The sequence below is a fragment of the Streptomyces sp. NPDC107546 genome (genome assembly GCF_055639175.1).
Genome location: NZ_JBVKBA010000011.1, coordinates 1 through 57671, shown reverse-complemented (window position 1 = coordinate 57671; position 57671 = coordinate 1). Strand labels below are relative to the sequence as shown.

At 70.8% G+C, this 57671-nt stretch carries 34 protein-coding genes, 3 tRNA genes and 2 pseudogenes (1 of these 39 running past the window's edge); 20 read left to right on the top strand and 19 right to left on the bottom strand.

Going from position 1 to position 57671, the window contains the following annotated elements:
* Together ACZ7L1_RS18115 and ACZ7L1_RS18110 are read left to right on the top strand one after the other, a co-directional pair.
* Positions 1–675, top strand: the 3' end of a protein-coding gene (locus tag ACZ7L1_RS18115; protein ID WP_471438236.1) for an AfsR/SARP family transcriptional regulator. Its footprint begins 2289 nt before the window's first position; the window shows 675 of its 2964 coding nt (coding positions 2290–2964); its start codon lies beyond the left edge, outside the window; it ends in the stop codon at positions 673–675.
* A 356-nt stretch (positions 676–1031) separates the two neighbouring features.
* Positions 1032–1250: pseudogene (locus tag ACZ7L1_RS18110) on the top strand (PIN domain-containing protein); the annotation flags it as partial.
* Positions 1251–1437: 187 nt separating this feature from the next.
* On the opposite strand, the gene ACZ7L1_RS18105 reads toward ACZ7L1_RS18110, so the two are convergent.
* The 3 genes from ACZ7L1_RS18105 to ACZ7L1_RS18095 form a co-directional block, all read right to left on the bottom strand.
* Positions 1438–1514 (bottom strand) — tRNA-Ile (locus ACZ7L1_RS18105).
* Between the two features lie 177 nt (positions 1515–1691).
* A tRNA-Asn gene (locus ACZ7L1_RS18100) sits at positions 1692–1764 on the bottom strand.
* A 5-nt stretch (positions 1765–1769) separates the two neighbouring features.
* Positions 1770–1842 (bottom strand) — tRNA-Asn (locus ACZ7L1_RS18095).
* Positions 1843–2006: 164 nt separating this feature from the next.
* Here ACZ7L1_RS18095 and ACZ7L1_RS18090 point away from each other — a divergent pair.
* The 4 genes from ACZ7L1_RS18090 to ACZ7L1_RS18075 all read left to right on the top strand — a co-directional run bounded on the left by ACZ7L1_RS18090 (position 2007) and on the right by ACZ7L1_RS18075 (position 7771).
* Positions 2007–2312, top strand: coding sequence for a YtxH domain-containing protein (locus ACZ7L1_RS18090; protein ID WP_200417236.1), 306 nt, complete (start codon positions 2007–2009; stop codon positions 2310–2312).
* A 92-nt stretch (positions 2313–2404) separates the two neighbouring features.
* Positions 2405–3862 (top strand): xylulokinase, encoded by a 1458-nt coding sequence (locus ACZ7L1_RS18085; protein ID WP_471438234.1) that lies wholly within the window; start codon positions 2405–2407, stop codon positions 3860–3862.
* 247 nt (positions 3863–4109) lie between these two features.
* Positions 4110–5843 carry an ABC transporter ATP-binding protein gene (locus tag ACZ7L1_RS18080; protein ID WP_471438232.1) on the top strand — a complete coding sequence of 578 codons (1734 nt, stop codon included), beginning with the start codon at positions 4110–4112 and terminating at the stop codon, positions 5841–5843.
* Entirely contained in the window at positions 5843–7771 is a 1929-nt protein-coding gene (locus ACZ7L1_RS18075; RefSeq protein ID WP_471438231.1) for an ABC transporter ATP-binding protein, read from the top strand. Before ACZ7L1_RS18080 ends, ACZ7L1_RS18075 begins: the two co-directional genes overlap by 1 nt.
* A gap of 38 nt (positions 7772–7809) precedes the next feature.
* Here ACZ7L1_RS18075 and ACZ7L1_RS18070 read toward each other — a convergent pair.
* From ACZ7L1_RS18070 to ACZ7L1_RS18050, 5 genes and pseudogenes are all read right to left on the bottom strand, one after another.
* Positions 7810–9068, bottom strand: a pseudogene (locus tag ACZ7L1_RS18070) (RNA polymerase sigma factor).
* A 113-nt stretch (positions 9069–9181) separates the two neighbouring features.
* Positions 9182–11086: a DNA primase gene (dnaG, locus tag ACZ7L1_RS18065; protein ID WP_471438229.1), complete on the bottom strand. Its 1905-nt coding sequence runs from the start codon at positions 11084–11086 to the stop codon at positions 9182–9184.
* A 161-nt stretch (positions 11087–11247) separates the two neighbouring features.
* A complete protein-coding gene (locus ACZ7L1_RS18060; protein ID WP_471438228.1) occupies positions 11248–12513 on the bottom strand; it encodes an NAD(P)/FAD-dependent oxidoreductase in 1266 nt (421 codons plus the stop codon).
* Between the two features lie 153 nt (positions 12514–12666).
* A complete protein-coding gene (locus tag ACZ7L1_RS18055; RefSeq protein WP_471438226.1) occupies positions 12667–13992 on the bottom strand; it encodes a deoxyguanosinetriphosphate triphosphohydrolase in 1326 nt (441 codons plus the stop codon).
* Between the two features lie 73 nt (positions 13993–14065).
* Positions 14066–14968, bottom strand: a complete 903-nt coding sequence (locus tag ACZ7L1_RS18050; protein ID WP_471438224.1) for a sirohydrochlorin chelatase — start codon at positions 14966–14968, stop codon at positions 14066–14068.
* Positions 14969–15117: 149 nt separating this feature from the next.
* Between ACZ7L1_RS18050 and ACZ7L1_RS18045 the strand changes: the two genes are divergently transcribed.
* Positions 15118–15882: a SanA/YdcF family protein gene (locus tag ACZ7L1_RS18045; RefSeq protein WP_471438222.1), complete on the top strand. Its 765-nt coding sequence runs from the start codon at positions 15118–15120 to the stop codon at positions 15880–15882.
* Positions 15883–15906: 24 nt separating this feature from the next.
* Positions 15907–18108 carry a molybdopterin oxidoreductase family protein gene (locus ACZ7L1_RS18040; protein ID WP_471438221.1) on the top strand — a complete coding sequence of 734 codons (2202 nt, stop codon included), beginning with the start codon at positions 15907–15909 and terminating at the stop codon, positions 18106–18108.
* Here the strand turns inward: ACZ7L1_RS18040 and ACZ7L1_RS18035 are convergent.
* On the bottom strand, positions 18056–18997 hold the full coding sequence (locus ACZ7L1_RS18035) for an intradiol ring-cleavage dioxygenase (protein WP_471438219.1): 942 nt from the start codon (positions 18995–18997) through the stop codon (positions 18056–18058). The genes ACZ7L1_RS18040 and ACZ7L1_RS18035 overlap by 53 nt on opposite strands.
* A gap of 224 nt (positions 18998–19221) precedes the next feature.
* Between ACZ7L1_RS18035 and ACZ7L1_RS18030 the strand changes: the two genes are divergently transcribed.
* Together ACZ7L1_RS18030 and ACZ7L1_RS18025 are read left to right on the top strand one after the other, a co-directional pair.
* Positions 19222–20151: an RpnC/YadD family protein gene (locus ACZ7L1_RS18030; RefSeq protein WP_471438218.1), complete on the top strand. Its 930-nt coding sequence runs from the start codon at positions 19222–19224 to the stop codon at positions 20149–20151.
* Positions 20152–20605: 454 nt separating this feature from the next.
* Positions 20606–21256 (top strand): hypothetical protein, encoded by a 651-nt coding sequence (locus tag ACZ7L1_RS18025; protein ID WP_471438216.1) that lies wholly within the window; start codon positions 20606–20608, stop codon positions 21254–21256.
* 70 nt (positions 21257–21326) lie between these two features.
* Here the strand turns inward: ACZ7L1_RS18025 and ACZ7L1_RS18020 are convergent, their stop codons facing one another.
* On the bottom strand, positions 21327–22043 hold the full coding sequence (locus ACZ7L1_RS18020) for a hypothetical protein (RefSeq protein ID WP_471438215.1): 717 nt from the start codon (positions 22041–22043) through the stop codon (positions 21327–21329).
* Positions 22043–29773: a ricin-type beta-trefoil lectin domain protein gene (locus ACZ7L1_RS18015; protein WP_471438526.1), complete on the bottom strand. Its 7731-nt coding sequence runs from the start codon at positions 29771–29773 to the stop codon at positions 22043–22045. The genes ACZ7L1_RS18020 and ACZ7L1_RS18015 overlap by 1 nt, the downstream gene beginning before the upstream one ends.
* Before the next feature lie 607 nt (positions 29774–30380).
* On the opposite strand from ACZ7L1_RS18015, the gene ACZ7L1_RS18010 reads away from it, so the two are divergent.
* The gene (locus tag ACZ7L1_RS18010; RefSeq protein WP_471438213.1) at positions 30381–33518 is read left to right on the top strand and encodes a DNRLRE domain-containing protein; all 3138 of its coding nucleotides are present in this window, start codon (positions 30381–30383) and stop codon (positions 33516–33518) included.
* On the opposite strand, the gene ACZ7L1_RS18005 is transcribed toward ACZ7L1_RS18010, so the two are convergent.
* A complete protein-coding gene (locus tag ACZ7L1_RS18005) occupies positions 33502–33996 on the bottom strand; it encodes a gamma-glutamylcyclotransferase family protein (protein WP_471438212.1) in 495 nt (164 codons plus the stop codon). The genes ACZ7L1_RS18010 and ACZ7L1_RS18005 overlap by 17 nt on opposite strands.
* A gap of 143 nt (positions 33997–34139) precedes the next feature.
* On the opposite strand from ACZ7L1_RS18005, the gene ACZ7L1_RS18000 reads away from it, so the two are divergent.
* From ACZ7L1_RS18000 to ACZ7L1_RS17985, 4 genes are all read left to right on the top strand, one after another.
* The gene (locus ACZ7L1_RS18000) at positions 34140–35792 is read left to right on the top strand and encodes a M4 family metallopeptidase (protein WP_471438210.1); all 1653 of its coding nucleotides are present in this window, start codon (positions 34140–34142) and stop codon (positions 35790–35792) included.
* A gap of 76 nt (positions 35793–35868) precedes the next feature.
* Positions 35869–36798 carry an aminoglycoside phosphotransferase family protein gene (locus tag ACZ7L1_RS17995; protein ID WP_471438208.1) on the top strand — a complete coding sequence of 310 codons (930 nt, stop codon included), beginning with the start codon at positions 35869–35871 and terminating at the stop codon, positions 36796–36798.
* A 263-nt stretch (positions 36799–37061) separates the two neighbouring features.
* Positions 37062–37586, top strand: coding sequence for a hypothetical protein (locus tag ACZ7L1_RS17990; protein WP_471438207.1), 525 nt, complete (start codon positions 37062–37064; stop codon positions 37584–37586).
* Positions 37587–37700: 114 nt separating this feature from the next.
* Entirely contained in the window at positions 37701–38321 is a 621-nt protein-coding gene (locus ACZ7L1_RS17985) for a class F sortase (protein WP_471438205.1), read from the top strand.
* Between the two features lie 34 nt (positions 38322–38355).
* Here ACZ7L1_RS17985 and ACZ7L1_RS17980 read toward each other — a convergent pair whose 3' ends face one another.
* The 4 genes from ACZ7L1_RS17980 to ACZ7L1_RS17965 all read right to left on the bottom strand — a co-directional run bounded on the left by ACZ7L1_RS17980 (position 38356) and on the right by ACZ7L1_RS17965 (position 43448).
* On the bottom strand, positions 38356–39138 hold the full coding sequence (locus ACZ7L1_RS17980; RefSeq protein ID WP_471438204.1) for a sulfite exporter TauE/SafE family protein: 783 nt from the start codon (positions 39136–39138) through the stop codon (positions 38356–38358).
* Between the two features lie 151 nt (positions 39139–39289).
* Complete coding sequence (gene nirD / locus ACZ7L1_RS17975) at positions 39290–39643, bottom strand: nitrite reductase small subunit NirD (protein WP_471438203.1); 354 nt, start codon at positions 39641–39643, stop codon at positions 39290–39292.
* Positions 39640–42231 (bottom strand): nitrite reductase large subunit NirB, encoded by a 2592-nt coding sequence (gene nirB, locus ACZ7L1_RS17970; RefSeq protein ID WP_471438202.1) that lies wholly within the window; start codon positions 42229–42231, stop codon positions 39640–39642. Before nirB ends, nirD begins: the two co-directional genes overlap by 4 nt.
* Positions 42231–43448, bottom strand: coding sequence for an NAD(P)/FAD-dependent oxidoreductase (locus ACZ7L1_RS17965; protein ID WP_471438201.1), 1218 nt, complete (start codon positions 43446–43448; stop codon positions 42231–42233). The genes nirB and ACZ7L1_RS17965 overlap by 1 nt, the downstream gene beginning before the upstream one ends.
* 356 nt (positions 43449–43804) lie before the next feature.
* Between ACZ7L1_RS17965 and ACZ7L1_RS17960 the strand changes: the two genes are divergently transcribed.
* The gene (locus ACZ7L1_RS17960; protein WP_471438199.1) at positions 43805–44404 is read left to right on the top strand and encodes a hypothetical protein; all 600 of its coding nucleotides are present in this window, start codon (positions 43805–43807) and stop codon (positions 44402–44404) included.
* A 128-nt stretch (positions 44405–44532) separates the two neighbouring features.
* Here ACZ7L1_RS17960 and ppdK read toward each other — a convergent pair whose 3' ends face one another.
* Together ppdK and ACZ7L1_RS17950 are read right to left on the bottom strand one after the other, a co-directional pair.
* Entirely contained in the window at positions 44533–47226 is a 2694-nt protein-coding gene (gene ppdK, locus ACZ7L1_RS17955; RefSeq protein WP_471438524.1) for a pyruvate, phosphate dikinase, read from the bottom strand.
* Positions 47227–47730: 504 nt separating this feature from the next.
* Positions 47731–48951, bottom strand: a complete 1221-nt coding sequence (locus tag ACZ7L1_RS17950) for an ROK family protein (protein WP_471438197.1) — start codon at positions 48949–48951, stop codon at positions 47731–47733.
* Between the two features lie 130 nt (positions 48952–49081).
* Here ACZ7L1_RS17950 and ACZ7L1_RS17945 point away from each other — a divergent pair, with 130 nt between their 5' ends.
* From ACZ7L1_RS17945 to ACZ7L1_RS17935, 3 genes are all read left to right on the top strand, one after another.
* Positions 49082–50659: an MGH1-like glycoside hydrolase domain-containing protein gene (locus ACZ7L1_RS17945; protein WP_471438195.1), complete on the top strand. Its 1578-nt coding sequence runs from the start codon at positions 49082–49084 to the stop codon at positions 50657–50659.
* Positions 50656–52593 carry an amylo-alpha-1,6-glucosidase gene (locus tag ACZ7L1_RS17940; RefSeq protein WP_471438194.1) on the top strand — a complete coding sequence of 646 codons (1938 nt, stop codon included), beginning with the start codon at positions 50656–50658 and terminating at the stop codon, positions 52591–52593. The genes ACZ7L1_RS17945 and ACZ7L1_RS17940 overlap by 4 nt, the downstream gene beginning before the upstream one ends.
* Before the next feature lie 287 nt (positions 52594–52880).
* On the top strand, positions 52881–54911 hold the full coding sequence (locus tag ACZ7L1_RS17935) for an LTA synthase family protein (protein ID WP_471438193.1): 2031 nt from the start codon (positions 52881–52883) through the stop codon (positions 54909–54911).
* Here the strand turns inward: ACZ7L1_RS17935 and dusB are convergent, their stop codons facing one another.
* Positions 54912–56054, bottom strand: a complete 1143-nt coding sequence (gene dusB, locus ACZ7L1_RS17930) for a tRNA dihydrouridine synthase DusB (protein ID WP_471438191.1) — start codon at positions 56052–56054, stop codon at positions 54912–54914. It lies immediately after the preceding gene.
* Positions 56055–56136: 82 nt separating this feature from the next.
* Here dusB and ACZ7L1_RS17925 point away from each other — a divergent pair, with 82 nt between their 5' ends.
* Positions 56137–57582 (top strand): MFS transporter, encoded by a 1446-nt coding sequence (locus ACZ7L1_RS17925; RefSeq protein ID WP_471438190.1) that lies wholly within the window; start codon positions 56137–56139, stop codon positions 57580–57582.
* Positions 57583–57671: the final 89 nt, after the last annotated feature.

Here is a 57671-nt window from a genome sequence, read left to right as displayed (position 1 = left end):
TATGCGCAGTCGCGTGCCCTGTTCACCGAGGGACTGCACCTCAGCCGGAGCCGCGGCGACCGGCTCAATGAGTCCCGGGCGCTCGCCGGACTGGGAGCCGTCGCCGTGAGTGTGGGCGAGGGCGACCTGGCGATCGCCCACGTCACCGCGGCACTGGACGTATCCGGCCCGGGGAACGACCACTGGTTCAGCTGCATGTCCCTGCTCATTCTGGGCCGCGCCCACCAGTACGCGGGACGGGACGAAGAGGCGCTGGCCCACTACGCCGAAGCCCGTGTCCACGCCGAGGCGATCGGCAGGCCGCACCAGCTCGGCAGGATCCTGAGCATCGCCGCCGACGGCCACCTCCGGCTCGGTCGGCACGGCGAGGCGAAGGCCCTGTTACGCCAGGCGCTCCACCTCGCCGAGCAGTCCGGGGACCTCTTCTTCTGCGCCCGCAGCCTGACCCGCCTCGGTACGGTCGAACAAGCCGAGGGAGACCTGCTGGCGGCCATAGCCTTCCACAGACTCGCCCTCCAGCGGTTCGAGTTGCTGTCCCGCGTTCCCGCACCCGGCCACGACTGGCTGGAAATGGACATCCGCACCCGCCTGGGCCACGCCTACATGGCGGCGGGCTGCCTCCGCGCGGCGCATGGCCAGTTCCAGCGGGTGGTGGATGTGGGCGACGCCCGTTGACCCGTGAGCCACCGGCGCGCGGGAGATGACCGGGTCGAGACCGAACGCGTCTGAACCACGAGAACGGCGAGCCTCTTCACCCCGACGGCGTCCCGCGCCTCATGCGTCTCGTCCAGCTGTCCGGCCCGCCTCCGGGAACGGCTCCATCGTGACCGGCCAGGACGTCTGCGCGGAGGAGGCTCGTCGTCATCGGCGGCGGCCCCTCCCGCGCGGGCGACCCGGTTTCCTGCTCGGGGAGCGCCTGGCCGAGCTGGTCTGACCACCCCGCGCATCGAGGCCTCCACACTCGTCGACGAGTCCGTCGCCCCCGGCGCGCCGACCGCAGGCGAGTGAAGGCGGCGCTGGACGCCACCTACGCCTGGTGGCCCATGCCGGACGGCGCCTACCGCCGCTCCCGCGTCGTCCAGGAGCAGCTCACAGCCAAGGGTGGGCACCGCAGCGCAGGCCCCGTCGACCTCCTCGTGGCAGCCGCCGCCGAGGCGGCGGGGCTCACCCTCCTCCACTGCGACCGGGACTTCGAAACCATCGCCCGCACCACGGGACAGCCCGTGCGCATGATCGACCTCAGGCAGTAGCACGAAGCTCGCTGCCGATCCGCAGTCCCATGCACCGACCTTCGCGAGGACGCCGCTGGGGGAACTTGGGGGGTGGACAACGCCCCTGCATCTTGGTCTGGAGGAGTGAAGGAGGGCCACCACGCCGGCGTGGTGGCCCTCCTTCTTGCGTTCCTCGAGATAGAAACGCTTCTGCGCGTGTAGCGCCTGGTGGGGCGGGTGGGACTCGAACCCACGGCCGACGGATTATGAGTCCGCTGCTCTAACCGGCTGAGCTACCGCCCCGTCACGGCGCGTCGCGTACATGTGTGCGCGCCGTCTGCCGCAGCATAGCCGCTCATACGATCTCCTGCTTCGGATGGTCGTCTTCCGGCGGCCCTTCATGACCTTGAGGACTTCGCCGCGGACGCGGCGGTTCCCCCGGACATGAAAAAGGACCCCGAAGGGTCCTCGTTCAGCATGCTCCCCCGACTGGACTCGAACCAGTAACCTGCCGGTTAACAGCCGGCTGCTCTGCCAATTGAGCTACGGAGGACCGAGCTCCCCCGACTGGACTCGAACCAGTAACCTGCCGGTTAACAGCCGGCTGCTCTGCCAATTGAGCTACGGAGGAATGCCTCGTTGCATCGAACGTACCTCCCCGGGTATCCGCCAGGGGGCGCTCGTTCGCTGCGACACATACATTAGCGCAAGCAGGGGGGTGCTCCGCCAACCGGTACTCCCCGACACCGGCGCCCACGCAAGGGACGACGCAGACGCAAGGGAAGGATGGCCGCCATGCGCTATCGGCTCACGTTCGTCGCCGGGCTGGTCCTGGGCTATGTGCTGGGCACACGGGCCGGGCGCGAGCGTTACGAGCAGTTGAAGAAATCCGCCCGGCAGGTCGCGCAGAACCCTGCCGTGCGCAACACCGCCGAGACCGCCGCCCACCAGGGCCGCGAGATCGCCGGGAAGGCCCTCCACGCGGTGGGGGCCAAGGTGGGCGACCACATGCCCGACTCGGTCGCCGACCGTGTGCGCTCACTGCGTGAACGCGGCACGAACGGCAGCGGCCCGGACGACTGGGGCACCAGCAACAGCTGACCCGGGGATCGCTGACGTACGCGCCGGGAGGAGCCCCGCGGCTCCTCCCGGCGCGACACGTCCACCCCCCTTCGTACGGCAGAATTTCCGCCATGGGGATAGTCGCCGGGTTGGACAGTTCGCCCGATTTCACTCGTATCGTCGTCTGCGACACGGACACGGGGGCCGTGCTCAGGCAGGGGTATGCGCCGCATCCGGTGGAGACCTCCGAGGATGGGGGAGGCCGTCCCTCCGACATCGACCCGCAGGCCTGGCTGCTGTCACTCGGAGAGGCGGCCGGCGGCGGGCTCCTGGAGGGCGTGCAGGCCATCGGCGTCTCCACGCAGGCGAACGCGCTGGTCCCGCTCGACACGCAGGGCGCCACCGTGCGGCCCGCGCTGGTCGGCGGCGACAAGCGGGCGCAGGTCGCGGCGGCCGACCTGATCGACGCGCTCGGCGGCCGGCAGGCCTGGGCCGAGGCCGTCGGCTGCGTCCCGCAGGCCGCGCAGCCCGTGACCAAGCTGCGCTGGCTCGCCAAGACGGAACCCGACAACGCGCTCCGGACCGCCGTGCTGATGCAGGCCCACGACTGGCTGGTGTGGCAGCTGCTCGGCCGCCCCCTGAGACGGACCACCGACCGGGGCGGCGCCTCCGGGACCGGGTACTGGTCGGCGGCGACCGGCGCCTACCGCAGCGACCTCGTCGAGCTGGCCCTCGGCCACCAGGCCATCGTGCCGGAGGTGATCGGCCCCTCCGAGGCGGCCGGTACGACACCGGAGGGGCTGCTGATCTCCGCCGGCACCGGGGAGACCATGGCCGCCGCGCTGGGTCTGGGCATCGGGCTCGGCGACGCGGTGGTCTCGCTCGGCGCCTCCGGGTCCGTGATGGCGGTCCACCCCGAGGCGCTCGTCGACTCCTCCGGCATGATCACCTCGCTGGCGGACGCCACGGGCATGCACCTGCCGGTGGTGACCACGCTCAACGCCGTGCGCACCCTGCGCGGCGCCGCCGAACTCCTCGGCCTGCCGGACCTCGAGTCGCTGTCCGACCTGGCGATGAAGTCGACGCCCGGCTCGCACGGGCTCGTCCTGCTTCCCTACCTGGAGGGCGAGCGGACCCCGAACCTGCCGCATACCGCGGGCACCCTGGCCGGGCTGCGGCGCGAGTCGATGAAGCCGGAGCACCTGGCACGGGCCGCGTTCGAGGGCATGCTGTGCGGGCTCGCGGACGCGCTGGACGTGCTGCGCGGGCGCGGCGTGGAGGTACGGCGGATCTTCCTGCTGGGCGCCGCCGCGGAACTGCCCGCCGTGCAGGCAGCGGCACCCTCCCTGTTCGGCGCGCAGGTCGTCGTCCCCCAGCCCGCGGACTACGCGGCCATCGGCGCGGCCCGCCAGGCGGCCTGGTCGCTCGGCGTCTCCCAGGGCACCCTCGACCCGCGCACCCCGCCCCCGTGGCAGGGCGCGGCTGCCCAGGTCCTGGAGCCGGGCGAGGAACTCGCGGTGGGCCAGGCCGTACGGCAGCAGTACGTGTCGGTACGCGAGCAGACGCATCCGGGAGCGTTCCGCCCGTAGACGCGCTGATCGATGCGGCCGTAGCGGCGGACATGTCGCCCATCTCACACGGCGTCACCCGCACGGCGGCCGCCCGACGGTGACGCACGTCACCACCCTTCAGGACTACGCCCGAAGGCCGAGTCCGCTCGGTCTTGTGACCGCTGTCGGCTTAATCGGTTGAGGTAACACGGGTGGAGTGTTCGACGATAGGGCGTGGTGCACCACCGACCGCCTCCCTTTCGTCGACCACTCCGAGAGACCACGCGTGCTCATACGACTTCTGAGGACCCATCTGGGTCCGTACAAGAAACCGATCGCCCTGCTGGTGCTGCTGCAGTTCCTGCAGACCTGCGCCACGCTCTACCTGCCCACCCTGAACGCGCACATCATCGACAACGGTGTCGTGAAGGGGGACACGAACTACATCCTGACCTTCGGCGGCCTCATGATCGGGGTCTCGATGGGCCAGGTCGTGTGCAACATGGGCGCCGTCTACTTCGGAGCCCGGACCGCGTCGGCCGTCGGCCGGGACATGAGGGCAGCCGTCTTCGACCGGGTGCAGTCGTTCTCCTCCCGGGAGGTGGCTCACTTCGGCGCGCCGTCGCTGATCACCCGCACCACGAACGACGTGCAGCAGGTGCAGATGCTCGCCCTGATGACGTTCACCCTGATGGTGTCGGCGCCGATCATGTGCGTGGGCGGCATCGTCCTGGCGCTCGGTCTGGACGTGCCGCTGTCCGGTGTCCTGGTCGCCGTGGTGCCGGTGCTCGGCATCTCCGTGACGCTGATCGTGCGACGGCTGCGGCCGCTGTTCCGCAGCATGCAGGTCCGCCTCGACACGGTGAACCGGGTGCTGCGCGAGCAGATCTCCGGCAACCGGGTCATCCGCGCCTTCGTCCGCGACGACTACGAGAAGGAGCGCTTCAAGGGCTCGAACACCGAGCTCACCGACGTGGCCCTCGCCACCGGCCGCACGCTGGCACTGATGTTCCCCATCGTGATGACCGTGGTGAACCTCTCCTCGATCGCCGTCGTCTGGTTCGGCGCGCACCGCATCGACAGCGGCGGTATGCAGATCGGCGACCTGACGGCGTTCCTCGCCTACCTCATGCAGATCGTCATGTCCGTGATGATGGCCACCTTCATGTTCATGATGGTGCCGCGCGCGGAGGTCTGCGCCGAGCGCATCCAGGACGTCCTCGGCACCTCCTCCAGCGTCGTACCGCCCACCGCGCCCGTCACCGAACTGCGCCGGCACGGCCATCTGGAGGTCCGGGGTGCCGGGTTCCGCTATCCGGGTGCCGAGGAGCCGGTGCTCAAGGCCATCGACCTGGTGGCGCGGCCCGGCGAGATCACGGCCGTCATCGGGTCCACCGGGAGCGGCAAGTCCACCCTGCTCGGGCTGATCCCCCGCCTGTTCGACGCCACCGAGGGCGAGGTCCTCGTGGACGGCGTGGACGTACGGGAGATCGACCCGAAGCTGCTGGCCAGGACGGTCGGGCTGGTCCCGCAGAAGCCGTACCTGTTCGCGGGCACGGTCGCCACGAACCTGCGCTACGGCAATCCGGACGCCACCGACGAGGAGCTGTGGCACGCGCTGGAGGTGGCACAGGCCATGGACTTCGTCTCCAAGCTGGAGAACGGGCTTGACTCCCCCATCGCGCAGGGCGGCACCAACGTCTCCGGTGGCCAGCGGCAGCGCCTCGCGATCGCCCGCACCCTGGTGCAGCGCCCGGAGATCTACCTCTTCGACGACTCCTTCTCCGCGCTCGACTACGCCACCGACGCCGCCCTGCGGGCGGCGCTCGCCCGGGAGACCGCCGAGGCGACCGTCGTCATCGTCGCCCAGCGGGTGGCGACCATCCGGGACGCCGACCGGATCGTCGTCCTGGACGAGGGCCGTGTCGTCGGCACCGGCCGCCATCACGAGCTGATGGCGGGCAACGAGACCTACCGGGAGATCGTGCTCTCCCAGCTCACGGAAGCGGAGGCTGCCTGATGGCCGGGCCCATGCGGGGGATGATGGGCGGGGGCGGCCCCGACCAGCGCTCGATGGATTTCAAGGGGTCCGGGAAACGACTCCTCGCCCAGTTCGCACCCGAACGCCCCACCATGATCATGATGCTGCTCTGCGGTGTTCTGAGCGTCGGGTTGTCCGTGGTCGGACCGAAGATCCTGGGCAAGGCGACGGACCTCGTCTTCGCCGGGATCATCGGTCGTCAGATGCCGGCCGGCCTGAGCAAGGAGCAGGTCCTCGACTCCATGCGGAAGCGGGGCCGGGGCGGCATCGCCGACATGCTCTCCGGCACGGACTTCACCCCGGGCAAGGGCATCGACTTCGATGCCGTGGGGAACGTCCTGCTGCTCGCGCTGTGCACGTTCCTGGTGGCCGGTCTGCTGATGGCGGTGTCGACGAGGCTCTCCAACCGGGCCATCAACAGGACGATCTACCGCATCCGCGAGGATGTGCAGGCGAAGCTGTCGCGGCTTCCGCTGTCGTACTTCGACCGGCGGCAGCGCGGTGAGGTGCTCAGCCGCGCGACCAACGACATCGACAACATCCAGCAGACGCTGTCGCAGTCGATGGGCCAGCTCATCAACTCGCTGCTGACGATCGTCGGCGTGCTGGCGGTGATGTTCTGGGTGTCGTGGCTGCTGGCGCTGGTCGCCCTGGTGACCGTGCCGCTGTCGTTCTTCGTCGCCACCCGCGTCGGCAAGCGGTCGCAGCCGCACTTCGTGCAGCAGTGGCGCACCACCGGCAAGCTGAACGCCCATATCGAGGAGATGTACACCGGGCACACGCTGGTGAAGGTGTTCGGGCGGCAGGAGGAGTCGGCCGAGCAGTTCGCGGAGCAGAACGAGGCGCTGTACGAGGCGGGGTTCCGGGCGCAGTTCAACAGCGGTGTGATGCAGCCGCTGATGATGTTCGTGTCCAACCTGAACTATGTGCTGGTCGCGGTGGTCGGCGGTCTCCGGGTCGCGTCGGGCGCGCTGTCGATCGGTGATGTGCAGGCCTTCATCCAGTACTCGCGGCAGTTCTCGATGCCGCTCACGCAGGTCGCGTCGATGGCGAACCTGGTGCAGTCGGGTGTCGCCTCGGCGGAGCGGATCTTCGAGCTGCTGGACGCGGAGGAGCAGGGGGCCGACCCCGAGCGCGGGCTGCGCCCGGAGGAGCTGCGCGGGCGGGTCGCGCTGGAGAACGTCTCGTTCCGCTACGACCCGGAGAAGCCGCTCATCGAGAACCTGTCGCTGAAGGTGGAGCCGGGCCAGACGGTCGCGATCGTCGGCCCGACGGGAGCGGGCAAGACCACGCTCGTCAACCTGCTGATGCGCTTCTACGACGTCACCGGCGGGCGGATCACGCTCGACGGGGTCGACATCGCGAAGATGTCCCGGGACGAACTGCGGTCCTCGATCGGGATGGTGCTGCAGGACACCTGGCTGTTCGGCGGCACCATCGCGGAGAACATCGCCTACGGCGCCTCTCGGGAGGTCACGCGCGGCGAGATCGAGGCGGCGGCGCGAGCGGCCCACGCGGACCGGTTCATCCGTACGCTGCCGGACGGCTACGACACCGTGATCGACGACGAGGGGACGGGGGTCAGCGCGGGTGAGAAGCAGCTCATCACGATCGCGCGGGCGTTCCTGTCGGACCCGGTGATCCTGGTGCTGGACGAGGCGACGAGTTCCGTGGACACGCGGACCGAGGTGCTGATCCAGAAGGCGATGGCGAAGCTGGCGCACGGACGGACGTCGTTCGTGATCGCGCACCGGCTGTCGACGATCCGGGACGCCGACACGATCCTCGTGATGGAGAACGGCTCCATCGTCGAACAGGGCTCGCACACAAAGCTGTTGGCGGCGGACGGGGCGTACGCACGGCTGTACAAGGCGCAGTTCGCGCAGGCTGTCGCCGAGGTCGACTGACCTCAGCCTCCTGGGGGCCGCCCGCACGGGCGGCCCCTTCAGTCCAGGTAGCCCCTGAGCTGGTCCGCGAAGGCGTGGTCCCGCAGCTTGTTCAGCGTCTTGGACTCGATCTGGCGGATGCGTTCGCGGGTGACGCCGAAGATGCGGCCTATCTCCTCCAGGGTGCGGGGGCGGCCGTCGACGAGTCCGTACCGCAGTTGCACGACCTTGCGCTCCCTCTCCCCCAGCGTGGACAGGACCGCTTCCAGGTGCTCCCTGAGCAGCAGGAACGCCGCGGACTCCACCGGGCTGGTGGCGTCGCCGTCCTCGATGAGGTCACCGAGGGCCACGTCGTCCTCCTCGCCCACGGGCGCGTGCAGGGAGACGGGCTCCTGGGCGAGCCGCAGCACCTCGCTGACCCGCTCGCTGGGCAGCTCCAGATGCGCGGCGACCTCCTCCGGGGTCGGCTCGTAGCCGCGTTCCTGGAGCATGCGGCGCTGGACGCGGATGACCCGGTTGATCAGCTCGACGACGTGGACCGGGACACGGATGGTGCGGGCCTGGTCGGCGAGGGCACGGGACATGGCCTGACGGATCCACCAGGTCGCGTATGTGGAGAACTTGTAGCCGCGGGCGTAGTCGAACTTCTCGACGGCCCTGATCAGACCGAGGTTTCCCTCCTGGACGAGGTCCAGCATGGTCAGCCCGCGGCCGACGTACCGCTTGGCGACGGAGACGACGAGACGCAGATTGGCCTCGATCAGCCGCCGCTTGGCCATGCGCCCCATGACGACGAGCCGGTCCAGGTCGAGTGCGAGCCGGGTGTCGAGGTCGGGGGTGTTGAGGAGCTTCTCCTCGGCGAACAGGCCGGCCTCGACGCGGCGGGCGAGTTCGACCTCCTCTGCGGCCGTCAGCAGCGGGATGCGGCCGATCTCGCGCAGATACTGGCGGAACAGGTCGGAGGAGGGGCCACCGGTGTCGACACGGTCGCGCAGGGCTTCTACGGGTTCAGCGGCTTCGACGGGTTCAGCGGCCTCGAGCGGCTCCTCGAGCTCGGACGGGCCCGGTGGCTCGGCCTCCGTCTCGGGGTGGGGCGCGAGCCGGTTCTGCGGCGGAACCGCCAGGGGGAGGTCGGCCTCCGTGTCCGGCTCGTCGTCCAGGATGTCCGGTTGGGTGAGGGTCTGGGTCTGCACGGGGGGCGACCTCCAGGAATGTCGCTGCTTCAGGCGTGCGGCAGCGGTACGTCGGTGAGCGGAACCGCGGGGGTGTCGGACCCGCCGTCGTGGGCGGCCCGGCCGCGCTCCGAGGACTCAGGCACCGGAACCCAGTGTGGAGTACGACACATCACCGCCACGAGGGTTGTGCGCCCACTTTTTGAGTCCGGTCCGTGACCGGGTGGTTACGCTGCCGCACGGGTGTGCGGTACGCCGCCTACAGTGCGGCCGCCCCCCGCTCCCGCAGCGCCTGGTCGTACTGCTGCAGTACCCACAGCTCGTTCTGGACTGCCGCCAGTTGGGCCGGGTCGCCGTGTGTGCCCAGGCGGGTCAGGGTGGACTGGATGTCGCGGATCCGGCGTTCGACCGCGCGGCGGCGGACCGTGACGAGGACCGTGCCCGCGTACACCTCGTCCACCGTCCTGCGCATGATCGCCTCGACGGCCAGTTCCGTGACCATCGCGCGCACCGTGTCGTCGGGCGCCGCCTCGCGGACCCGGACCAGGTACTCCTGCGGGTCCTGCGCGCCCCACTCCGCGCCCCCCGCCTCCATGATCGCCTGCCGTACGGCCGCGTACGGCGCCGCCGTGAACTCGTCGACCCCGTAGGCGTCGAACGCGGGCGACACCAACTCCGGCCGCTGGAGGGAGAGTTTCAGCAGCTCGCGCTCGGTCGCGTAGACCGGGTTGCGCAGGGTGAGCGCCGGGCCGGAGACGGCCGGGCGGTGCGCCGCCTCGTAGCGCTGCGCCGGGCGCGGTCCCGTCGGAGCAGGGCCCCTGCCGCCCCGGTCGCGCGCCCAACGGGCCAGCTGCGCCACCCGCTTGACGACGAACTGCGTGTCCATGATGCCGAGCATGCCCGCGAGCTGGACCGCCACCTCGTGCTGCGCGCCGCTGTTCTTGATGCGGGCCACGACCGGCGCAGCTTCGTCCAGTGCGGCCGCCCGTCCCGCCGGGGTCTCCAGGTCGTAGCGGCCGACGATCTGGCGCAGCGCGAACTCGAAGAGGGGCGTACGCGGCTCCGCCAGGTCCGCGACCGCCTCGTCGCCCTTGGCGAGCCGCAGGTCGCAGGGGTCCATGCCGTCCGGCGCGATCGCGATGTACGTCTCGGCGGCGAACTTCTGGTCGTCCTCGAAGGCACGCAGGGCCGCCTTCTGGCCGGCCGCGTCGCCGTCGAAGGTGAAGATGACACGCGCGCTGCCGTTGTCCATCAGCAGCCGCCGCAGGATCTTGATGTGCTCGCTGCCGAAGGCCGTGCCGCAGGTCGCGATGGCCGTGGTGACGCCCGCCAGGTGGCAGGCCATGACGTCCGTGTAGCCCTCGACGACCACGGCCCGGCTGGTCTTCGCGATCTCCTTCTTGGCCAGGTCGATGCCGTACAGGACCTGGGACTTCCGGTAGAGCGGTGTTTCCGGGGTGTTCAGGTACTTCGGTCCGGTGTCCGCCTCGTAGAGCTTGCGGGCGCCGAAACCGACCACGTCGCCGCCGATGTCCCGGATCGGCCACATCAGCCGGCCGCGGAAGCGGTCGATGGGGCCCCGGCGGCCCTCCTGGGACAGGCCGGAGAGGACCAGTTCCTTGTCGCTGAAGCCCTTGCCGCGCAGGTAGCGGGTGAGGTGGTCCCAGCCCTGCGGGCTGTAGCCGACGCCGAAGTGCACGGCGGCGGCCTGGTCGAAGCCGCGCTCGGCCAGGAACTTCCGCCCCGCCTCGGCCTCCGGGCTCGCGTCGAGCTGCTCGGCGTACCACTGGGCGGCCAGCTGGTGGGCCTCCACCAGGCGGATGCGTTCGCCGCGCTGGTGGGTGGGGTTGTACCCGCCCTCCTCGTAGCGCAGCGTGATGCCCGCCCGGGCGGCCAGGCGCTCCACCGCCTCCGAGAACGAGAGGTGGTCGACCTTCATCACGAACGTGATGGTGTCGCCGCCCTCCTGGCAGCCGAAGCAGTGGAACAGCCCCTTGCTTGGGCTGACCTGGAAGGACGGCGACTTCTCGTCATGGAAGGGGCACAGCCCCTTCAGGTTTCCCCCGCTGGCGTTGCGCAGCTGGAGGTACTCGGACACGACGGCGTCGATCGGTACGGCGTCCCGTACCGCTTTCACGTCCTCGTCGTTGATCCGTCCTGCCACGCGTGAATTCTACGGGGCAGAACTGACACGCCGGGGCAGGCGAGCCTGCCCCCGGCCGGGGTCCGGCCCGCCGCGCAGCGGCTGTCGGATGCAGCGACTCCCGGGAATCGCAGCACGGGGTGATGTGACAGGGGCGGCGACGGCGGACGGCGTCCGTCGTCTCAGGGGGCCAGGCTCTCCAGGGGAACCCCCGGGTCCGACAACGCCTCCGGGTCCACCACCGTCCGCTCCCGGATCAGCTTCTGGATGTGATCCGTGACATCCCACACATTCACGTTCATCCCGGCCAGCACCCTGCCCTCCTTCAGCCAGAAGGCGATGAAGTGCCGCTTGCCGGCGTCGCCCCGGATGACCACTTCGTCGTACGTCCCGGGCGGCGCCCACCCCGAGTACTCCATCCCCACGTCGTACTGGTCGGAGAAGAAGTACGGCACCCGGTCGTACGCCACTTCGCGCCCGAGCATCGCGCGGGCGGCGGCCGGACCGCCGTTCAGGGCGTTCGCCCAGTGCTCGACGCGCAGCCGGGTGCCGAAGAGGGGGTGGTGGAAGGACGCCACGTCACCGGCCGCGTAGATGTCGGGGTCGGACGTGCGCAGCGCGGCGTCCACCGCGATACCGCCCCCGTGTGCGGGGTCGGCCAGCTCCAGCCCGGCCGCCTCCGCGAGAGCGACCCTGGGGGCCGCGCCGATCGCGGCGAGCACGTCGTGCGCGGGGTGCTCCTCGCCGTCGTCGGTGCGGGCGGCCAGCACCATGCCGTCCTGGCCGATGATCTCGGTGAGCCGCACCCCGAAGTGGAAGCGGACCCCGTGGTCGCGGTGCAGCTCCGCGAACAGCTCGCCCAGCTCCGGGCCGAGGACGTGGTGCAGCGGGGTCGGCGCGGACTGGATGACGGTGACCTCCGCGCCGTACTCGCGGGCCGCCGCCGCGACCTCCAGGCCGATCCAGCCGGCGCCCGCGATCACGATGTGGCCGTTGTCCCGGCCGAGGGCCGTGAGGACGCCCTTGAGGCGTTCGGCGTGGGCGAGCCGGCGCAGGTGATGGACGCCCGCGAGGTCGGTGCCGGGGATGTCCAGGCGGCGGGGCTCGGCGCCGGTCACCAGGAGCAGCTTGTCGTAGTGGACGAGCGTGCCGTCGTCGCCGAAGCGGACCGTCTTCGCGGCGCGGTCGATGGCGTCGACGCTCTGGCCGAGGTGCAGCTCGATGTCGTTGCGCGCGTACCAGGAGGGCTCGTGGACGAAGACGCTGTCGCGCTCCTCCTTGCCGAGCAGGTAGCCCTTGGAGAGGGGAGGGCGTTCGTAGGGGTGGTCGCGCTCGTCGCAGATCAGTATCACGCGGCCGCTGAAGCCCTCCGCTCGGAGCGTCTCGGCCGCCTTGGCTCCGGCGAGACCTCCTCCGACGATGACGAATGTCTGATCCGCGTCGACCACTTGATGCCTCCTCGTAAGGATGTCGCCACATGCGAGCCTCCCGCACGGGAGCGGGCTGCGGGAAGAGGGAGTGCCCCGATCAAGCCACGGAAGGGCACGACCGGCCGTCACGTGCCGCCGTCATGTACGGGTCACGTGAGGGCCGTGTGCGGGTCATGCGCGCCCCGTCAGGCGCGCGTGCAGGTGGCCGGCCGAGGCGTCCGTGAGCGAGGCGATCTGGTCGACGATCACCCGCTTGCGGGCGCGGTCGTCGGCGGCCTCTTCGAACAGCGCCCGGAACTGCGGGTCCAGTCCGTCGGGCGCGCGGGCGGTGAGCGCCTCGGCCAGTTCGGCGACGACGACGCGCTGGTCGGCGCGGATCCGCTCCTGCTCGGCGCGCTGCATCACGTACAGGTCGGCGACCGCCTTGAGGACCGCGCACTCCATGCGGGTGCTGCGGGGTACGACCAGCTCGGCGGCGTATCTGGTCAGGCGCCCCCTGCCGTACGCCGCCCGGGTGGCCCCCTCCGCCGCCAGGCAGAAGCGGCCGATGAGCTGGCTGGTGGCGTCCTTGAGGCGGCCCTGGGCGATGGCGGAGCCGTCGTATTCGCGTGGCCACCACTGCTGGGCGAGGAGCCGGTCGAGGGCTTCGGCCAGTTCCTCGGGGTCGGTGTCCGCGGGCACGTACCGGCCGAGGGCGACGGCGAAGACCGCCTGCCGCTCCGGTTCGGCGTGCAGGCTGCCGGGGTCGACGTATCCGGCGTGCAGGCCGTCCTCGAAGTCGTGCACGGAGTAGGCCACGTCGTCGGACCAGTCCATGACCTGGGCCTCGAAGCAGGTGCGGTGGCCGGGGGCGCCCTTGCGGAACCAGTCGAACACGGGGCGGTCGTCCTCGTAGACGCCGAACTTCGCGGAGGCCGGGTCGGTGGGGTGGGCGCCGCGCGGCCAGGGGTACTTGGTGGCGGCGTCGAGGACGGCGCGGGTGAGGTTGAGGCCGACGCTGACGACTTCGCCGGTGCAGACGCTGCGGACGAACCGCTTGGGCTCGATGCGGGCGAGCAGGCGCAGGGACTGGGCGTTTCCCTCGAAGCCGCCGCAGTCGTGAGCGAACTCGTTCAGCGCCTGTTCGCCGTTGTGCCCGAAGGGCGGGTGGCCGAGGTCGTGGGAGAGGCAGGCGGCCTCCACGAGGTCGGGGTCGCAGCCGAGGGCGGCGCCGAGCTCGCGGCCGACCTGGGCGCATTCCAGCGAGTGGGTGAGCCGGGTGCGGGGGCTGGCGTCCCAGGCCTCGCTCCTCGTGCCGGGGGTGACGACCTGGGTCTTGCCCGCCAGACGGCGCAGCGCGGCCGAGTGCAGCACGCGGGCGCGGTCGCGCTGGAAGGCGGTGCGGCCGGGGCGTTTGTCGGGCTCGACGGCCCAGCGCTCGGTGTCCGAGGCGTCGTACGCCGAACCGTTCTCGCAGCGTGTGGGGGTCTCGTGGGCCTTCGGTGCGATCCCGTCCATGACCTGACAGTAATCGCAGCCACGGACAATCGGGATGTCGTCGTCCGTTTCTCACCGGAGCGTCCGGCGTGCTTCAGGCCGATGCCAGCGCGGGTTCCGTGGCCGCCTCTGGGGTCGCGAGGGCCTGGTCGTAGCGGTGCAGGACCAGGCGGGCCATGGCCGCGTGGTCGCCGAGAGGGGCCGCCGCGATCCACGGGGCGGCCTCGGCGCACTCCGTGTGGAAGCGGCCGGGGGCGGTGAAGTACGAGGCGACGGCGACCCGGTGGCGGCCGCGGGCGGCCAGCGCGCGGACCGCCTGGGGCACGGTGGGCGCGGCGGCGGAGGCGTAGGCGGGCACGACGGGGACACCGAGGCGTTCGGCGAGGAGCTGGGCGGTGCGGCGGGTGTCGAGGGCGGATTCCGGGTCGCGGGAGCCGGCGGCGGCCAGCACCACCGCGCCGGCACGGCGCCGGGCGTCGCTCATGCCGGCCGGCCAGCCGGCCTCGACCAGCCGGGCGTACAGGGTCTCGACGAGGAGCGGGTGCGGGCCGAGCGGGGCCGCCACGCGCGTGTGGGCGCGCGCCGCTGCCGCCGCCTCGGGGATGTCCTGCTTGATGTGGTAGCCGCGGCTGAGCAGCAGCGGTACGAGGACGGCGTGAGCGTCGCCGAGGGAGGCGAGGGTGTCGGGCAGCAGCGGCTCGTTCAGCTCGATGTGCCCGAGGCGCACCGGCAGGTGCGGGCGCAGCTCGCGGACCCGTTCCATGAGGGTCCTCACGGTCGCCAGGGCGCGCGGGTCGCGGCTGCCGTGCGCCACGAGGACGAGCGCGGGCGGGGCGGGACGCCGGCTGCCGTCGAGCGAGACGAGGCTGAGCTGACTGCCGAGCTGGCTGGTGATCCGGTTCATGAGCTGCGCCGTACTGTCGAGGTGGGCGCCACGGGGCGGCCGGCCGCCGGGGCGCAGGGGGGACTCTTCGGGTGGAAGGTTCGGCGCCGTCATGCACCGATCCTGGCGGCAGCAGGTTGCCGCGCCGTTGCGCGGCCGTGACCGGGTTGTTTTCCGGCGCTTCACGGCGCGGACGCGGAGGGTGTGAGGGCGGTCGCGAGCGGTGCGCGAACCGGATGGCCGTTCGCCGCGTCCCTCCTTGCATGCCGGGCATGAAGATCCGCAGACCGAGGCTGCCGCGCACGCGCGCCGGACAGCGCAGGGCCGTTCAGGTCCTGGCCGCGCTGTGCGTACTGGCGTTGCTGCCGGCCACCTGGTTGTACCTGACCACGGCCGACCGGTTGCGCACCACCGCGGACGTGCCGCGCACCGAGGTCGCCGTCGTCTTCGGCGCGGGCCTGTGGGGCGGCGAGCCGTCGCCGTACCTCGCCCATCGCCTGGACGCGGCGGCGGCCCTGTACCGGGCGGGCCGGATCAAGGTCGTCCTGGTCACCGGGGACAACAGCCGCGAGGACTACGACGAGCCGGACGCGATGCGCGCGTACCTGGCGCGGCACGGCGTACCGCGCGAACGGGTCGTGACCGACTACGCCGGCTTCGACACCTGGGACTCCTGCGTCCGGGCCAAGAAGATCTTCGGTGTCGACCGGGCCGTCCTGGTCAGCCAGGGCTTCCACATCCGCCGCGCGGTCGCCCTGTGCCGGGCGGCGGGCGTGACGTCGTACGGCGTCGGGGTGGACGACAAGCACGACGCGACCTGGTACTACGGCGGCACCCGGGAGGTCTTCGCGGCGGGCAAGGCGGCCCTGGACGCGCTGTTCCACCCGGACCCGACGTTCCTCGGGCCGAAGGAGCAGGGCGTCACGAAGGCGCTGGCGGGGGCACGGGGCTGCGGACCTCACGGCGCCCCGGGGCCGGCGGGGAGGTCCTGGTCCCTGCCGTGTAACGGGCGGCGTCCCGGTGTGTAACACGCCCGACGCACGCTGAGCGGCATGCAGACCACCTCGACGCCCACCCACTGCCCGTACTGCGCCCTGCAGTGCGGGATGAACCTGAACGCCACGCCCGAAGGGGGCGTCGAGGTGGCCGAGCGTGCCGACTTCCCGGTGAACCGGGGCGCGCTGTGCGGCAAGGGCCGTACGGCGCCCGAGGTGCTGTCGTCACGGGTGCGGCTGACGTCGCCGCTGGTGCGGTCCGGGGGCGAGCTCAGGCCTGCCACCTGGGAGGAGGCGCTGGACCGTATCGCCGGCGCCCTCTCGCGCGCGCGGGCGGAACACGGGCCGGACGCGCTCGGCGTGTTCGGCGGGGGCGGGCTGACGAACGAGAAGGCGTACACGCTCGGGAAGTTCGCCCGGGTGGTGCTCGGCACCTCGCAGATCGACTACAACGGGCGGTTCTGCATGTCGTCCGCGGCGGCCGCGGGGACGAAGGCGTTCGGGCTCGACCGGGGGCTGCCGTTCCCGCTGGAGGACATCCCGAAGACGGGCTGCGTGATCCTCGTCGGCTCCAACCTCGCCGAGACGATGCCGCCGGCACTGCGGTACCTGACGGAGCTCAAGGAGAACGGCGGCACGCTGATCGTCGTCGACCCGCGGCGGACGCGGACGGCCGAGCACGCGGATCTGCACCTGGCGCCGCGCCCGGGCACGGACCTCGCGCTGGCGCTCGGCCTGCTGCACCTGGTGGTCGCCGAGGGGCGCACGGACGAGGCGTACATCCGGGAGCGCACCAGCGGCTGGGAGGAGGCGCGGGCGGCGGCGATGGCGCACTGGCCGGAGTACGTGGAGCGGATCACGGGGGTGTCCGTTCCGCAACTCCGGGAGGCCGTACGGCTGTTCTGCGCGCCGGAGAACGCGATGGTGCTGACCGCGCGCGGGCCCGAGCAGCAGTCCAAGGGTACGGACACGGTGAGTGCGTGGATCAACCTGTGCCTGGCCACCGGGCGCGCGGGCCGCCCCCTGTCCGGCTACGGGTGTCTGACCGGGCAGGGCAACGGGCAGGGCGGCCGGGAACATGGCCAGAAGGCCGACCAGCTGCCCGGCTACCGCAAGCTGACCGACCCGGCGGCGCGCCGGCACGTGGCGGAGGTGTGGGGCGTGGACCCGGACTCCCTGCCGGGCCCGGGCCGCAGCGCCTACGAACTCCTCGACGCCCTCGGCACGGACATCCGCACACTGCTGCTCATGGGCTCCAACCCGGTGGTGTCGGCCCCGCGCGCCGCGCACATCGAGGACCGGCTGCGCTCGCTGGACTTCCTCGCCGTCTGCGACGTGGTGCTGTCCGAGACGGCGGAACTGGCGGACGTGGTGCTGCCGGTCACGCAGTGGGCGGAGGAGACGGGCACGACGACCAACCTGGAGGGCCGGGTCCTGCTGCGCCGCCGCGCGCTGACCCCGCCGCCCGGGGTGCGCAGCGACCTGGAGGTCATGCACGAACTCGCCGCCCGCCTGGGCGTGGAGAAGGGTTTCCCCACGGACCCGGAGGAGGTCTTCGAGGAACTGCGCCGAGCCAGCGCGGGCGGTCCGGCGGACTACTCCGGGATCACCTACCGCAGGCTGGCGGAGGAGAACGGGGTGTTCTGGCCGTGCCCGGCACCGGCCGACAGCGCAATGAACCACTCGGAGGAGGGCGAGGACGCCTCGCTGGACGTGCTCCCCGACGACCCGGCGGACCACGACGTCCCGACGCCCCCCTCCGGCGAACGGGCGCCCGGCGTCCACCCCGGAACCCCCCGTCTCTTCCTCGACCGGTTCGCCACCGAGGACGGACGGGCCCGGTTCGCCGCCGTGTCCTACCGGGCGGTCGCCGAGGAACCCGACGACGCGTACCCGGTGCTGCTGACCACCGGCCGCGTGGTGGCGCAGTACCAATCGGGGGCGCAGACGCGGCGTGTCGCGGAGCTGAACGCCGCCGCGCCCGGGCCGTTCGTGGAGATGCACCCGCGGCTGGCGGAGCGGCTCGGCGCGGCGGAGGGGGACGCGGTCGCGGTGGTGTCGCGGCGGGGACGGGCCGTCGCGCCCGCGCGGATCAGCCGTGCCATCCGGCCCGACACCGTCTTCATGCCGTTCCACTGGCCGGGCGAGGGCCGCGCCAACACGCTGACCAACCCGGCCCTCGACCCCACCTCCCGCATGCCCGAGTTCAAGGTGTGCGCGGTACGGCTGGAGCGCTTGGGCCAGGGCTCGGTGGAGTGAGGTCGGAGGTGGGCGGACGGGACGCGCTCGCCGCGCTGTCCGGCGGTGGCGAGCTGTCGGCCGAAGCGCTGCTCGGCAGGGGGGAGGTGGGCGAGCCGCCCGCTGCGGTGTCCTCCCGGGTCGGGTCGATGCCGACGGTCAGCGTCGCGACGAGGCCCGTCTCGGCGTCCCCGGTGACCGTCATCAGCCCGTCCCTGGCACCACCCCCGCGGTAGACCGGGTCGTGCACGAGCCGGGTACGGGTGCCGGTGTGCTGGGTGTACGGGGCCTTCGCGTACACCGCGTCGGCGTCGCTGTCGGGGAGGAAGAGCTGCCCGGTCCAGTTGACCCTGCCGCCCTTGTAGGTGCCGGCGGTCTTCTTGCCGCCGGTGTGCACCTTGACGTGGAGGTGCGGGGCGCGCCCCGTGTACCAGCCGGGGAAGATCGTCGTGAACTCGACGACGCCGTCGGCGCCGGTGGTCTGGAAGCCGCGCAGGTACGTCGTGGGGGCGGTGCCGCTGAAGTGGCTCTCGGCGGGTGCCGTGCCGCCCGGTTGCAGGCCGGGGAAGCCGGAGTGGTAGCCCCAGGCGTCGCACTGCCAGATCTCGACGGCCGCGTCCTTCAGGAGGGCGCAGGCGTGGGGCTGGTCGCGCACGGTGAGCCGTACGGTGAGCGGGACCCCTTGCTTGCCCTCCGTGATGTCCCTGCGGAAGGGCGCGTCGGCCAGGTGGTACGGCCCTTGTGTGACGCTCGGGTTGAGCACGCACAGCTCCGCGTCGGGTGCCTTGTGGGCATCCGGCGCGTGCCGGTGGGAGGACGAGCAGGCGCCGGTCCCAAGCCCCAGGACGGCACCCGCGGCGGCACCGCCCAGCATGAGCGCACGCCGCCGGGTGAGGTCGCTATCGGTCATGGCCGGGACCCTAGGTGGCGCGGCGCGACGGTGCGCGGGGGCGCACGGGGTGGTAGCCCACACGGGCGACGCACGCATGCATCTGAGGACGGCCGGAGAAGCTTGCGGGGCAAGGCGGTGTGGTGAACTGATCACAGTCGCCTGATCGTTTTTCCGTTACTCGAAAGAGTGAACGCCTCTCCGTCGCCCGGCAGCCGTGCCTGCGCTTCGCCAAGGCTGTGCGCATGGTCACCGCCACCCATGAGACCTCCCACCGGATCTTCCAGGACCATCCGGAGGTCCTCGCTCCCGTCTTCGAGGCGTTGGGGCTGCCGCCGCCCGTGAAGGCGGACATCGAACCGATCACCCCCGACGCGACGGAGATCAAACCGTTGGAGCGCCGTGTGGACACGGTGCTGAAGGTCGAGCCGTCCGACGGCGAGGGCTTTCTGCTCGCCATCGAGGCCCAGACCAGACGGTCTCCCGACAAGGGGACCAACTGGGCCTATTACGTGAGCTACCTGTACGCCAAGTTCGAGCTGCCGGTGCTGCTGGTCGCCGTCTGTCGCAACCGCTCCACCGCGACGTGGGCGGCCGGGCCGTTCGAGTGCCGCGTCGGCCCCTGGAAGACCCAGGTCACCCGTCCCTTCGTCCTCGGACCGGACACGGTCGCGCGGATCACCGACGAGTCGGAGGTGGCGCGGCAGCCGGCGCTGGCGACGCTCAGTGTCATCGTGCACAGCGAAAGCGAGGACATCGCGCCCATACTGGAACTGCTGGCGCGCGGAATGCGGTCGTTCGACAAAGCAACGGCCAAGTACTGGTCGGAACTGGTGGAAATCGGCCTGGAGGACACTCCGGCCCGTGAGACGTGGAGGGAGCTGGAGAAGATGGTCGTCACTTACTTCCCGGGCAGGGGCACGGTCTTCGAGGAGGCCTACCTGGACGGTGAGGCGAAGGGCGAGGCGAAGGGCGAGGCCAAGGGCAAGGCCCAGGGCGTTCTGCGCGTCCTGGAAGTGCGTGGGCTCCCGGTCTCCGACGCCGTACGCGAGCGCATCACCGCCTGCACCGACCTTGCCCGCCTCGACGACTGGCTCGACCGTGCCGGCACGGTCGAACGGGCGGAGGATCTGTTCGACGAGGACCCGGAGGCTCCCGAGCCCAGCTCCCGTTGACCGACTCGGAGCCGTTATCGAGGAGTTGGTCGTCTTCCATGCCGTACGCCACGCCGAGGGCCCGGCCACACTGCGCCGTGCCCTGGTCGGCAGAGCGTCTCAGAGACACCTCGCACGTGAACGGCCTCGGGTCCGGAGATGTCCGGGCTCGAGGCCGCTCGTTTGCTCAGGACTTACGCGGCCAGGGCTCAAGCCCCGGGCGCGAGTACCGGCAGATCAACGGGCGATTCGCGCAGATCGCCGGTTCCAGCGCTTCTTCGCAGGTGGAGCCCGGCTCCCACATCCAGCCCATGCCTGTGGCGATCACTCGTCCCCCGGTCTCGACGAAGACGCTGAGCAGCTGAGCCATTCCCTGAGGGGGAAGTACGCGCCGCCGACGACTTGCTCGATTTCGGCGGCCATACCGCGCTGGCCAGGGTTCGGTACCAGTACACCCGGCACTAAGCTCTCGGCCATGCCGACCCTGATGACATATGCCGGCCAGGTCGACGATCGGGCCCCGGGAGCACGCACCGGCGGGATTCCCCTGGTACCCGACGCCTTCGAGTGGCCTCGCTGCGCCACATGTTCCGGACCGATGATGTTCATCGCGCAGCTGCCGATCGATACCCTCGGGGCCCAAGGCTCCGCGTCAGCCGCGGATACGCCGCAGTACCTCCTGTCCGTCTTCATGTGTCAGAACGATCCAGGGCTGTGTGAGGAATGGGATCCACTCACCGGCGGCAACCGGGCGCTTGTCTTGCCCTTCTCCGGTCTCACGGCCGCCGCGGTTCCGACGGAGGGCGAGACTCTGTCTCGCGAGACCTGTGGCATTGACCGCACGGCGATGGACGACGGGGCTTCTTATGATGCCGCGCGACGTCGTTGGGCTGAGGCTCATGGACGCCCCGAGCAGGATGTCCTCGGCCAGTTGGCCGGGACTCCGTCGTGGCTGCAGGCCGACGAGACTCCCGCGTGTCCTTCATGTGGCCGCGCGATGGGTTTTGTGGCTCAGCTGGAAGAAGGACACGACCATCGGACATCGCTGAACTTCGGCGGAGGGGGCCGAGGGTACGCCTTCGCCTGCACGCCCTGTGGGGAAGGCTCCTTCCTCTGGCAATGCTGATCGTGTTCAGCACCCGTGCAGCAGACAGCCGGAGGCCTCTTCGACGAGGTCTCCGGCTGTCGTATGGGAGCTACGGGTGGCTGTCGTCCGGATCACCGGCCGACGGGTAGCACCGGCAGACCCGTGGTCCGTCCGGCCCATCGGCGGCACAGCGGATGCGCTCCACGACCGAGGGGTCGAATCGCAACTGCGCTCCGTCCGACACCCTTGCGATCGCGTTCGCGATACCACCCCAGTACCTCATGGCAGCGGCCGATTCGGTGAGGACCATGTTGTCGGCGTCGTAATTCCCGCCGAACACGAAGGGGATCCTCGGAATCAGCCTGTGGCCGACCGGAATTGCTCCGTGCCGGCTCTGCCATTCATGAGCCACTGGGTAGCCGGTCAGATACGCGTAATCGTCGAGCACGCGCTCCGTCCAGTCCGGCAGCGACGAGGCCAACTCCGTGAGCTTGGCCGTTTCCGGGTTGAACGAGTAGATGCCCGTACCGTCCGTTCCGAACTGGCCTCCGAAAACGTCCTCGGCGAAGAAGACGAGATTCGGCTGGAGCGCCCCGTAGGCATCAAGCCACCGGTTCCTGTCGTTCCAGGAACCGATCGAGTACCCGCTCCGCATGCGCTCGGCCGAGGCGAACACATGCAGAGCGGACTCGAAGGCGTAGAAGCCGTTGCGCTCACTGAGCATCTGCAGCAGGTCGCTGCCGATGGACCCGAGGCCCGACATGTCCTCCGCTCTGGGCTCGTCGCCCGAGAGGGCCGGGCTCGCGATGTCCAGCAAGCGATCCACTACGGATTCCCCAGGATGTAGTCGAGACTGACGATGCGAATCAATACCCTTCCGCCGTCGGGAATGTCAACCAACTGGTTCTTCATTGACGAGCCGGCGCCTCTGTTGTCACCTGCGCCGATGTGCTTGACGTGGGCACCCTGGCCTTCCTTGAACATCGCCGGCGGGAACTCGTCCCGGTCCTGTCCTGGTCGGGTGGGAATTCCCCGGAGGTTGTCCGCACGCCGGTCGTCGGCGCCGGGTCGGTCCAGGGTGACCATCATGCCGTCGCCGCCCTCTTCAGCAGCGTGAATGGCACTGTCCGGGTGCTGGATGGCGTCGATCTCCCAGACGGCCGGGCGAGGACTCGCGCAGGAACATGCGGCACCGGAGGCGTCGAATCCCCCAGCGCAGTTGTGCACGAGGACCGCCGACGCACCCGCCAGCACGTAGTACGTGTGGACATCGCCGACCGAGAGGTTGTGGACGGTCGCCCCACGGCTCGTCCACCGCTCCACCGCGGTGATCTGGACCTGCTTGCCCGCACTGGTCCGCAGCCACTCGCCGGACTTCAGGTCCGTGGCCTTGATCCAGGCGTGCAGCTCCGGTACCCAGAAGGGATGGCCGTCGGTCGCGGTGACCTGGGCCGTCTTCGTGCCCTTCTTGCCGTCGACGTCGATCGTGACCTTGACGAGGTGCTTCAGGCCGTGGCCCAGGATCGCGGCCGTGACCGTCTCGATCCGGGTCTCGCCCGTCTTCGGGTCGGTCGCGACGACCTTGTCACCGGCCTTGACCTGCTCGATCGGCTTCGTGGTGCCGTCGGCCATGAGGACCTTGGTGCCGGGCACGAAGCTGTTGTTGATCGGGCAGGAGCCACCGCCGCCCTCGGCCTTGCCGGAGCCGCCGCTGCCGCTGGTTCCTCCCTTGCTCTTGGAGGAGCCGCCGGCCTTGCCTCCCGGATGGGAGTCGCCGCCGCCTCCGTGGGAGTGCGAGGACACCTTCGGGGCTGCCTCGGCCGCGGCGTGCTTCTGGCGTGGGTTGCCGGTTTTCTTGGCGAGGTCGAGGGCCTTGTCGGCGGTGCGTCTTGCTTCCTCCGCCGCCTTCTTCCTCGCCCGTTGCGCCGCGAGCTTCTTCGCTCGCTCGATCGCCAGCTTCTTCGCCCGTAGCGCTGCCCTCTCGGCCGCCTTCGCCGCCTTCAGGACCAGCTCCGCCGCCTTCTTGGCCACGCGGAAGGACTCGACCGCCTTGATGGTGCGCTTGACGGCCTTCATCACCGCCGGGATCTTGCCGAGCTTCCCCCACGGGATGGCGTCGATCACGATGCCCATGCAGGACCACATGTCACCGCCGAAGCAGGCGATGGCGTCGTTGATGCCGATGAAGTCCTTCAGCGTCTCCCACGCCACGGCGAGGATCACCGAGGTGAGGGACTTGCCCTGCATCGCCTGCGCCTGCGCGACCTGCGCCGCCGACAGACCCGCGCCCGCGAGGGCCGCGGCCCGCTCGGAAGCGGTCAGGGCGATGGACTCGCCCGTCGGGTCCGCGTACGTCACCGGGTTGTTGTGCGAGTAGGCGTACCCGTTGGACTGCAGGACGTCGTTCAGGTCCAGCAGCGGGTCGGCGGACAGGAAGCGGCCCACCACGGGGTCGTACAACCGCGCTCCCAGCCCGACGAAGCCCGAGGCGTTGTCGTCGGTGGCGCCGAGGAACCCGGTGTGCGCCTGCCGGTTGGTGCCGGTCGTGTCGGCGCCGCGCTGGTTGCCGAACGGGTCCTGCTTGCGGATGCGGACCGACATCCCGCCGTCGAGGGCGACCTCGGCGTACGGGCTGCCCTGGTGGTCGCCGGTGATGGCGACCAGCTTCTCGCTGGCGGTGCCGTAGGCGTACCGCATCACCGCGCCGCCGGGGGCGTCGTAGGTGCGCTGGGTGTTGACCAGGACGCCGCCCTTCTGGACGGTGACCTCCGCCTCGCCCAGGGACAGCGTGGCCTGCTTGCCCTTGATCGTCAGCAGCTGCTCGCCGCCGGGGCCGTAGATGTAACGGGTGTCGTTCTGCGGCGCCCACAGCTGCTCGGCCTTGGTGCCGTCACAGGTGGCGAGCACGATGGGGGTCGAGTTCGCCGAGTTGGCGCCCTGGACCGCCAGGCACAGACCCGAGGCCACGTGGGTCAGCTGGCCGGACGCGTTCCGCTTGAGCTCCTGGCCGGCCGAGCCGTCGCACTTCTGCAGCTGGACGGCCGACCCGGCGGTGTTGCCGGCGGGCTGGACGCACCACTTGTCGTAGACGTTCAGCGTGCCCTGGTCGGGGTTGGTCCCGCCCGGGGTGGGGCTGAAGCGCCAGTTCTGGGCGATGGAGCCGTTGCACTGGTACAGCTGGATCGCCGTACCGGCCACGGCCAGGCCGCCCTTGAGGTCGAGGCACTTGTCGGCGAGGCCCACGTACGGGGTCTTGCCGCCGCTGCCCGCGCCGGTGATGCGGTCGATCTTGCCGTCGTAGGTCCAGCTCAGCGACTGCTTGTCACCGTTCTGGAGCGAGGTGATCGTCTTGGTGTCGCCGGTGAGCTCGTACAGACGCTCCGCCTCGGCCTTGACCTGCGCGCCGGCCGGCGTGGTGTAGGTCTTGGACACCTTGGTCAGCGTGTGCGGCTGGGTGCCGTCGGCCTTGCCGTAGGCGTAGGTGGTCGTGGCGTCCTTGGCGGTGGTGCCGGTGAGGTCCTTCTCGGTCAGCTTGGTGCGGTTGCCGAGCAGGTCGTACTCGTACTCCTGCCAGTAGCCGGAGTTGTCCTTGCCGGCGGCGACGTTCAGCGTGCCGTCGGTGTTCTTGGTGCTCGCGCAGGCGGTGTCGGGCTTGGAGGTGAGGTCCTTCGCCGTCCACGCCGTCTTCAGCTCACCCAGCGGGTTGTACGCGAAGCACTGCCGCTCCTCGATACCGGTCGCCGACTCCGAGATGGAGGTGACGTTGCCGGCCGGGTCGTAGGTGTACGACCGCTTCGAGACGAGGTTGCCGGGGAGCAGGGAGGTGTCGCCGCCGTTGGTGGCGCCCTTCTCCCGGTAGACCTGCTGGTCCTTCAGCTCACCGCTGGACTCGTCATACGTGTTCTGCGTCCACACCCGGTAGGGCTGGGCGCCGAGCGTGGAGCGCAGCACCTGGCCGTAGGGGTCGTAGACGGTCTCGGAGCCGTACCAGTCCTTGCCGGAGATGGAGAGCGGCTTGCCGTCCTGGTTGTAGCGGACGACCAGCTTCTCGGAGGCGAGCTTGCCGATCTTCGGCAGGGTCGACTCCTCGAGCATGCCGTTGTCGCTGTACTTGTAGGAGTACGAGTACGACTTGTCCAGGCCCCAGGCGGTGGCCAGGGTGTCCGGCAGGGTCAGCGTGGTCGAGGTCGGCTGGTAGTCCTTGTTGTAGCCGTCGACCTGCTGGGTGTAGGCGTCACCGTCGGTGTAGCGGGTGGCGGTGTAGGGCATGCCCTTGCCGCCGGGCGCCAGGTCGTAGGTGAACTGGCTGAGCAGGGTGCCGCTCGCGTCGTTCAGGCGCTGCTCGGTCGGCCGCGACAGCTGGTCGTAGCCGTTCCAGACGGTGATGTTGCGTGCGTTCGTCGTGGTGAGAACGCGGTCGTGGTTGTCGTAGGTGGTCCGCGTCGTGCCCGTGTCCGGGTCGGTCGCGGTCTGCGTCCGGCCACGGTGGTCGTACGTCCATGTCCACGGGTGCGTGGAGTCGGCCGAGTTGGTCGCCTTCACGAGCATGCCGCGCGCGTCGTACTCGTACTTCATCGACGTGAAGCCGCCGGGCGCGTCCGGGTTGAAGGTGTCGACCCGGGAGGTGCGGCCGAGGGCGTCGGTGTAGACGCGGTAGTCGGAGGCGCCGGTCGGGTTGTCGACCTTCGACCAGTCCAGGCCGTACTGGTACTTGGTGGCCCGCTCCGGGACTTCCTGCGAGCTGACCGTGCCGGTCTGCGGGTCCGCGACCTTGAGGACCGGGGTCTCCTGCAGCACGCGGCCGGAGCCGTCGTAGGTGTAACGCGTGATGTTGGGGACCTGCGTGTCGGCGTCCGGGGTGAACAGCTCGCCCGGCGTGGCCTGGTAGGTCAGGTAGGCGTTGTTGGTCTGCCAGACCTCACCGGAGCTGTTGTACAGCGTGTCGGTGATCAGCCAGCCGCCGCCGTCCGCCTGCTCCTGCTGCTGCCGCTCCCGCCCGAGGCCGTCGTAGAGGGTGACGGAGGTCTCGATGCGGTCATTGTAGCCGCGGGTGTAGGTGGTGACGTAGGAGGGCTTGCGGTCCTCGTTCTCCTTGTACTCCGGCACCGTGTAGACGGCGCGGAAGTCCGGCACGGCCGTGTCGGACGGGGCGCGGTCCGCGGCCCAGGCCTTCTCGAGGCGGCCCAGCGGGTCGAACTCGGCCTGGGAGACGTGGTTGTTGGCGTCGGTCGTCTTCGTGGTGGTGCCCCGGCCCGGCTCGATCTCCCGGGTCTCGGAGTGGCCGACCGCGTTGGTCTCGGTCACCTTGAAGACCTGGCCGGTGGACGGCTCGTAGGTGATCAGACCCGAGGTCTTGTGGTCCTGGTCCGTGGTGCGGGTGACGCGGCCGACGGCGTCGAACTCGGTGGTGCCGTCGGACTGCCAGCCGGTGCCGTCACCGTTGATGGACCAGGTCTCGGACGCCTCGCCCTTGGTGGTGTCGTCGAGCGCGGCGCCGTAGGCCTGGCCGTCGTAGGCGGTGCGCAGACCGCTGCTGAGCGTGGCGAGGTTGCTGAAGTCCGCCGCCGCACAGGTGGTCGGGGAGACCAGGACCTGCCGGGTCAGACCGATCAGGTTCTTGGCGGTGTTGTGGACGTACTCCGACTTGGTGCACGACTCGTCGCCGCTGCGGCCGGTGTCGCCGAGGGACTCCACCAGCACGGGCAGACCGTAGGTCGACTCGTAGGTGGTGTGCGTCTTGACGATCCGCTCGGGCCGGTTGTCGTCGGTGTTCGTGGTGGAGGACTTGGTGTACGCGATCTCGTCCGGCTCGGTCACGCGCCAGGCGCGCAGCGGGTCCAGGCCGTCGTCACGGTCGCGGTGGGCCAGCTCGGTGGCCTCCGGGACGGTGACGGAGCGGGAGACCCACGCCGTGTCGGGGTCGTCGGCGTTGTCGTAGTCGAGTTCCTCGGCGATCCGGCCCGCGAACGGCTCGCGGTCCTTGGCGATCTCGTTGCCCTCGATGTCCTTCACCGACACGGTGTCGCCCATGCCGCGGAAGTAACGGGTGACGGCCTTGGACCGCTTGGAGCCGATCGACGCGTCGTCGGCACCGGTGATCACCGTGGTCTGCTCGAACCCCGCGAACTGCGAGTACGTGCGCGTGGACTTCTTGGTGAACTCGGCGTCGGCGAGCTTCCAGCCCGCGTTCTTGTACTGGTAGGCCGTCTTGGTCGCGAACGCTCCGTCGACGTTGGGGAGTTCCTCGATGGAGTCCACGACGTACTTGTGGAACCAGTCGATGTCCTCGACCTCGGGGTCGGGGTTCCAGAACGCCGGGTAGCACAGGCGCGTGTTGGACTTCAGCGCCGCGGTGTCGCTCTTGCCGGGCAGGTTGGTGCCGGTCGCGCAGTCACCCTCGGGCTTCTTGTAGGTGACGACGGTCTCGCCGCCGTACTCGTTGATGACGCGCGCGACACGCAGCCGGGAGAAGCCGGGGCGCGGGTCATTGGGGCGCATCACCCGGTTGGGCATGTCCTCGGCGTTGGACTCGAAGCGCACCGCGTTCATGGTGACGCTGCGGTCCGTGGTGCCGTTGCGGCCGAAGCCGGTGCGCTGGATCGACTCCAGCCACAGCGCGGTGTTCGGGCCGGTCTTCAGGACGGGGAAGCTGTGCTTGAGGTTGTACTGGTCCACCACCTGGCGTGCGGTGGTGTCGGTACGGCGCTGTGCGGAGGTCTGGATCTGCACCAGACGCTTGCGGCTCCAGAAGGAGGGGCCGGCGTTCCAGCACTTGCGTGTGTAGGTGGAGGTGACCTGCTTGCAGTTCAGGTCGGCCGGGGTGTCGTACCAGATGCGGTACTTGCCCGGGTCCTTGTCCTCGAAGTTGGTGTCCGAGCAGGTCAGCGTGCCTTCGGGCAGGCAGCGCTCGTCCACCTTGAAGGTCACGCGGGCCGGGGCCGTCGCGGAGAACAGGGTGTCCTTGCGCTGGCCGTAGTCGATGTGGTCGAGCCAGCCGTCCCGGTCGTAGACGACCGGCGCCTTGAAGTCGAAGTTGCGGGCGTAGTAGTTCTGCGCCTTCTTCCACCACAGGGACATGGCGTTGCCGTGGATGTCCTCGACATAGTCGAGGTTCCACCGCCAGCCCTGGGTGCACGCGGAGTGGACCCAGTCGCCGGCCTTGTAGCAGTCCTCGCCCTCGTGGTTGCCGTACACCGGCACGGTCAGCACCGAGTCGGTGGTCGACTGGCCGTCGGACCAGCCGGGCAGCTTGTTCAGGCCGAAGTAGTAGCGGGTGCCGTCCCGGGTGGTGACGACCCAGTACTCGCCGTTGCGGGCGCCGTTGCCGTTGCCGGAGTCGGTGAGCCGCTCGATCTTCGAGCCGTCACCGTTGGCGGTGAACCACTTGCCCTGGTCCTTGTCCCAGACCAGCTCGGTGGTCATGCCGCCCAGCGACAGCGTCGCGTTCATCGAACCCCAGCACAGGTCCGCGGTGCGGTGCGTGGCGTTGTTCGAGCCGGACTTCTTGGAGTCCTGACGGCAGTTGACGTAGGTCCGGGTGATCGAGCCCGGGTTGTAGTCCCAGCCGTCACCGATCCAGGAGGCCTGGTTGTTGGTGGCGGAGGTACGGCCGTCGACCGACTGCGAGGAGTAGCCCAGCGAGATCTTCGGCATCAGGCCGCCGGCGGTCTGCGGCACCTGCACGTCGTAGGAGTACGTGAACGCACCGGAGGAGGATCCGGCCGCCCAGGAGCCGGACGACAGCAGCGGGGTGGCCGTGAAGTCGCCGGAGGGGGAGGAGCCGGTGTCCATCGCGCCGATGACCTGCGGACCGGAGGCGTCCACCGCCGGCAGGACTTCACCGGTGTGGTAGGCCGCCGTTCGGGCGCCGGACTTGGCGGTGCCCGCGTCACCACCGAGCAGGTTCCTCACCGGCACGGAACCGGTGAGGATCTTGCGCTGCGAGGCCTTCTTCGCGGACTTGGTCCGGGTGGGCGCCTTGTCGGCGGGGACCACCTTGACGGTGCTGCGCAGCCGCTCGGGCTGCTTGTCCTTCTTGCCCGACATGGTGGTCACACCGCTGTCGGTGGCGCAGTCACCGGTGTCGGGCGCGTCCATGACGCAGTTGGGCAGCAGGACCAGGCCGAAGCGGTCGGCGGCCTGCGGGCCGTACAGGTCCTCGAAGCCGGTGGTGTCGACGTCGATCGTGACCTGCGCGGTCGGGTCGGCGTCGGCCGGCGGCGTGACCTTCATGATCATGCCGGAGACGTTCGCGTCCTGCGACGCGGTCGGAGCGGCCAGCTTGACCTGCCAGTCTCCGTCGATCGCCGTCGGATCGGTGCCCGCGGGCACACCGATCGCGACCGGCAGGTTCCCGACGGCGACCGTGGTGCCGGGCTGAGCGTCCGGCGTCAGACTGGCGACACCCTGATCCTCCGCCCAGGGCGTGACGGCGGTCGGCGCGTACGGGTCGACGGGCACCTCGGGCGCGGTGGTGAGGTTCTTCTCGGCTTCCTGGTCCTGCGGAACCGCCGTGGGCTTCGGCAGGTCGGGGAGCTTGACCTCCTCCCGGGCCATGCCGGGGCCGGGTATCGCCCATGCCTCCGTGCCGAGACTGCTCACCAACAAGGCCGTGGACAACAAAAGGACGGTCGCCGCGCGGCCTTGCCGGCGGCGCCGTCGTTGTGACTCCGTCATCGCTGGGCGCGACCGCCTCAGCCATGACGGTGGACTTTGAGCGCGCATACGCGTCGACCCCACCAAGGCATGCAAAGAAAAACGACAGATGGAATCCGCACCTTCTGTCATGACCCCCGCAGGTTTCAAGATCCGTCCGAGATGGTTCCCGAGTGTTGTGTGATCTGCACCACAGGACGAGACCTGACTGACACTCACCTTCAGGACAAGTCGGCAAGATCGTGATTACCCATGCCTATGACCGCACTTCAGGTGACCAAAAGCCGCACTTGAGGCACGGTCAAAGCCGAGTCAACGCCACCCCATTCGTTCGTCACAACTTCATAAACACTTCATATGTGGACCTGACGTGACGTTCATGTGATCGTGTGCGCAACTCTGCCCCGCGGCCCGCCGACCGGGGCTGTTCGTGCTGTCCGTATCCACCTGGTCCACACGGGAGTAGAACGCCGCCGTGTCCGCGCCGCCTCGTTTTCTCAGCCCCTTTGTGCGCACGCGCACCAGGCTGGCTGTCACCCTCGGCCTTGCCCTGGCCGCCCTGACCGCCGCACTGTTGCCCTGGTGGCAACCCGACGACGCCTCACCACCGCAGGCGGACAAGGCCACCCGCGCCCGCCAGGCCGCCACCGGCCCGCGCGACGAAGCCGACGCCCAGGCCGAGGCCCGCCGCACCCACAAGCCGGTCCTCGTCGAGACGGCCACCACGGCCACCTCCCAGACGTGGGCCCAGCCGGACGGCCAGCTGCGCACCCGAATCACGGCCACGCCGGCCCGGGCGAAGACCGCCACGGGTCAGTGGGCACCGATCGACAACCACCTGCGGCGGGTGAAGAACGCCCCGCGCGGCCTCGGCGTCCAGCCGGTCAACCCCGCCCAGCCGGTCCGCTTCTCCAGCGGCAGCAAGGACAGTAACGCCGACCGCTCCTTCGCGCCTGGGCCTTTGACCGGCCGTCAGGACACCGTCCTGGCCGAGGTCGACTTCGAAGGTCACACCGTCGCCTACACCTGGCCCGGCACCCTGCCCGAGCCGGTGCTCGACGGCCCGCGCGCCCTGTACTCCGAGGTGCTGCCCGGCGTCGACCTGCTGCTCGTCGCCCGCGCCGAGGGCGGCTTCGCCCAGCTGCTGATCGTCAAGACCAAGGAGGCCGCGCAGTCCCCGGCGCTGGCCACCGTGGCCTACGGCCTGCGCTCCAAGACGGCCGTCTTCCACAACGACGCCGGCAGCGGCCGCATCCTGGTCCAGGACCGCTCCGGCAAGGAAATCGGCTCCATCCCCACCCCGTTCGCCTGGGACTCCGCCGGCCGCGACCCCGAGCTCGACGAGGGCAAGGGCACCCCGCACACCTCGGTCGACACCCCCACCGACGTGCTCAAGCTGTCCGGCCTGAGCGGCATCGAGCCCGGCGCGCACAGCGCCCCCATGCCGGTCAAGCTCGCCGGCGACGGCACCGGCACCGCCCGCCTCGACCTGCACGCCGCGCAGGCCGGGCTGTTCAAGAACGCCGACGTGAAGTTCCCGGTGTTCGTCGACCCGACCATGAACAGCGGCTGGCTCGCCTGGACCGTCGCCTACAAGCCGTACCCGAACTCGAGCTTCTGGGACGGCACCAACTTCTCCTCCGGCACCTCCGACGCCCGCGTCGGCTATGAGAACGAGACCGGCGGCACCGCCCGCTCCTTCTGGCGGATGAAGTTCGACACCAGCATCGAGGGCGCGGACGTCTCCAAGGCCACCTTCAAGGTGCTCAACAACCACTCCTGGTCCTGCACCACCCGTGACTTCCAGTTCTGGCTGACCGGGGCCATCTCGTCGGGCACCACCTGGAACAAGCAGCCGAGCTGGTCCACGCAGCTGGACCACCACTCCTTCGCGCACGGCTGGTCCTCCAGCTCCTGCCCCGACGACTACGAGGCGTTCCCGGTCACGGCCGGCGCGCAGAAGGCCGCCGACGGCGGCTGGTCGAACATCACCTTCGGCATGCGCGCGAGCAGCGAGTCGGACGTGCAGACGTGGCGCAAGTTCCAGGCGACCAGCGCCACCCTCGAGGTCGTCTACAACCGGCCGCCCTCCGAGCCCACCGGTGGCAAGACCACGCCGGGCGGCACCTGCTCCGTCGGCGGCTCGGGCGTGACCGTCGGCAAGACCAACATCGTGCTGTCGGCCAACGCCAAGGATGCCGACGGCAACCTCAGCAAGCTGCGCTTCCGCTTCTGGAAGACCGGCGGCACGGTCCCGTCCGGCTGGCTGGTCACTCCCAACTCCAGCGGAACCGCCACCTACACCGTGCCCGCCACGTTCCCGCTGGAGGACAAGACCACCTACTCGTGGGACGTGCGCGCGGAGGACTCCGGCGGCCTGACCTCCACGTACTTCCCTCCCGGCACCGACCCGTGCCGGCTCAACATCGACGCCAGCGCCCCGCCGCAGCCCACCGTCGACAGCGACGACTTCCCCGCGGCCACGCCCGACGGGCAGACCTGGTCCACGGTCAAGTTCGGCGGCCATGGCGCGGTGACCTTCACCTCCGAGGGCGCGACGAAGTTCCGCTGGTCCTTCGAGGGCAACAACCCCGTCTACGTGACCGCCACCAACGGCACCGCGACCGTCGACCCGATGTCCCCCGCGCACGCCGGGCCCAACACCCTCCAGGTGTACGCCTATGACGCCGCCGGCAACGCCAGCCAGCGCACCGACTACACCTTCTACGTGCCGCCGCGGGACACCGCCGACGGCCCCATGGACACCGGCGGTGACCCCTACCCCGACCTGCTGATCGTCAACGCCGACGGCAACCTGCGCAACTGCGTCGGCGGCGACGGCGGCGACCTGTACAACTGCCTGACCGCGTCCTACGACAGCACCAAGCCGAAGGACCAGCAGACCGACCCGCAGGGCCACTGGTTCGACCCGGCCACCGGCAAGGCCGCCCTGATCACGCACTACCAGGACGTCTATCCCGGCGACGGCTCCACCGACCTGTTCGCGGTCACCCCCGACGGGCACTTCTACCTGTACCCCGGCGACGGCTACGGCAGCTACGACGTCTCCCAGCGCCTGGAGGTCCGCCTCCCGTCGAACGCCCCCGCGCCCTCGACGTGGACGCAGATCAGGGCCGTCGGCGACATCACCGGCGACAAGCTGCCCGACCTGGTGCTGCGGGCCGGCACCGCGTTCTGGACCCTGTCCGGCTACACCGGCGCCACCTTCCAGACCGCGACCCTGATGGAGGGCAGCGCCTGGGCCCGCCGGGAGATCGTCAACGTGACCGACATCAGCGGCGACGGCACTCCCGACCTGCTGTGGCGCAACCTGGACAACGGCAACATGTACGACCGCCAGGGCAAGCCCGGCGCCGTCACCGGCAGCGTCGACCTGGAGTCGCTGAAGCTGGCCGCCAACTCGCTGACCGGGAAGGACGAGTCCTACGGCACCGGCTGGACGGATGTCGCCGTGCCGACGGCCATCGGCATCCCGGACATCAACGCGGACGGCATCCCCGACATCTGGGCCCGCTTCGCCTCCGACGGGTACACGCGGATCTACAACCCGTCGCGGACGAACACCAACGCTGCGGTGAAGGTCGTCCTGTCGGTGAACTGGAACACGATCAAGGCCTTCGGCTGACGGTCGATTCCGTTCCCTCGCGTGAGCCCCGGCACCCCGTGCCGGGGCTCACCCCGTTTCCGACAGTCCGCCGGCTCAGCCAGTCCCCGCTCCCGATCAGCTTGCCCCGCCGCCGCAGCCGGGCCGCGACGGCGGGTGCGGCCAGGTACACCCAGGCCCGTACGGTCCTGCCGTCCGCGGCGGTCACCTCCCGCTGCACCCGCTCGTACAGGCTGCGCGGATCACCCGGCACGTACTCCTCGAGGCGGTCCAGCAGGACGAGCAGACCGTCGTACGCCTCGGGCCGCGCGGTGACGATCTCGCCCGTGACCGTGCCGCCTTCCTCGTCCGCCACCGCGTAGGGGTAGCCGGGCCCTTCGTACAGCACCGCGCCACGCAGCCGGCCCGGCTCCTCGAAGCCGGTGCGGCCGCGCAGGAAGAGGGCGTGGTTGTGCTCCCCCGGGCGAAGCGTCCCGTAGACGAAGAACGGCAGTCTCACAGAACCGATTCTTCCCCCTCACACATCTCCCCGGCCGCTCCATGGACATGACACGCCCTGGACCCTTCAATCGGAGGGACGCCAGGGGGTTTCCCCTCCCCTGCCTTCCCCACGCGCCCCCGGGCGCCTTCCCTAGGAGACCGATGAGCCGGATACGGCCTGCCCGAGGTTCCCGTCTCACCGCGGCCGGCACCGCGGCGACCGCCGCCGCCCTGCTGGCCGCAGCACTCGCCCCGGCCCCCGCCGCCGACGCGGCCGCCAGACCCAGCCGCTCCACCGTGATACGCGACGCCGCGGCGGTGCTGGTGCGCGAGGCCGCCCGCCTGGGCCTGACACCGGCGCAGGGCACGAGCGTACGAGACGTCGTCGTGGATCCGGACGGCAGCCGGCATGTGCGCTACGACCGGACGTACCGTCAGCTTCCCGTGTTCGGCGGCGACTTCGTGCTCCACCTCGCGCCCGACGGGTCGTACCGCAGCGCCGACCGGGCCACCAGGCGCGCCATTTCGCTGCCGACCATCACTCCCGCCGTGAAGACCCCCAAGGCCGCCGATCTCGCCACCGCCGCGCTGCGCGCCGCGAACGCCGGGGAGTTGCTCAAGCACCTGACCGCCAGGCCGCAGCTCGTCGTCGACGCGCTGCACGGCGCGCCCCGGCTGGCCTGGCGCACCGAGGTCACCGGGCAGGACACGCTCGGCAACCCGGTCGCGCGCACCGTGGTCACGGACGCAGGGACCGGGCGGCAGATCGACGCCTGGGACAGCATCGAGACGGCGTCCGGTGACGGCAAGTCCCTCTACAGCGGCACGGTTCCGCTTCAGACGACGCAGTCCGGGTCGGCGTACCAGCTCAAGGACCCCACGCGGGGCGACACGTACACGGGCGACGCCGAGAACAAGACCGACCTGTGCTTCCTCACCACCATCTGCGTCAGCCGCGCCCCCGCCACCCTCTTCACCGACTCCGACGACCACTGGGGTTCGGGCACGGTGTCGGACCGCTCCTCGGCGGCGGTGGACGCGCAGTACGGCACCGACGTGACCTGGGACTACTACAAGAACGTGCACGGCCGCAGCGGCATCGCGGGCGACGGCAAGGGGTCCTACAACCGCGTCCACTACGGCACGAACTACAACAACGCCTTCTGGGACGACAACTGCTTCTGCATGACGTACGGCGACGGTGACGGCACGACGCTCGGGCCGCTGGTGGCGCTGGACGTTGCCGGGCACGAGATGACGCACGGCGTGACGTCGAAGACGGCGGCGCTGGCGTACTCCGGGGAGTCGGGCGGGCTGAACGAGGCCACGTCGGACATCTTCGGCACGCTGGTGGAGTGGTACGCGAACAACGCCTCCGACCCCGGTGACTACCTGATCGGCGAGAAGATCGTCCGTTCGGGCTTCGGCAAGTCGGCGCTGCGCTACATGGACAAGCCGTCCAAGGACGGCAACTCGGCTGACTGCTGGAGCAGTTCGGTGGGCAAGCTGGACGTGCACTACTCGTCCGGCGTCGCGAACCACTTCGCGTACCTGCTCGCGGAGGGCAGCGGCGCCAAGACCGTCAACGGTGTCGCCTACGACTCCCCCACCTGCAACGGCTCCACGGTGACGGGCATCGGCCGGGACAAGCTCGGCAAGATCTGGTACCGGGCGCTGACCGTCTACATGACGTCCTCCACGAACTACGCGGGCGCCCGCACGGCCACGCTGAACGCGGCGAAGGACCTGTACGGGGCGGGGAGCACGGAGTACGACGCGGTGGCGGCGGCCTGGAGCGCCGTGAACGTCGGCTGAGGGAAATACGGTGGCGGGCCGGGTGCCGCCCTGCCTACGCTGCGGCACCCGACCGCCGTACTCGCGCTGGAGAGCGATGCCCGCCGCGAAGATGCACGCCGACGAACTGGACGTGGACACCGCGCTGGTGCGCCGGCTGGTCGCCGGGCAGTTCCCTCAATGGGCCGGGCTGCCGGTCACCGAGGTGCCGTCCGCCGGGACGGACAACGCCATGTACCGGCTGGGCGACGACATGGTCGTACGGCTGCCCCGGCGGCCCGACGGGGCGCGGCAGGTGGACAAGGAGCAGCGCTGGCTGCCGCTGCTGGCCCCGCATCTGCCGCTGACCGTCCCGGTGCCGCTCGGCAGGGGCGCTCCGGCAGCCGGGTACGCGCAGCCGTGGTCGGTGCTGCGCTGGCTGGACGGCGGTAACGCCTACGAGGACCCGATCACCGAACTCGACACGGCAGCCGTGGAGTTGGGCCGTTTCGTGGCGGCCCTGCGGCGGGTCGACGCGAGCGGCGGTCCGGCGTCCTGGCGGGGCGGCCCGGTGGCGGCGAACGACGCGTACGTCCGCGCGGCCATCCGCGACCTGGGCGCGGACGGCACGGTGGACGCCGCCGCGGCGACCGCGCTGTGGGAGGAGGTCGTCCGGCTCCCGCAGTGGGAGGGCGATCCCGTCTGGCTGCACGGGGACCTGCTGCCCGGGAACCTGCTCACGACCGCGGGCCGGCTGACCGCGGTGATCGACTTCGGCGGCCTGGGCGTGGGCGACCCGGCGGCCGACACTCTGGCCGCGTGGGCGGTCTTCACCCGCGGCACCCGCGACCTGTTCCGCGAGGCGGCCGCCGTGGACGACGCGACCTGGGCCCGGGGCCGGGGCTGGGCCCTCTGCTTCGGCCTGACGGCGGAGCACTACTACCGGGAGACCAATCCGGTCCTGGCGGCCGTGGGGCACCGGACGGTGTCCGAGGCGCTGGCGGACCGGGGTTTCCCGGCGGCACGGCGGACGGAATCCGGCGCCTGACGACCGGTCACCCGTTCACCACCCCTGTTCACCACCCCCCGTTCACCCTCGGGTGTTCTTCCCTCACTAGCCGCCCCAACGCCGCTGACCTGCCCAAACGCCGCCGCTACCACTTTCGCCCGGCACCCGTTCACCGTATTTCTGACACCCCGTCAGCGAGCGGCCGCGGCCCGCTTCCCTTTTCCTCGACAGTGCGGGGACACGACCGACACAGCGGCACGCCGGTGATGCCGCGGGCCGTGTCCCGCCCGAGGAGCACCACGATGCGACGTACGGCCCGTTCGCTGACCGGCACCGCGCTCGCCCTCGCCGCCGCGGGGCTCGCCGCCGCGCCCGCGTACGGCGGTGAGACCGGGAGGCTGGAGGTCTTCCCCTCCATGGCCGCGCCCGGGAGCGAGGTCACCGTCAACACGGCGGCGTGCGGCGCGAACGGCTCCGCGGCGGGCGACGCCACGGCGGTCGGCGGCGGCACGTTCACGCTCGCGCCCAGCACCCACGAGCAGGACGTGATCGGCCGGTTCCGGGTGCCGCCCGGCGCGCAGCCGGGGACGTACGAGATCGTCGCCACGTGCTCCGGAGGCCGGCGGGCCAGGGTGACCGGTGACCTGACGGTCACCCTCAGCGCGGCCAAGGATCAGACGCGTCCGCGAGGAAGCGTGAAGACGGGGGTCGGCGGTGCACTCGGCCCCGACCCCGTGCGGACCGCGGCCGGTGTGACGGCACTCGCCGTCGCCGCCGCGGGCGGTACCTGGCTCCTGCATCGCCGACTGAGAGGCGACGGGATCTGACGGACGCCTCCGCTGTCCGTCGCCGGTACCGCCGTCCCCATCCCCCTCCGGGTCCGACTGCCCCTCGCGGCCCGGAGGGGGTCCGGGATCAGGGCCTGTCGGAAGGAGCTTCGTGTGCACAAGGTCGGCAACGCGGCGATAGCGTCCGTCACGGCGGTCTCCCTCTGCTCCGGCGCCTGGCTGCTGCACAGCGCCTACCACGCCGAGGCGCCCCCTCAGCCATCCGCCGCCCAGGGCGCCGTGGACCCGGACCGCGAGGGCTTCGCCGCGCCCGCGCTGCCGCCCTCCCCGCCCGACCGCATCCGCATACCCTCGATCCACGTGGACGCGCCCCTGATGGGCCTGCGGCTGACCAGTGCGGGCAGCCTTGACGTCCCGCCCGCCGACGACAAGAACCTCGCCGGCTGGTACGAGGCCGGCACCATGCCCGGCGAGACCGGCACCGCGATCGTCGCCGGGCACGTCGACAACACCCGGGGCCCGGCGGTCTTCTACGACCTGGGTGCCCTGAGCAAGGGCAGCACGATCGAGATCGGCCGCCGCGACGGCTCGACCGCCGTGTTCACCGTGGACGCGGTCGAGGTCTACGCCGCGCGGAACTTCCCCGACGACAAGGTGTACGGCGCGGCGGGGCGCCCTGAGCTACGGGTGATCACCTGCGGCGGCGGCTACTCGAAGACGACGGGCTACCAGGGCAACGTGGTCGTCTTCGCCCACCTGACGGGCAGCCGCTGAACCGCCCGGGCCGTCTGCGGCACCTACCGCTCACTCATGCCGGCCACTGCTCGTACGCCAGGTTCGCGACCAGGGCGAACACCACCGTCAGCAGCACGATCCGCACGAACCCGCTGCCCCGCTTCAGCGCAGTCCGCGCCCCGATCATGCCGCCGACCAGGTTGAAGCCGGCCATCAGCACCGCCAGCTGCCAGAACACCGTGCCCTTCCACGCGAACGTGGCGAGCGCGCCCGCGTTGGTGCAGCAGTTGACGATCTTCGCGGTGGCGGAGGCGGTCACCAGGTCCAGGTGCAGCACCGCGGTGAGCGCCAGGACGAGGAAGGTGCCGGTGCCGGGGCCGATGAGGCCGTCGTAGAAGCCGATGCCGAGGCCCGCGAGCCCGATCGCGGCGAGCACCCGGCGTGCGGAGACCGGCGTGGTGGAGGGGGCGGTGCCGAAGGCGGGGCGCAGGATCACGAAGGCGCCGACGCCGAGCAGCACCACCATGACGACCGGCTTGAGGACGTCGGTGCTCAGCCCGGCGGCCACGAACGCCCCGGCCGTGGACCCGGCGAGCGCCGCGAACCCGATCCGTACGGCCGTCCCCACGTCGACCGGTGTCCGGCGCGCGTACGTCACGGCCGCCCCCGTCGTCCCGACGATCGCGACGGCCTTGTTGGTGCCGAGCGCGTACGACGCGGGGGTGCCGCCGGGCAGCCCCAGGAGCAGTACGGGAAGCAGCAGCAGTCCGCCACCCCCGACCACGGCGTCGATCCAGCCGGCCGCGAGCGCGGCGAGGCACAGGGCGGCGCCCATGGTCAGCGAGATGTCGGGCATGATCGTGACCCTAGGGACGGGGTCGGTGGCCCGTCCATCCATATGAGGGTCTTCTGAGGTTGCGCGAGGGGCTTGCGAGGGTGCCGACGGCCCCGCCGCCGGGCCTGTGACCGGCCCGGCGGACTTAAGGGAGGCGTCCTCGGCACCGTCCTCAGGCGGCCCGTACCTCGTAGGCCGTCACCCGGACCGTCTCGTCGTCCAGGCACTGGCCGGTCTCCAGGTCGAAGCGCTGCTTGAGCAGCGGCGAGGCGACGAAGGGGCGGCCCTGGTGGGTGCCGGTCAGCCCCCGGGAGAGGACCGCGGCACCGCCGAAGGGGTCCCGGTTGTCGATGCCGTACAGCCGGCCCGAGCGGTCCCGGAAGAGCGCAACCTGGCGGCCGTCCGGCAGCAGTGCCGCCACGCCACGGCCCGGCGTCAGCGTGCTCATGTCGCAGACCGGGAACCAGGTGTCCTCGTCGATCAGGAGCTCGATCTTCAGGTCGGTGGTCTCGAGTGCCAGGGTCATCGCTGGGCGCTTCCTTCCAGGGGTCGCGTGCCGATGGTGAGCAGCGGCAGGTCGGGCTTGATCTGGTCGCGCTCGGGGACGAAGCCGACGACCGGGTCGGGGGTGTCCGGCGCGTTGACGAAGGACACGAACCGGGCCAGCTTCTCGGGGTCGTTGATGGTCTCGGCCCACTCGTCGCGGTAGTTCGCGACGTGCGCGGCCATCAGGGCCTCCAGCTCGTCGCAGATGCCGAGCGAGTCGTGGACGACCACGTCGCGCACGTGGTCCAGGCCGCCGGGGATCCGCTCCAGCCACACGCTGGTGCGCTCCAGGCGGTCGGCGGTGCGGATGTAGAACATCAGGAACCGGTCGACGAGGCGGACGAGTTCGGCGTCGGAGAGGTCCTGGGCGAGCAGGTCCGCGTGGCGCGGGGTGGCGCCGCCGTTGCCGCCGACGTAGAGGTTCCAGCCGTTCGCGGTGGCGATCACACCGAAGTCCTTCGACTGGGCCTCGGCGCACTCGCGGGCGCACCCGGAGACGGCCGACTTCAGCTTGTGCGGGGAGCGCAGGCCCCGGTAGCGCAGCTCCAGGTCGATCGCCATGCGGACGGAGTCCTGGACGCCGTAGCGGCACCAGGTGGAGCCCACGCAGGACTTCACCGTGCGCAGCGCCTTGCCGTAGGCGTGTCCCGACTCGAAGCCGGCGTCGACCAGGCGGGCCCAGATCAGCGGGAGCTGCTCGACGCGCGCACCGAACAGGTCGATCCGCTGACCACCGGTGATCTTCGTGTAGAGACCGAAGTCCCGGGCGATCTCACCGATCACGATCAGCTTCTCCGGGGTGATCTCACCGCCGGGGATGCGCGGCACGACCGAGTAGGAGCCGTTCTTCTGCAGGTTGGCCAGGAAGTGGTCGTTGCTGTCCTGAAGCGCGGCCTGCTCGCCGTCCAGGACGTAGCCGCTCGCGCCGATCGTCGGGGCGAGCGAGGCGATGATCGAGGCGACGGCCGGCTTGCAGGTCTCGCAGCCGTCGCCGCCGCGGGCGCCCTCGCGGCCGTAGCGGTCGAGCAGGTCCTGGTAGGAGTTGATACGCAGGGCGAGGACGATCTCGTACAACTCCTCGCGGGTCTGCGAGAAGCAGCCGCACAGGCCCTTGTCGACCTCGACGCCGCTCGCCTCGAGTTCGGCGTCGACCAACTGGCCCAGCACCTTGACACAACTGCCGCACGTCGTACCGGCCTTGGTGCACTTCTTCACCTCGGGCACGGTGGTGCACTTGTGCTCCGTGACCGCGCCGCGGATCGTGCCCTTGGTGACGTTGTTGCAGGAGCAGATGATCGCGTCGTCCGGCAGCGCGGTCGGGCCGAGCTGGGCGGACTCCCCGGCGCCGGCGGGCAGCACCAGCGACTCGGGCGAGACGGGCGGGACCGAACCGGTGAAGGCCTTCAGCGTGCCGTACGCCTCCGCGTCGCCGACGAGGATGCCGCCGAGCAGCGTGCCGTCGCGGCCGATGACCAGCTTCTTGTACAGACCCGAGCGCGAGTCGGAGTAGACGACGTCGAGGCAGTCCTCGGTGGTGCCGTGCGCGTCGCCGAAGGAGGCCACGTCGACGCCGAGCAGCTTCAGCTTGGTGGACAGGTCGGCGCCGGTGAACTCCGCCTCGTCGGCGGCGATCGTCGCGGCGGCCGTCTCGGCCTGCTCGTAACCGGGGGCGACCAGGCCGTACACCCGGCCGTCCGCCGCGAGCGCGCACTCGCCGATCGCGAACACGTGCGGGTCGGTGACCGTGCGGCACCGCTCGTCGACGGTGATGCCACCGCGCTCGCCGACCGCGAGACCGCAGTCGCGGGCGAGCTGGTCGCGGGGGCGGACACCGGCGGAGAAGACGACCAGGTCGGTGGCGAGTTCGGAGCCGTCGGAGAGCTTCATGCCGGTGACCGCGCCGGCCTCGTCGACCACGATCTCCTGGGTGCCGACGCCGGTGTGGACGGTCAGGCCCATGTCCTCGATGGTGCGCAGCAGGGCCGCGCCGCCGCCCTCGTCGACCTGCACGGGCATCAGACGCGGTGCGAACTCCACGATGTGGGAGGTGAGTCCGAGACCCTTCAGCGCGCCGGCCGCCTCCAGTCCGAGCAGACCGCCGCCGACCACGGCGCCGACCTGAGCCTTCGTCTTCGCGTACTCCTCGATCGCGAGGAGGTCCTCGATCGTGCGGTAGGCGAAGCAGCCCTCGGCGTCCTTGCCGGGGACCGGCGGGACGAAGGGGTACGAGCCGGTGGCGAGGACCAGCGTGTCGTACTCGAAGAGCTGGCCGGACTTGGCCGTGACCTTCTTCGCCTCGCGGTCGATGGTCTCGGCCGGGTCGCCGACGTACAGCTCGATGCCGTGCGTGTTGATGAACTCCATGTCCGTCAGGGACAGCTCCTCGGGCGTCTTGCCCGAGAAGTACGAGGTGAGCGCCACGCGGTCGTAGGCGGGGCGGGGCTCCTCGCACAGCACGACCACCCGGTGCGTGGCGGTCAGGCCGCGCTCGGCGAGCGCTTCGAGGAAGCGCTGGCCGACCATGCCATGGCCGACGAGCACGATCGTGGGGGTGGTGTCCGTGGACATCAGGAGCCTCCATCGTTGGTGAGCAGGTGGAGCAGCGGGGCACCGTCCGTGGGGAGCGGCTCTGCTCCCTCCCAGGCGCGGGCGAGCGCGCCGACGGTGCCGAGTTCGCCGACGAGTACGCCGCCGACCAGGCGGTCGTCGCGGACGACGACCTTCCTGTAGGTGCCGCGGGTCGCGTCGGTGAGCTGCACGACGTCGTCGCCGGGGCGGGGTTCGGTCTCGCCGAAGGCGGCGAGATCGAGGAAGTCGTGCCCGGCGAGGGTGAGCCGGGTCAGGGAGCGGGTGCCGGTGTAGCGGGAGTCCGGGTCTCCGGCCAGCGACTCCGCCAGCGCCTCGGCCTGTTCGAGAGCGGGGGTGGCCAGCCCGTACACCGTGCCGTCGTGCTGGGCGCAGTCGCCGATGGCCCGGATGTGCGGGTCGGAGGTGCGCAGTTCGTCGTCGACGAGGATGCCCTTGTGGACGGCGAGGCCCGCGTCCTGGGCGAGGCCCACCCGGGGGTGGACGCCGCAGGCCAGGACGACGAGGTCGGTGTCGAGGGCGTAGCCGTCGGCCATCTCCACGGTGCGGACGGCGCCGCCGAGGGTGCGCACGCCGCGCACCCGGGTCTCGGTGTGGACCTCGACGCCGAGGTCGGTGAGGTGGCGGCGCACCAGCTTCGAGGCGGAGGGGTCGAGCTGGCGTTCCATCAGGCGCTCGGCCTGCTGGGCCAGGACGACCTGGGCGCCGCGGGCGGCGAGGGCGCGGGCGGCGGAGACGCCGAGGAGCCCGCCGCCGATGACGACGGCGCGCACACCCGCGCGGACGGCCTTGGCGAGGCCCAGGCAGTCGTCCATCGTGCGGAACGCGTGGACGCCCTCGGGCAGCTCGGCCCGGCCGGGGGTGAGCAGGCCGCGCAGGGGCGGCAGGACGGGGTTCGAACCGGTGGCGAGGACGAGCGTGTCGTATGCGATCACCGCGCCGTCCGAGCACTGGATCTCACGGGCCGCCCGGTCGATCCGGGTGACCCGGGCCCGGACGAGGCGCTCGGGGGCCGGGAGGGAGATCACCTCGGGCGCGTAGCGGCCGGCCAGCACGTCGGCGAGCAGCACACGGTTGTACGGGGGGTGCTCCTCCTCCCCGACGACCAGGGCGGGCACACCGAGCTCGCCGAGCCGCCGGGCGAGACGGACGCCCGCGAGCCCGGCGCCGATCACCACCACACGCGTATTCGAGGTCATGTGTCGAGCGTGCGGTGCCGACGTTACCCGGCCGCATCACGACTGTTTCCCACGGGGAACGCTGCCCTCAGCGGGGGCGGGGGATGGGTGTGAGGGTTCCGGGGGCGGGGTGGGGGCGCGGTGTGAGGCGGAAGCCAAGTCACGGGGGCGGTGTGGCCGAAGGTGCCGCGCAGGCAGTCGTCGAGGTCGGCCGGGCAGCTGCCGGAGCAGGCGCCCGGCCCGTAGATGTGTCGCACCTGCGGTCGAGCCTCGTGCAGCCGCCGCCACGCGGACAGCCCCGGCCCAGGTAGCGCCGGGCGCCGAGTCCGCGGGACGCCCCACGGCCGTTGTCAGAGCCGACTGGCAGAGTGTTCGACATGGAGCAGCAGCAGCGCACGTCAGTTCGCCTCGTCGTCGTGGACCCGGAACTCGACGCTCAATGCGATCGGGTGGAGCAGCACTTGCTGGTCCCCCTGGCCGAAGCTCCCCGTGAGGCATGTGATCACGCGCTGTTCGCGGACGGGCTCGCCGCCTTCCGGCGCGTCCGGGTGACACTGGCCGAAGCGGTGGCGCGCGGACCGCGGGTGTGGACGCCGAACGGCCGTTGGGAGCACGAGGGCCTGCGGGTCGCCCAGCTGCCCACCGAAGAGACGGACCTTTTGTACGCACTACTGCGTGAACTGTCCGGGGCCCTTGTCGCACCTCCCGAGCCGTCGCGCGGCGTCGCCGCGTTCCTCGGCGAGGTCTCGTCGAACGGAGAGTCCGCGGTCGGCCTGGTCGGTGCGTTGGCGCGGGTGCTGTCGATGGTGGACCTCGCGCCCGACGCCGACACCGATGTCCTCTTCGCGGCGTTGCAGATGGCCGGGGACGAGGACGTGCGGCTCTCCCACGCCCAGGAGGAGGCGTGGCAGCGGCTCGCCCACCGCGTGACCATGCTGCTGACCGAGTCCGCTCCGCTGCACCGTTTCCTGCACTGATACGAGAGGGCGGCACCCCCCGCACAGGGGTGCCGCCCTCTCTCGGTGCTCCGGAGCCGTTGCCGTGTCGGTGAGGGTCGGGGTGACCGGCGGCGGTTCCGGCGTTCGGTGAAGGTCCGTCCGAAGCCCTACCGGTGGTCGCTTCCCTGCGACTGCGACGCCGCCCGGCCGGCCTCCAGGCGGGCCACGGGGATGCGGAACGGGGAGCAGGAGACGTAGTCCAGGCCCACCTCGTGGAAGAAGTGCACCGACTCCGGGTCACCGCCGTGCTCGCCGCACACGCCGAGCTTGAGGTCGGGGCGGGTGGCGCGGCCCGCCTTCGCGGCGTCGCGGACCAGCTTGCCCACGCCGTCCTTGTCGATCGTCTCGAACGGGGAGACGCCGAAGATGCCCTTCTCCAGGTACGCCGTGAAGAAGCTCGCCTCCACGTCGTCCCGGCTGAAGCCCCACACCGTCTGCGTGAGGTCGTTGGTGCCGAAGGAGAAGAACTCGGCGGCCTCCGCGATCTGATCGGCCGTCAGCGCGGCGCGCGGCAGCTCGATCATCGTGCCGATCGCGAGGTTCAGCTCCGTGCCCGTCGCCGCCTCGACCTCCGCGATGACCTTGTCGGCCTCATCGCGGACGATCTCCAGCTCCTGGACCGTGCCGACGAGCGGGATCATGACCTCGGCGCGCGGGTCGCCCTTGGCGGCCTTGCGCTCGGCCGCCGCCTCCGCGATCGCCCGCACCTGCATGGTGAACAGGCCGGGGATGACCAGGCCGAGACGTACGCCGCGCAGGCCGAGCATCGGGTTCTGCTCGTGCAGCCGGTGCACGGCCTGGAGCAGGCGCAGCTCGTTCTCGTGCGGCTCCTGGCGGGACTCGGCGAGGGCCACGCGGACCGACAGCTCGGTGATGTCCGGCAGGAACTCGTGCAGCGGCGGGTCCAGCAGGCGGACCGTGACCGGCAGACCGTCCATCGCCTCGAAGAGTTCCACGAAGTCCTGCTTCTGCAGGGGCAGGAGCTGCTTGAGCGATTCCTCGCGCTCCGTCTCCGTGTCCGCGAGGATCAGGCGTTCCACCAGCTCACGCCGGTCGCCGAGGAACATGTGCTCGGTGCGGCACAGGCCGATGCCCTGGGCGCCGAAGCGCCGTGCGCGCAGCGCGTCCTCGGCGTTGTCGGCGTTGGCCCGCACCCGCAGGCGGCGCTTGCGGTCCGCGAAGGCCATGATCCTGTGGACCGCCTCGACCAGCTCGTCGGCGTCGTCGGCGCCCGCGTGCATCCGGCCCTCGAAGTACTCCACGACGGGGGACGGGACGACCGGGACCTCACCCAGGTACACCTTGCCGCTCGAGCCGTCGATGGAGATCAGGTCGCCCTCCTCGACGACCTGCCCGCCCGGCACCGTCATCCGGCGGCGCTTGGTGTCGACCTCCAGCTCCTCCGCACCGCACACACAGGTCTTGCCCATGCCGCGTGCGACGACGGCCGCGTGAGAGGTCTTGCCGCCACGCGAGGTCAGGATGCCCTCGGCCGCGATCATGCCGTCCAGGTCGTCGGGGTTGGTCTCGCGGCGGACCAGGATGACCTTCTCGCCGGAGCGGGACCACTTCACCGCGGTGTACGAGTCGAAGACCGCCTTGCCGACCGCCGCGCCCGGCGAGGCCGCGATGCCGCGGGCGACCTGCTGGACCTTCGCCTTCTCGTCGAACCGGGGGAACATCAGCTGCGCGAGCTGCGCGCCCGTCACCCGCTGCAGCGCCTCGGCCTCGTCGATCAGTCCCTGGTCCACCAGCTGGGTCGCGATGCGGAAGGCTGCGGCCGCCGTGCGCTTGCCGACGCGGGTCTGCAGCATCCACAGCTTGCCGCGCTCGATGGTGAACTCGATGTCGCAGAGGTCCTTGTAGTGGTTCTCCAGCGTCTCCATGATCTGCATCAGCTGGTCGTACGACTTCTTGTCGATGTTCTCCAGCTCCGCGAGCGGGACGGTGTTGCGGATGCCCGCGACCACGTCCTCGCCCTGCGCGTTCTGCAGGTAGTCGCCGTAGACGCCCTGGTGGCCGGAGGCGGGGTCCCGGGTGAAGGCGACGCCCGTGCCGGAGTCGGGGCCGAGGTTGCCGAAGACCATCGAGCAGACGTTGACCGCGGTGCCGAGGTCGTGCGGGATGCGCTCCTGGCGGCGGTAGAGCTTGGCGCGGTCGCCGTTCCAGGAGTCGAAGACCGCCTTGATGGCGAGGTCCATCTGCTCGCGCGGGTCCTGCGGGAAGTCGCGCCCGGCCTCGGTCTTGACGATCTTCTTGAACTTGGTGACCAGCTTCTTCAGGTCGGCCGCGTCGAGCTGGGTGTCGTCGGCGACCTTCTTGGCCTCCTTGGCCGCCTCCAGGGCGTCCTCGAAGAGCTCGCCGTCGACGCCGAGGACCGTCTTGCCGAACATCTGGATGAGCCGGCGGTAGGAGTCCCATGCGAAGCGGTCGTCGCCGGCCTGCTTCGCCAGGCCCTGCACGGACTTGTCGGAGAGCCCGATGTTCAGGACGGTGTCCATCATGCCGGGCATCGAGAACTTGGCCCCGGAGCGGACGGAGACGAGCAGCGGGTTGTCGGGCTGGCCGAGCTTCTTGCCCATCTTCTTCTCGAGGGCCTCGAGGTGCGCGCTCACCTCGTCACGCAGTGCCGGGGGTTCCTCGCCGCTGTCCAGGTAGACCTTGCAGGCCTCGGTGGTGATGGTGAAGCCCGGAGGGACCGGCAGGCCCAGGTTGGTCATCTCGGCGAGGTTCGCGCCCTTGCCGCCGAGAAGGTCCTTGAGGTCCTTGTTGCCTTCGGTGAAGTCGTAAACGAACTTCATGCCCTCGACGCCGTTCTCTGTTACGTGGCGATCTTTGTTTTCCGACACGGTCTCGACTCCTCGAGGACGCGGTGGCTGCCCTGACGGCGAGGAACATACCCAGATCAAAGGCGTCTGGGTACGTCCACTTGTCGGTCATGCGCCCGTAACCACTCGTCCGCCACCGGATCGAAAGTCAAGGCTTGGCAAGTGGCGTCCGGGCGATGTTTTCACTTGTTGAAGACATCAACGCCCGTAGAGGGGGTTTGATGCTCACATGAGCGGGTCTCGACACTTCTGATTTTCGATCGATGAACGATCAAGGGGTGACACTCAGTGCCACCCCTTGAGGAAGTGCAACCGCCCAAGATCCGCTCATCTGAGCGCAACCCCTATCAGGGGTGGCGAGAATCACGCTAACCGAGGTCGCCCGATTTCACCATGCGGACGCCGATCCGGACCGAAATGCAACTGTCACGCTCACGACAAGAACGAGCGGAGGATCTCCGGCACGGGCTGGGGGCTTCAGACACCCAGTGCCTTCAGCCGCTCCTCCACCCGCTCCGGTGCGTACAGGCGCTCGACGACCGACGCGCCCGCACCCACCAGCCCCGCTCGCTCCCCGAGCCGCGAGACCACCACGTCCAGATGCGCGGTGGAGCGGGGCAGCGCCCGCTGGTACAGCAGTTCCCGTACGCCCGTCAGGAACGGCGTCCCGGCCAGGTCGCCCGCGATCATCAGCACCCCCGGGTTCAGCAGGGTCACCACGGTCGCCAGCACCTCCCCGACCCTCCGCCCGGCCTCCCGCGCGAGCGCGACGGCCTCCGGGTGCCCCGCGGCCAGCAGGTCCCGTACGTCCGAGCCCGAGGCGGCCTGCACCCCCGCCTGAGCCAGCCGACGCGCCACGGCACCACCGCTCGCGACGGCGGCCAGGCAGCCGTAGGACCCGCAGCGGCACAGCGCGTCGGCGCCCTCGGGGACGCGGATGTGCCCGATGTCGCCGGCGCCCCCGTCGATGCCGCGGTAGATCCGGCCGTCCACGACCACCCCCGCGCCGATCCCGGTGGAGACCTTGACCAGCACGAACGCCCGGCAGTCCTGGTGCGCGGTGCGCTGCTCGCCGTACGCCATCAGGTTCGCGTCGTTGTCGACCAGGACGGGGACGTCGGCGGCGCCGCGCGCGTGCTCGGTGAAGGCGCGGGCGAGGCGCCCCGTTATGTCGTAGCCGTCCCAGCCCGGCATGATCGGCGGCTGCACGACCCGGCCGGTGTCGATGTCGACCGGCCCCGGCACCGCGAGGCCGATCCCGCAGACCTCGTGCGCCTGGTGGCCCGCCTTGTCGATGAGTCCGGCGAACCAGCGGCCCAGTTCACCGAGGACGTTGTCCGGGCCGTCCTCGAGGAGCAGGGTGCCGGTGTGCTCGGCCAGGATCTCCCCGGTCAGCGTGAGGACGGCGGCGCGGGCGTGCCGGGTGTCGAGATCGGCGGCGAGCACCACGGCATGGGCGTCGTCGAACTCGAGCGTGATCGAGGGGCGTCCGCCCAGCGGCGAGTCGACCGGTCCGCCCGCACCCTCGCGCAGCCACCCGGCCCGGAACAGCCGGTCCAGGCGCTGGCCGACCGTGGCCCGGGACAGGCCGGTGGCCTGCTGCAGGGCACCCCGGGTCGTGGCGCGGCCACTGCGCACCAGTTCGAGCAGATCTCCGGCGCCGGCCGACGCGCCCGGCTTTCCGGCTCTTCCGCTCATGCGCACCCCCTTGCGTTCACCAACCTTGCATTACATAGTGAGTTTTGCGTGTTAAATAGACGTAACCCTACGGTAGCCACTGCCGAACCGCGCCGAACCATCCGGCCGCACGTCTTTCGGGGAGACCTGAGTGGAGCGCACGACCCAACTCACCGCCCGCCGTACGGAACCGGCACCTCCCGCGCACCCCTCGGGCTCACCGACCACGTCCCGCCCCTGTGAGACCACCCCTTCCGGAGCACCTGTATACGAACCGGACGTTCCCGGATCGCTGCACGTCAGGGCGGCACGAGTACTCGACGTCAACTGGACGGGGACGTCCACGGTCCCCTCGCGCGGGCTGTACCCGCACCAGTGGTCCTGGGACTCGGCGTTCATCGCGATCGGGCTGCGCCACATCTCACCGTTACGGGCGCAGACCGAGCTGGAGACGCTGCTGGACGCACAGTGGGCGGACGGGCGGATTCCGCACATCGTGTTCAACCCCTCCGTGCCCTTCGACGCGTACTTCCCGAGCCCCGACTTCTGGCGCTCCTCCACGGCCGGGCGCGCCGCGGGCGCCCCACGCACCGTACAGACCTCGGGCATCGTGCAGCCACCGGTACACGCGCTGGCGGCCTGGCTGGTGCACCTGGCCGACCCGGGGCTGTCCCTGGCGCGCGGCTTCCTCGCCCGGGTCTACCCGCACCTGGCGGCCTGGCACCGCTATCTGCTGCACCGCCGCGACCTGGGCGGCGGCGGGCTGGCCTCGGTGGTGCATCCCTGGGAGCAGGGCATGGACAACAGCCCCGCCTGGGACGCGCCGCTGTCCCGGATCACCCCGGCCCCGGCCCGCTCGTTCCGCCGCGCGGACCTGGCCCACGGCGCGGCGGAGGATCGGCCGACGGATCTGGACTATGGGCGGTACGTACGACTGGCGACGGAGTACCGCGACGGCGGATACGCCGACGGAAGCAGCCGCTTCGCGGTGGAGGACCCGGCGTTCAGCGCGCTGCTGATCGCGTCGGAGCACGCGCTGGCCCGCATCGCCCAGGAGTTGGGCGCACCGGGGACGGCACGGCACGCCCGCGCGGAGCGCCTGACGGAGGCTCTGGTCGACCGGCTGTGGGACCCCGTGGAGGGGATGTTCTTCTGCCGGGACGTGTATGGGGGCGAGACGCGGGAGAGCGGTGCTCTCGATCGAGATCAGCGCTTTGGGAGCAGCGCTCTCGGGACAGAGCGCCGCTCCCCCACCGGCACCCTCGTCCCCGAGCGCACCGTCTCCGGCCTCATCCCCCTGCTGCTGCCCACCCTCCCGCGCGACATCGCCACCACCCTCGTCCGCACCCTGCGCGGGCCGCACTTCTCGCTCGGCGACGCCACCCGGCTCGTGCCCAGCTACGACGTGCTCGGCGAGGCCTTCGATCCACACCGGTACTGGCGCGGGCCCGCCTGGTTCAACACCGGCTGGCTGCTGGAGCGCGGGCTGCGCCTGCACGGCGAGCAGGCGGACGCCGACGCGCTGCGCGAGGCCCTGCTGGAGACCGCGGGCACCTCCGACTTCGCGGAGTACGTCGATCCGTACACCGGCGAGGCGTGCGGAGCGGTGGGCTTCGGCTGGACCGCCGCCCTCACGCTCGACCTGCTCCACGACCACCCCGGACAGGGCGTGTCCCCGACGGGCACCGGCACGTTCGACAGGAGTGACAAGGGAGGGGGCCGGGGATGACGGACCGGCATCATCTGCTCGTGTGCGGCGGGACGTTCGCCGCCGTGAGCGACAGCGGGGACATCAGCGGGGTGCGGGGCGTCACCTCCCCGTCCGGGTTCTTCGTACGGGACGCACGCCATCTGAGTCGCTGGCAGCTCACCGTGGACGGCGCGGTGCCAGAGACGCTCACGCCGGTCGCCGACGGGGACACGGCGCGCTGCGTCCTCGTGCCGCGCGGAGGCCGCCAGGAGCCGCCGGCGCACACGCTCTTTCGCGAACAGGCCGTCGTCGACGGTGCGTTCGTGGAGTCGCTGCGCGTCACCAGCAACCGCCCGGTGCCGACCACGGTCCGTGTCGCCGTCACCGCGGACGCCGATTTCACCGACCAGTTCGAGCTGCGCTCCGACCACCGTACGTACGCCAAGACGGGCGCCGTGCGCTTCCGCCGGGTGCTCGAGGACGGCGTGGAGTTCGGCTACCGGCGCGGCGAGTGGCGCTCCTGTACGAGGCTCACGGCCGAGCCCGCGCCGGACGGTGTCGAGGAGACCGGCACGGGCGCCCGGCGCCTTAAGTGGACGCTGGAGCTGGAGCCGCACGGCTCGGCGGAACTGTCCCTGCGGGTCGCCGCCCGGCCGCACGGGGCGGCGCAGGACCCGCTGGTCCCCGCGTCCCCGGCCGCCGCCAACCATCGACTCCTCCGCCTGGAGGGCGAGTTCATGGAAGGCATCGCCTTCCCCACCGGCTGGCCCGAGCTGGCCACGGCCTGTGCGCGGGGCCTGTCCGACCTGGCCGCGCTCCAGGTCCCGGCGACGGGGCCCGACGGCGAGGAACTGCGCGTCCCGGCGGCCGGCGCGCCCTGGTTCCTCACGCTCCTCGCCCGCGACGCACTCCTGACGTCACTCTTCGTGCTCCCCTACCGCCCCGAGCCGGCGGCGGCCACCCTGCCCGCCCTCGCCGCGACCCAGGCGACCGAGGTCGCCGCGGGTTCGGTCGCCCAGCCCGGGAAGATCGTGCACGAGGTGCGGCACGGGGAGCTGGCGCACTTCGGGCAGGTGCCGTACGGGCGGTACTACGGCTCGGTCGACGCGACACCGCTCTTCCTGGTGCTGCTCGGGGCCTACGTCGAGCAGACCGGTGACACGGCGATGGCTCGCCGCCTGGAGCCCCACGCCCGCGCGGCGATCGGCTGGATGCTGGACCACGGCGGCCTCACCTCGCGCGGTTATCTGGTCTACCGCGCCGACCAGGGCGGCCTCGCCAACCAGAACTGGAAGGACTCCCCCGGCTCGATCTGCTCCGCCGACGGGAGCCGCCCCACCGGGCCGGTGATGGCGGCGGGCGCGCAGGGGTACGCGTACGACGCGCTGCGCCGCACCGCGCACCTGGCGCGCACGGTGTGGGGGGACGAGGTGTACGCGGCGCTGCTCGAACAGGCGGCCGCGGATCTGCGCGACCGCTTTCAGCGGGACTTCTGGATGGAGGAACAGTCGTTCCCGGCGCTGGCGCTGGACGGCGAGGGCCGTCAGGTGGACGCGCTGGCCTCGGACGCGGGGCATCTGCTGTGGTCGGGCCTGCTGGACAAGGAGTACGGGGAACTGGTGGGCCGCCGCCTCCTGGAGGAGGACTTCTTCTCGGGCTGGGGCGTCCGCACCCTGGCCGCGAACCAGGCGGCGTACCACCCGATGTCGTACCACCGCGGCTCGGTCTGGCCCCACGACAACGCGCTGATCACGCTGGGCCTCGCCCGTTACGGCCTGCACGACGAGGCCCGTGCGGTCGCCCACGCCCTGGTCGACGCGGCGACGGCGACGGGCCACCGGCTGCCGGAGGTGCTCGCCGGGTACGGCCGCGACAGCCACCCGGAGCCGGTGCCGTACCCGCACGCCTGCGTCCGCGAGTCCCGCTCGGCGGCGACACCACTCGCCCTGCTCACGGCGGTGGGCGGGGCGTAGGGCCGGCTACAGCCGTGAGCAGGGCGTAGCCCCCACAGACACCCGGGACCGCGCGGAGCCAATGGGCGGGCGGCGCGCGGCCCCGGGGCGACTCCTTCCCGGCGCCTCGCCTGTGCGACCCGCCGTGCTCCCGGAGTGGTTGACCTGGGATTTGCCGGGTGTTTGCCGGGTGCTGGGGCGTCGTGGTGAACGCATGTACCCGGCCACCCGTACGGGATGACGGCGGGCCGGCCTCCCCAGCGTGGCCCGCCCCTCCACCACGGGCTTCGCACGGAAGGACCCTCGGGTTGCCTCTCAACACGCGCGCACCACACACGACGAGCAAGGCGGGGGCGGCCACCGACGGGGTCCTGCCGGCGGAGGAGGACGAGCGGCCGGCGGAGGAGGACGAGCGGCCGGCGCCGGAGGCGGAACCCGTCGCTCCCGACGAGCCCGCCGACCGTGAGGCGGAGCCGGACACCGAGGACGCGCCCAGGGCCGGAAACGAGGCGGCGGAAACCGAAGTCGCACAAGCCGAAGCGGCGGAAACCGAAGCGGCGGAAACCGAGGCCGCAGAAACCGAAGCGGCAGAAACCGACGCCACGGAAACCGACGCCACGGAAACCGAGGCGGTGGAGAACCGGGCCGGCATAGCCAACGGCCCCCGGCCCCGTTTCCACCCGCGCACCTGGCGGGTCGACCACCCGCTCGCCGCCCGCGTCCTCGGCATCACGGTCACGGTGCTCGCCGGTGTCCTCGTCGTCGTCTCCCTCGTCATGCCCAACAGGCTCGCGAGCTTCCGGCCGGCCATGTTCACGCGGATCCCGGTGGAGGCGCTGATAGGGGGCGTCGTGCTGACCGCTCTGCCCCGGCGGCCGCGGCTGGTCGTCGCCTGGGTCGGCGGTGTCGCGCTCGGCGTGCAGACCATGCTCAACCTGCTGGACGCCGGCTTCTACCAGTACCTCGGCCGCGACTTCAACGCCGTCCTCGACTGGCCCCTCCTCAGCGACGCCTACTCCTACCTCCAGGACACCCTCGGCGGAGCGGGCGCCCTGGGAGTCCTGCTCGCGGCCGTCGCGATCGTCCTCGTCGTCCTCGCCCTCTCGGCACTCTCGGTCGTACGGCTCGGCAACGTCATGGCCCGGCACCGCACCACCAGCACCCGTACCGTCCTGCTGCTCAGCATGGTGTGGATGACCTGCACCGTCCTCGGTCTCCAGTTCGGGGGCGTGTCGCTGGCCGCCGAACGCACCGTCACGATGCTCAAGGTCCGCTCCGACCTCATCCGTCAGACCATCAGGGACGAGCAGGACTTCGCGAAGACCGCCAAGGTCGACGCCTTCGGGGCCACCCCGGGCTCGCAGCTCGTGCCCGATCTGCGTGGCAAGGACATGATCTTCACGTTCATCGAGAGCTACGGGCGCAGCGCCATCGAGGACCCGATCATGGCACCCGGCGTCGACAGGACCCTCGACAGCAGCACCCAGTCCCTCGCCAAGGCCGGCTTCCACGCCAAGAGCGGCTGGCTGACTTCCGCGACGTACGGCGGCAGCAGCTGGCTCGGCCACTCCACGTTCCTGTCGGGCCTGTGGATCGACAACCAGAACCGCTACCGCACCGTCACCACCAGCGACCACCTCAGCCTCACCAAGGTGTTCAAGAAGACCGGCGCCTGGGACACCGTCGGCATCATGCCCGGTGTGCAGAAGGGCTGGCCGGAGCAGAGGTTCTACGGCCTCGACAAGGTCTACAACGCCTTCGAGATGGGCTACAAGGGCCCCAAGTTCAGCTGGTCCACCATGCCCGACCAGTACGCGCTCGAGGCGTTCCAGCGCCTGGAGCACGGCAAGAAGCGCGACAAGCCGCTGATGTCGGAGATCATCCTGACCTCCAGCCACACCCCCTGGGCCCCCATCCCCAAGATGGTCGGCTGGGACCAGCTGGGCAACGGCTCGATCTTCGACGCCATCCAGAAGGCGGGCAACACGCCCGACTACACCTACACCAGCGACACCCACTCCAAGGAGGAGTACGGCAAGTCCGTCCAGTACTCGGTGACCGCCCTCACCCAGTTCCTGGAGCGCTATGGCAACGACGACACCGTGCTCGTCTTCCTCGGCGACCACCAGGCGAACGCCCACGTCAGCGGCAACCACGCCAGCCATGACGTGCCCTGCACGATCGTCGCCAAGGACCCGAAGGTCCTCGACAAGATCGCGAGCTGGGGCTGGACGGACGGCCTGCGGCCCGCCCACAACGCGCCGGTGTGGAAGATGAGTTCGTTCCGCGACCGCTTCCTGACGGCGTACGGCTCCACGCCGCACCCCTCCGAGGACTGATCAGCCTCCGGAGGTGTCGAGCTCCGCGTCCTCGCCGACCCCCGCGCAGTCGTACGGGTCCTTCAGCCAGCCGTCCGGCAGCACCACCCGGTTGTTGCCGGACGTACGGCCGCGGGGCCCGTCGGCGCCGGACGGCCACGGCTGGTCGAGGTCCAGCTCGTCCAGGCCGGCCCGCAGCTCCTGAAGGGAGGAGGTGATCGCGAGCCGCTTACGCATCTCGGAGCCGACCGCGAAGCCCTTCAGGTACCAGGCCACGTGCTTGCGGAAGTCGATGACGCCGCGCGACTCGTCGCCGAGCCACTCGCCGAGCAGGGTGGCGTGCCGGACCATGACGTCGGCGACCTCGCGGAGTGTCGGCCGCCGGAAGTCGCCGGTGCGCCCCTCGAAGGCCGCCACCAGGTCCGCGAACAGCCACGGACGCCCCAGGCACCCGCGTCCCACCACGACACCGTCGCAGCCCGTCTCGCGCACCATCCGCAGCGCGTCCTCGGCCGACCAGATGTCGCCGTTGCCCAGCACCGGGATCTCCGGCACGTGCTCCTTCAGCCGCGCGATGGCGTCCCAGTCCGCCGTGCCGCCGTAGTGCTGGGCGGCCGTACGCCCGTGCAGCGCGATGGCCGTCACACCCTCCTCTACGGCGATCCGCCCGGCGTCGAGGTAGGTGATGTGGTCGTCGTCGATGCCCTTGCGCATCTTCATGGTGACCGGGAGGTCGCCGGCGCCGCTGACCGCCTCGCGCAGGATCGCCCGCAGCAGGTTCCGCTTGTAGGGCAGCGCGGAGCCGCCGCCCTTGCGGGTCACCTTCGGCACCGGGCAGCCGAAGTTGAGGTCGATGTGGTCGGCGAGGTCCTCCTCCGCGATCATGCGGACGGCCTTGCCGACGGTCGCCGGGTCCACGCCGTACAGCTGGATCGACCGAGGCCGCTCGCTCGCGTCGAACTTGATCAACTGCATGGTCTTGTCATTGCGCTCGACCAGCGCCCGGGTCGTGATCATCTCGCTCACGAACAGGCCCTTGCCGCCGCTGAACTCCCTGCACAGGGTGCGGAACGGCGCGTTCGTGATCCCGGCCATGGGCGCGAGCACGACGGGCGGCTGGACGGTGTGCGGGCCGATCTGCAAGGGGGACTCGGTCATGGGCATTGCCCCATTGTCGCGTACCGGCAATGACCATGCAGCACTCATTAGTTAGACACACTATCAATGTCGGCGTAGCATGGAGCCCATGCCCGAGCTCAGCCACCGCCGACGTCTTCTGGTGCTCGCGATCTGCTGCATGAGCCTGCTGATCGTGAGTCTTGACGTCACCGCCCTGAACGTCGCGCTGCCTTCGATGCAGCGGGAACTGCACGCGAGCGTCTCCGGCCTGCAGTGGACGATCGACGCGTACACACTGGTCCTGGCCTCGCTGCTGATGCTCGCGGGTTCCACGGCCGACCGGATCGGCCGCAAGCGGGTCTTCATGACGGGCCTGATCGTCTTCAGCGTCGGCTCCCTGCTGTGCTCGCTCGCGCCGAACCTCGAACTGCTGGTCGTCTTCCGCATGGTGCAGGCGGTGGGCGGTTCGATGCTCAACCCGGTCGCGATGTCGATCATCACCAACACCTTCACCGACGCCCGTGAACGCGCCCGCGCGATCGGGGTGTGGGGTGCCGTGGTCGGCATATCCATGGCTGCGGGTCCGCTGGTCGGCGGGCTGCTGGTGGAGTCGGTCGGCTGGCGGTCGATCTTCTGGGTCAACCTGCCGGTCGGGCTGGCCGCGCTCCTGCTCACCCTGCGCTTCGTCCCCGAGTCCCGGGCGCCCAAGGCGCGTCGCCCCGACCCGGTCGGCCAGCTGCTGGTGATCGCCCTGTTCGGCTGCCTGACGTACACGATCATCGAGGCCCCCGACGCGAGCGCCGCAAGGATCGTCCCGTTCGCCGTGGTCGCGTTCGCGGCCCTGCTGGGCCTGTTCTGGTACGAGCCGCGCCGCGCCGAGCCGCTCATCGACCTGCGCTTCTTCCGCTCGGCGCCGTTCAGCGGGGCCACGGTGATCGCCATCAGCGCGTTCGCGGCCCTCGGCGGCTTCCTGTTCCTGTCCACGCTCTACCTGCAGAACGTGCGCGGACTGGACGCGCTGCACGCGGGCCTGTGGATGCTGGCGCTGGCGGCCCCGACGATGCTGTGCGCCCCGCTGTCCGGCCGCCTGGTCGGCAACCGGGGGCCGCGACTGCCGCTGCTGGTGGCGGGCTGTGCGATGACCGCGAGCGCGGTGCTGTTCGCGGCCTTCGAGGCGGAGACGTCGAACACCATGCTGCTCGTCGGCTACGTCCTGTTCGGCATCGGCTTCGGCTTCGTCAACGCCCCCATCACCAACACCGCCGTCTCCGGCATGCCCCGCGCCCAGGCCGGCGTCGCCGCGGCGGTCGCCTCCACCAGCCGCCAGCTCGGCCAGACCCTCGGCGTGGCGGTGGTCGGCGCGGTGCTGGCCTCCGGGGTGACGGCGTCGGCCTACCGGGAGACGTTCGTCTCGGCGGCCCGCCCCGGCTGGTGGATCCTCGTCGCCTGCGGTGCGGCCGTGCTGATCCTCGGGGCGCTCACCACCGGCCGGTGGGCCAGGAGGACGGCCGAACGCACGGCCGACCGGCTCGAGTCCCCCGAGGTTCGTGAGGCCTCCGGCGTCTCCGCCTAGTGCTGTGGCCGGAAAGGTTCACCGGCTCGCGACGCCCGGCACGGCACCTCGCCGCGTTGTCGCATCGCCCGAGTACATCCGGTACGCGG

Bases quoted from the DNA above. Each gene is read 5' to 3' on its own strand.
- ACZ7L1_RS18090 (WP_200417236.1), top strand. From the start codon at position 2,007: ATGCGCTATCGGCTCACGTTCGTCGCCGGGCTGGTCCTGGGCTATGTG.
- ACZ7L1_RS18085 (WP_471438234.1), top strand. From the start codon at position 2,405: ATGGGGATAGTCGCCGGGTTGGACAGTTCGCCCGATTTCACTCGTATC.
- ACZ7L1_RS18075 (WP_471438231.1), top strand. From the start codon at position 5,843: ATGGCCGGGCCCATGCGGGGGATGATGGGCGGGGGCGGCCCCGACCAG.
- ACZ7L1_RS18055 (WP_471438226.1), bottom strand. From the start codon at position 13,992: ATGGACGGGATCGCACCGAAGGCCCACGAGACCCCCACACGCTGCGAG.
- ACZ7L1_RS18050 (WP_471438224.1), bottom strand. From the start codon at position 14,968: ATGACGGCGCCGAACCTTCCACCCGAAGAGTCCCCCCTGCGCCCCGGC.
- ACZ7L1_RS18045 (WP_471438222.1), top strand. From the start codon at position 15,118: ATGCCGGGCATGAAGATCCGCAGACCGAGGCTGCCGCGCACGCGCGCC.
- ACZ7L1_RS18040 (WP_471438221.1), top strand. From the start codon at position 15,907: ATGCAGACCACCTCGACGCCCACCCACTGCCCGTACTGCGCCCTGCAG.
- ACZ7L1_RS18035 (WP_471438219.1), bottom strand. From the start codon at position 18,997: ATGACCGATAGCGACCTCACCCGGCGGCGTGCGCTCATGCTGGGCGGT.
- ACZ7L1_RS18030 (WP_471438218.1), top strand. From the start codon at position 19,222: ATGGTCACCGCCACCCATGAGACCTCCCACCGGATCTTCCAGGACCAT.
- ACZ7L1_RS18025 (WP_471438216.1), top strand. From the start codon at position 20,606: ATGCCGACCCTGATGACATATGCCGGCCAGGTCGACGATCGGGCCCCG.
- ACZ7L1_RS18015 (WP_471438526.1), bottom strand. From the start codon at position 29,773: ATGGCCCGGGAGGAGGTCAAGCTCCCCGACCTGCCGAAGCCCACGGCG.
- ACZ7L1_RS18000 (WP_471438210.1), top strand. From the start codon at position 34,140: ATGAGCCGGATACGGCCTGCCCGAGGTTCCCGTCTCACCGCGGCCGGC.
- ACZ7L1_RS17995 (WP_471438208.1), top strand. From the start codon at position 35,869: ATGCCCGCCGCGAAGATGCACGCCGACGAACTGGACGTGGACACCGCG.
- ACZ7L1_RS17990 (WP_471438207.1), top strand. From the start codon at position 37,062: ATGCGACGTACGGCCCGTTCGCTGACCGGCACCGCGCTCGCCCTCGCC.
- ACZ7L1_RS17980 (WP_471438204.1), bottom strand. From the start codon at position 39,138: ATGCCCGACATCTCGCTGACCATGGGCGCCGCCCTGTGCCTCGCCGCG.
- nirD (WP_471438203.1), bottom strand. From the start codon at position 39,643: ATGACCCTGGCACTCGAGACCACCGACCTGAAGATCGAGCTCCTGATC.
- nirB (WP_471438202.1), bottom strand. From the start codon at position 42,231: ATGTCCACGGACACCACCCCCACGATCGTGCTCGTCGGCCATGGCATG.
- ACZ7L1_RS17965 (WP_471438201.1), bottom strand. From the start codon at position 43,448: ATGACCTCGAATACGCGTGTGGTGGTGATCGGCGCCGGGCTCGCGGGC.
- ACZ7L1_RS17960 (WP_471438199.1), top strand. From the start codon at position 43,805: ATGGAGCAGCAGCAGCGCACGTCAGTTCGCCTCGTCGTCGTGGACCCG.
- ppdK (WP_471438524.1), bottom strand. From the start codon at position 47,226: ATGAAGTTCGTTTACGACTTCACCGAAGGCAACAAGGACCTCAAGGAC.
- ACZ7L1_RS17950 (WP_471438197.1), bottom strand. From the start codon at position 48,951: ATGAGCGGAAGAGCCGGAAAGCCGGGCGCGTCGGCCGGCGCCGGAGAT.
- ACZ7L1_RS17940 (WP_471438194.1), top strand. From the start codon at position 50,656: ATGACGGACCGGCATCATCTGCTCGTGTGCGGCGGGACGTTCGCCGCC.
- dusB (WP_471438191.1), bottom strand. From the start codon at position 56,054: ATGCCCATGACCGAGTCCCCCTTGCAGATCGGCCCGCACACCGTCCAG.
- ACZ7L1_RS17925 (WP_471438190.1), top strand. From the start codon at position 56,137: ATGCCCGAGCTCAGCCACCGCCGACGTCTTCTGGTGCTCGCGATCTGC.